This window comes from Streptomyces sp. NPDC004031 (assembly GCF_053604375.1).
The window spans coordinates 1-57,123 of the sequence record NZ_JBSGHL010000031.1 but is presented as its reverse complement, the minus strand read 5'-3'; the positions used below and the strand labels follow the sequence as shown (position 1 = coordinate 57,123).

Here is a 57,123-nt window from a genome sequence, read left to right as displayed (position 1 = left end):
CTTGCGCATGCCGGGCCGGGCACGACAAGGGGCGCGGGGAACTGCGCGCTCAGCCGTCCACCGCGGGAAGGTCGCAAGCACCACCGCAAGAGGCAGCCCGGGTCGTGGCCTGGGGCAGGGCCTACGTGGGCCAGGGGGCGGCGAAGGCGCGTGCCGGGTTGGTGGAGAGGATCGCCTCCGCCGCGGCGGGGCCGAGGTCGCGGGTGAGGCGGGGGCGCAGGACGCGCAGGAGGTACGGAGCCCCGGGGCCCGCCCCCGGCGAGGTGGTGTCCGCGCCGAGCAGCAGCTGGGAGGTGTGGCCCGCTTCCGCGAGGGCGACGAGGGAGCCGACCAGCCACGGATCGGTCGCGCTGTGCGCCCTGCTCGGCCCGTCGAAGGCCAGATACGCCCCCGCGGCGGCGAGTTCGCGGTGCACCCCGGGATCGGGGAAGCGGTTGAGGTGCCCGAGCAGCAGGCTGCTCGCGGGCACGCCCAGCTCGCCGTGGAGCAGTCCGAGGACGTCCACCGCCGCGGTGCCCATCTCGTGGTGGATGCCGATGGGCGCCCCCGTGGCGTGGTGCGCGTGCGCGGCCGCGGCCATGACCCAGCGGGTGTGGTCGTCGAGGGCGTGGAACATCCCGGCGACCTTGATCATCCCGGCCCGCGGGCCGGTGCGCGCCCCGCCGGGGTCGTCGCCCGTGACGGTGCCCTCGGTGAGTTCGGCGACGAAGAGCTCGGCGAGCGCGTCGCCGCGCCGCAGCCGGCGCAGCAGCTCCGGGTCGTAGTGCACCTCCTGGTGGAGGCCGGTCGCGGCGATCACGTGCACCCCCGTGGCACGTGAGGCCGCGACGAGGCGGTCCGAGCGCCGCCCCATGGCGAAGGGCGTCCACTGGGCGAGCGCCCCGCCGCCGAGGTCGCGGAAGGCCCGCAGTGTGCCGAGCGCGGCGTCCTCGTCGTCGAGGGGGAGGGGCAGCGCGGGGCTGCGCAGGAAGAGGTGGTCGTGCGCGTCGACGACACCGAGCGCGGCGGGCGCGATGTCGCCGAGCACGGTGCGCACGGTGCGCACGGTGCGGGGCCCGGTCACGACGCCTGCGTCCCCTCGTTCTCGCGCAGCACCGCCGAGGCGACGCGCAGGCCCGCGAGGGCCTTGGGCACTCCGACGTAGGGCGCCAGATGCACCATCACCTCGACGATCTCCCGCGGTGCGACGCCGATCCGCAGGCTGTTGCGGACGTGGTCGTCGAGCTGCGGCTCGACCCCGCCGAGCGCGGTGAGCGCGGCGAGTGTGGCGATCTGCCGGTCGCGCAGTTCCAGGCCTTCGCGCTGGTACGTGCCCCCGAAGAGGCTGGTGACGATCCAGTCGGCGAAGCCGGGGGCCAGCGCGTCCAGGCGCGACAGGGTGCCCTCGATCGTCTCGGGCCCGGCGAGTTCGCCGAGCAGCCGGTAGCCGGCCTCGCGGTCGATCACTGCTTCGCGCATCACCACATCCTCCCTTCGGGCAGCTTGTCGAGTTCCGGACGGGACAGGTGCAGCACCTGGTAGCGCTCCTCGTCCGGTGTCGTGGGCGGGCCGGGCACGGTGTCCTCCCAGAGGGTGAAGTGGAGCAGTTCCCAGTGCCGCGGGTCGACGACGACCGCGGTGGAGTGCACGCCGGGCAGGGCCGCGGTGCGCGTCATGTCCTCCAGAGCGTGTCCGACCGCCTCGGCGGGGGCCGTGCCGGGGGAGATCGGGAGGGCGCGGCGGGCGGCGGCGCGCGGCGCGGCGCCGTAGGCGGGGCCGCGGGCGAAACCGGCTCCGGTCCAGTGCTCGACGGTCGGCCGCCCGAAGTCGGCGCACAGGTTCTGGAATCCGGCTCCCCACAGGAAGCTGTTCATGCCCTCGGGGGTGTTCCACAGGTAGAAGGGCGCGTACTGGTTGACGGGCGAGCCGTCGACGCCCCGCTCCCGTATCAGATAGGCCTTCTGGCCGAGGCCGGGGAAGTCGTCGAGCAGGTGGCCCTTGGTGGCCACCCGGTGGCGGATGATCTGCATGTCGTAGTCGGCGGGCAGGGTGATGCGGTAGTTCATCGCGTGCACGGGCGCGTTCTCCTGGGGCTGGGGCTGGGGCTGGGGCTGGGGCTGGGGCTCGGCTGAGGTCGGTCGGGTGTGCGGTCGCGGCTCAGGCGCCGGCGGCGGGTACGGCCTGGGCGGCGAGGAGGGCGACGGCTCCGCGGACGGCGGCGTCGAAGGGCTCCTGCGAGTCGGCGGCACGGGCCAGCACGTAACCGCCCTGGACGACGGCGACGATCGCGGCCGCGGTGTCGTGCGGGTCGAGACCGGGGCGCAGTTCGCCGGCCGCGACGCCCTCGGCGAGGACCCCGGCGAGGTGGCCGGTCAGCCAGGCGAAGGTCTCCTGCACGGGTGCGCGCAGTTCGTCGCTCGCGATCACGTCGGGGTCCATCGCCATCCGTCCGACGCGGCACCCGCGCAGGGCGTCGCGCTCACGGACGAGGTAGGCGGTGGCCCGCTCCAGCGCGGTGCCGCCGCGGGCGATCTGCTCCTCGGCCTGGGCCAGCAGTTGCGCGGCGCTGCGGCGCATCGCGGTGACGGCGAGGTCGGGCTTGCCGCGGAAGTGGTGGTACATGCTGCCCTGTCCGGCGCCCGCCCGGTCCTGGATGGCCTTGGGGCTGGTACCGACGTATCCGCGTTCCCACAGCAGCGCCTGCGCGCTTTCGATCAGTCGTTCCGACGTCTCCATGATCGCAGTGTACATACTAGTAGGTACAGAATGCCAGCCCGACCGTGCCGAAGGCCGGGGCGGCCCCTCCCCCGTACGGGAGCCGTCCCGGCCGTGGTGCCGCGGGTCAGACGTGCAGCCCAGCCGTCCACTGCCCGGCCGCGTCCGCGCCCGGCGCGCCCTGGGTGACGACGCCGCCCTCGCCCGGGTGCACGCTCACGCCGCCCTTGCCGGGCTGCGTGGTGACACCGCCGGGGCCGGGCAGACCCTTCGGCGGCGCCGGGCACTCGGCGCCCGTGCCGACGTGCACCGAACCCGCGGGCGCGGGCTTGCCGTTGACGTAGACCGTGACCTTGCCGTTCACGACCTTCACCACGACCTTGTCCCCGGTGCCCTTACCGGGCTTGCCGGGCTCGCCGGGCTTCCCGGGCAGCGGCGGAAGCGTGACCGGACCGCCCTTGCCCGGCTTGCCGCCGACCTGGACGATGCAGACGACCTGCTTGCCGCCCTCGGCCCCGCCCTTCCCACCGCCCTTGCCTGCGGGCTGCGCGTGGACCGTGTGCGCAGCCGACGGCGTCGTGGCGCCGCTGACCGGCGCCGCCGCGACGCTCGCCAGGCCCAGCCCTGCCACGAGGGCGAAGCCCGCGGCAATCCTCTTGTCGATCATCGTGTGCTGTCTCCCGTTCGAGGACGCCGGACCGGCCGGTCCGGCGATCACCACACTCGCCGGGCGCGGCTGAAGCGGACCTGAAAGCCTGTCGGATGATCTTCATGTTCGCCTTAGGTGGCGGCCCGCACGCTGGGGAGGTGCGCATACTCGTGGTGGAAGACGAACGCAGGCTGGCCGAACTCCTCGGCGACGGGCTGAGCCGCGAGGGCTTCGCCGTCGACCTCGCCCACGACGGGCGCGAGGGGCTCTGGATGGCCACCGAGCACGCCTACGACGCGATCGTGCTCGACGTGATGCTCCCGGAGCTGGACGGCTACGGCGTCTGCCGCGCGCTGCGCGAGGCCGGGGTGTGGACGCCGATCCTCATGCTCACGGCGATGGACGGCGAGTACGACGAGGCCGAGGGCCTGGACACCGGCGCCGACGACTACCTGACCAAGCCCTTCTCCTACGTCGTGCTGCTCGCCCGGCTGCGCGCCCTGGTGCGGCGCGGCCTGCGCGAGCGTCCCGCGGTGCTGGCGGTGGGCGACCTGCGGGTCGACCCGGCGGGGCTGCGCGCGAGCCGCGGCGACGTGCTGATCCCCCTCACGCCCAAGGAGTTCGCGATCCTGCACTGCCTGGCCCGGCGCGCGGGCGAGGTGGTGCCCAAGTCCGAACTGCTCGCGCGGGCCTGGGACTTCGCCTACGACGGCGACTCCAACGTGGTCGAGGTCTACATCAGCGCGCTGCGCCGCAAGATCGACAAGCCCTTCGGCCGCAGCTCGCTGCGCACCGTCCGCGGCGCCGGTTACCGGCTGGAGGCCTGAGATGAGCGTCCGGCTGCGCACCACGCTCGCCGCGACCGCCGTGGTGGCCGCCGCCCTCGGCCTCGCCGCCGCCGCGCTCCTGCTGTCGCTGCACGCGAGTCTGACCCGCTCGGCGCGGGAGCTGGCCGTCCAGGACGCGGGACGCAAGGCCGCCCTCGTCCTGGAGCAGCACGGCGCGCCGGGCGGCACCACCGTCACCGGCGGGGCCCTCGGGCCGGGGCCGGACGCGACCGTTACCGCAGGGGGCGCCGGGCCGGGGCCGGACGCGCTGCCGCCCGGGATGCCGCCGCCCGGGAAGGAGGGCGGCACGGTGGTCGTGTCGATGAACGTGAACACCGGCGCGGGCCCGGTCACCGTCCAGGGCACCGCGTCCCTCGCACCGGTCCGCGCCGCGATGCGCACCCTGCTCCGGGTGCTGGTCCCGGGCATTCCCGCGCTGCTCGCGCTGGTCGCCCTGCTGTGCTGGCACACCACCGGGCGGGCGCTGCGTCCGGTGTCCGCGATCCGCGCGAAGGTCGACAAGATCACCGCGCGGGATCTGCACGAGCGCGTTCCCGAGACGGACGCGCGCGACGAGGTCGCGGCCCTGGCCCGTACCGTCAACGCGACCCTCGACCGGCTGCAGACGGCGGTCGGCGCGCACCGGCAGTTCGTCGCCGACGCGGCACACGAACTGCGCAGCCCGATGGCCGTGCTGCGCACCCGGCTGGAACTGGCCGCCCCGGGCGAGCAGCACCTCGCCCGTGAGGCGCTCGCCGACGTCGAGCGCCTCCAGACGCTCACCGCCGACCTGCTGCTGCTCTCCCGGCTGGACGCCCGCGAGCCGATCCGCACCCGGGAGACGGACCTGGCGCAGATCGTCGCCGAGGAGGCGGCGCGGGCCCGGCCGCGTACCGATGTCGCGGTGCGGATGCGGCTCACCCCCGACGTGCTGATCGACGGCTCGCCGGACCACCTGCGGCGGATGGTCGCCAACCTCGTCGACAACGCGGTGCGGCACGCGTCCGGCGCGGTGACCGTCGAGCTGACCCGGGACGGGGCGCGCGGCCGGGCGCGGCTCGACGTCGCCGACGACGGGCCCGGCATCCCGCCCGAGCACCACGCGACCGTCTTCGACCGTTTCACCCGCCTCGATCACGCGCGCGCCCGTGACACCGGCGGATCGGGGCTCGGCCTGCCCATCGCCCGCGACATCGCGCTGGCCCACCGCGCGTCGCTCCGGGTCGTGCCCGGCGGGGGGCCGGGGGCCACGCTGCGCGCGTCCTTCCCGCTGCGGGCACCGGCCGGGCCGTCCCCCTCCGCTTCGGAGTTCTAGCCCGCGGCGAAGCCGATCTGGGCCGCACTCACCACGGTGCCGAAGCGCGGGAAGTCCAGTGCGACCGCGGCCTCGTGCTCGGCGGCGGTCAGCGCGGCCATCGCGTCCGCCGCGAAGACCAGCCGGTAGTCGAGGTCGGAGGCGGCGCGGGCGGTGGACTCCACGCCCAGGTTGGTGGCGATCCCGGCGAGCACCAGGGTGTTCACGCCGCGCTCGCGCAGCAGTTCGTGCAGGCCGGTGTCCAGGAAGCCGCCGATGGTGCGTTTGACGACGACGAGATCCCCGTCCCGCACCACGCCCGCGGCCAGTTCGCTGCCGGCCGGCTGCTCGGCGACGCCGGGCCGCTGCGTCCGGACGGCCACCACCGTGGCGCCCGCGGCCCGGAAGGCGTCGGCCAGTTCCAGCGCGGCGGCGAGTACCGCGGGGCCGGGCAGCGGGGCGAGGGGTAAGGCGACGATGCGGTCCATGAGATCGATCGTGACCAGCGCGGTGCGCGCCGGGTCGAGGCCGGGGGCGAGCGGGGACTCGCCGCGGCGTCCGTGATCATGTGCGGTCATGTGCGGTCACCCTACCGGCAGCCTCCGTCCGGCCGCCCGGTGTTCACGACGGACCGTTCTCCGGTCGCGAACAGCCCGCGAAGTGCCCTCCGTGCGATCGGAACAGGCCCCGGCGCGGGCGGCTTCGGTCATCTTGTGTCGGCGTACGGCACGGCCGCTACTGTGGTGAACACGCAACGCAGCGGGAGGAGCACGACGTGGCGGAAAGCACCACGGGACAGCCGTTGGCCAACGGGAAGAAGCCGCAGCTCGACCTGACGGACGCCGAGTGGCTGTCCAGCAAGCAGGGGAACGGCGATGTGCAGATCGCCTTCGTCGAGGGCTACATCGCGATGCGCGACGGGCGGCACCCCGACGGCCCGGCGCTGATCTTCACCCCCGCGGAGTGGCGGGCCTTCGTCCTCGGCGCGCGCGACGGCGAGTTCGACCTGACCTGACCGCGGGCGGGACCGGCCGGGGCACGCGCGGACGCGTACCCCGGCCCTTTCGTGCGGGCCTACGGCCCGGCCGTCACGGCCAGGTGCCCAGCTCCGGCAGCGGCCCGCCCGTGAGCGCCTGCTCCGGGCGGCGCCCGGCGAACCACGCCGCCAGGTCCGTGAGCCGCCCCTCGACGGCGACCCGCGCCCCGCGGCCGTACGTCCACACCTCGCCGGTGTCGACGGCGGTCACCATCAGCCCGACCCCGCCCGGCACCCGCACGGACAGGAAGTCGAGCAAGTGGGTACACAGCTGCGGGGACCAGCCGGAGGGGCTTGCGCCGAGCCGCGCGTCCACCGTGTGGATCTCCAGCTCCCGCCACCAGGCCAGCCCCACCGTGCGCAGGGTGCCGTCGCGGTAGGCCACCGGGTGCTCCCAGTCGCCGGGCCCGACCGCGGCCCAGGACGCCTCCGCCTCGTCCAGCGCGTCGGACAGCGCCGCGGTCAACTGCGCCGCGGAACGCCCGTGTCCGGCCTCGATGGCGGCGTCCCGCGCGGGCCTGCCGCCGTCGTAGACCTCGATCGTCCTGCCCCGCAGCGCGTAGCGCGCCTGACGCGCGAGGGCCCGCCCGACACCCTCGACGTGGGTGAGCACATGGCCGCGGGTCCAGCCGGGCAGCGCGCTCGGGGCGCGCAACTCCTCGTCGATGAGCGCCCCGGTGAGCCCGCGCAGCCGCGCCACGCCCGCCGTGAAGGCCGCCCGCAGATCGGGCTGCGGCCGCTCCGCCGCGTCCTCGCCGTCCGTCCCGCCCGCCGTCCGCTCGGTCACGGCCACAGCAGTCCCCTTTCCCATCCCTCGCCGGTGTGCGTGTAGACGACCCTGGTGTGCCGCCGGTCCCGGTCGCCCTGCCAGAACTCGACGCTCTCCGCGTGCAGCGCGTACGCGGTCCAGCCCGGCGCGACCAGCTCGGGCTCCGCCTCGATCCGGGCAGCGGCCTCGCGCACCGCCGCGTCCCGGACCGCCGGGTCGGCCAGCAGTGTGGACTGCCGGCCCAGCAGCGCCTCGGCGCGCGCGCCGGGGGAGCGGGCCAGGAAGTCCGCGGCGCTGTCGGCCGGACCGCCCGGCTCCACCCGGCCGCGGATCCGGACCTGACGGGCGAGCGGCGACCAGTAGAAGGTGAGCGCGGCGGCCGGCCGCGCGGCCAGCTCGCGGCCCTTGCGCCCGCCCGCGTCGGCGGCGAAGTACCAACCGCCGGGGGAGACGTCCTTGAGGATCAGGACGCGGGCGGACGGGGCGCCGTCCTCGCCCGTGGTGGACAGGGTCATCGCGTGCGGCTCGCGGACCCCGGCCCGTACGGCGGCGAGCAGCCACTCGACGAACAGCTCGTGCGGGTCGGACGGCAGCACGCCGGGGTCGAGGTCCGGCAGCTCTCCTGCGAACACGTCCAGTCCGCGCAGCAGTTCACGCAGGTCGGACACAGACACCCCCTCCGTGTTAATGGTTTTTGCTCACGATACCATTAGGTCATGGCAGCTGATCATCTCGCGCTGGACCTCGCCGTCACCATCCGCCACGACGGGCACGGCGGTGTCGCCGACGACCTCGCCGAACCGGCCGGGCTGACGCGCTGGGTCCGCGCGCACGCCGACGCGCTGCGGGCCGACCTCGCCGCGGGCGGCGACGCCACCGCCCCCTTCACCGCCGAGGACTTCACAGCCGACGCCGCCGCGCTCGCCGCCGCCGTCGAGGTGCGCACCGCCACCCGCGCGCTCTTCGCCCGCGCGGTACGGCCCGGCCCGGCCAGCTCCGCCGACGCGGGAAAGCTGCCGTCCGCCGCCCAGGCGCTGGACCGGCTCAACGCGGCCGCCGCGCGCGTCCCGTACGCACCCCGCCTGGACTGGCCCGCCGACCGGCCCGCGACCGCCGCCCGCGCCGCCGCCCGCACCCCGCGGGCCGCCGACCTGGTCGCCGCCGCACTCGCCCGGCACGCCATCGCCTTCCTCGCCGGGCCCGACCGGGAGCGGCTGCGCGCGTGCCCGGCGCCGCGCTGCGTGCGCTACTTCGTCAAGGAGCACACCCGCCAGGAGTGGTGCAAGCCGTCGTGCGGCAACCGCGCCCGCGTCGCCCGCCACGCCGCCCGCCAACGCGCCGCCACCGGCTCCACCGACAACCGTCCGTAGCCGAACCGCCCCGGGGGAGCCGTACGTACCCGGGCACGTCACCCGGCGTCCCGGCCGATGGGCGAGGCGGCGGTGGGGCAGCCCCTCCGCACCCTCGCGGCCGAAGGCGTCCCTGGCCAGGCCGCCCGGCAACGTGCCGTCTTCGGCTCCGCCGAGGACCGGCCGTAGCCGAACCGCCCCGGGGGAGCCGTACGTACCCGGGCACGTCACCTGCTGCTCCGGCCGAAGGCCGTGGCCGGGGCGAGGCGGCGTGCCGGCCCGGCCGGGGATCCCCCCCCCGTGGTGCCTCGGGTGAAGGCATCCCCGGCCACGCCGCGCGGCAACGCGCCCGCCACCGGCCCCGCCGAGGCGGCGTGCCGTCCGGCCGGAGGGTGTCCCGGCCGCCGTCCGGCCCCGGCGGGGCCGTGCGCACCGCCCTGCCCGGCGCCGGGCGCCGCCCGCACCCCCGGCGGGGCCGCCGCGTGGCGCTGACGTGGTGTCACTCGTGCGGGTGGGGCCGCCCCGCAGGGGCTACGGACGGTAACGGGGCGCATCGGGGGCGCACGGAGGAACGGGGCTGGCGCGTGTTCCGCAAGCGGTGGCCCGGCACCGCCGGGCGTGGCAGGCTCCGCGGTGGCCGCCGGGGCGGCCGCGCTCCGCGCACGCCCCCGCCGCCCTCACGCGCCGTGTCCGGTCGTGCCCGCTGCCAGTGGCCGACCGGCACGGCTGTTCCCGCTTACACACCGCATGTGACGGCGTACGCTGTGAGGCCGTACGAGGTCGACAGGCGGAGCGCGAGCGCGGCGGCGCGACCGCCTGAGCCCCACCGGCCGCGAGGGGGTGCCCCATGCCGCAGCGCCACACCCGCCTCCGGCCTGCCCTGCTCGAACGCGACGCCCAACTCCTCGCGGTGGAAGAGGCGCTGGACGAGCTGACCGGACGGCGCGCCGACGGCACCGGCTACGAGGACGCGGCCCGCAGCGGCGGCCTGCTCGCCTTCTCCGGACCCGCGGGTCTGGGCAAGACCGCGCTGCTCGCCGAGGTGCGCCGGCAGGCCACCGCCCGCGGCTGCACCGTACTGTCCGCGCGTGGCGGTGAGCACCAGCAGCACGTCGCCTTCCATGTCGCCCGGCAGTTGCTGCAACCGCAGTTCGCCGCGGCCGGCGAGGCCGAGGCCCGCGCCGCGCTGGGCAGTTGGTACGGCGTCGTCGGCCCCGCGCTCGGCCTGTGCACCGCCGAGGGCGACGCGTCCGACGCGCAGGCGCTGCGCGACGGTCTCGACTGGGTGCTCACCCATCTCGCCGTCCGGCGTGCGCCCGTGGTGCTGGTCCTCGACGACGCCCACTGGGCCGACGCCCCGTCGCTCAACTGGCTGGCCGCGTTCGCCCCGCGCACCGACGACCTGGCCATGCTCGTCGTCATCGGCTACCGGCCGGACGAACTCCCGCCGGACGCCGAGGCGTTCCGCGGTCTGCCCGGCAGATCCGGGCACCGCCCGATCGGGCTGCCGCCGCTCAGCGAGACCGCCGTCGCCCGGATCGTGCGCGACGCCGTGGGCGCCCACGCCGACGACGCCTTCTGCCGCGAGTGCTTCGAGGTCACCTCCGGCAACCCGTTCGAGGCCGTCGAACTCGCCGCCAAGGTCGCCGAACACGGTGTCACCCCGGACGCCACCGCCCTGCACCACCTCAGGGACCTCGCCGCCGCCGTCAAGGGCCCGGGTCTGGCGCGCAGGCTGGACCGGCTCGGCCCGTCCACCGTCCGGCTCGCGTGGGCCGCGGCCGTGCTCGGCACCGCGGGCACGCCCGAACTGGCCGCCGACGTCGCGGGGCTCGGCTACGAGGAAGCCGCCGACTGCGCCGAGCGGCTGCGCGCCGCCCGTATCCTCACCGACGGCGAGACCCTCGACTTTGCCCACCCGCTCATCGCCACCGCCGTCTACCGCGCCATCCCCGACACCGTCCGGATCGGCCTGCACGCCCAGGCCGCGTGGTCCGTCGTGGACGCCGGGCTCGGGCCCAGCGCGGCCGCCCGCCACCTGCTGGAGACCCGGCCCGCAGGTGACCCATGGGTCGTCACCCAGCTGCGGGCCGCCGCCCGCGACACCCTGCGCGCCGGTGCACGCGAGGCCGCCCGCAGCTATCTGCGCCGCGCCCTGCGCGAACCGCCGCAGGACGACGACCGGGCCGCGGTGCTCTACGAACTCGCGGTCGCCTCCCAGCTGCTCGAACCCTCCGTCACCGTCGGCCATCTGAAGGCCGCGCTGGAGGAGCCCACCGGCGACCCGGAACTGCGCGACGGCATCGTCTTCCGGCTGTCGCAGTCGCTCGCGCACAGCGACCAGCTCGGCGAGGCCGCCGAGGTCGTGGCCCGTGCCGCCCGCAGCGCCACCACCGCCCGCGGGCGGCTGCGCATGCAGGCCGAGCAGTTCATGTGGGACGCCTTCCGCGCCGACGAGCCCGACTCGCAGGGCCGCTCCAAGCGGCTGAGGCTGCTCGCCGACCGGCTCACCGGACGGGACGCCACCGAGCGCTACATCATCGGCCTGCGCGCGTGGGACGCGACACTGCGCGGCGAACCGGCCGCCGAGGCCCTGCGGCACACCGAACGCGCCCTGGCCGGCGGCCTGCCCTGGGCCGACGAGACCCGCGGCTTCGAGGTGCCGGTGCTCGTCGCCATGACCTACGCCTACGCCGACCGGCCGGAGCGCACCGAGGAGCTGTTCGCCACCGGTGTCGCCGAGTTCGAGCGGTTCGGCTTCCACGGCGCCCATCTCGCCTTCGGCCAGGTGCTGCTCGGCTACGTCCGCTATCGCCAGGGCCGCCTCCCCGACGCCGAGCGCGCCGCCCGCGACGGCCTCCGCCTCGCCGAACGCGTCGGGCGCGGCACCCCCGTCCACTGGTACGCGGTGGCCGGCCTCGTCACGGTGCTGCTGGCCCGTGGGCAGGTCGAGGCCGCCGTGGAGGTCGCCGGCGACCAGGCCTTCCACGCGCCCTTCCCGGCCGCCGTCACCTTCCCCGACGCCCAGGCGGTGTACGGCGAGCTGCTGCTCGCCCAGGGCCTGCACACCGAGGCCGCGGCGGTCCTCGCCGAGACCGGCGGTCGGCTGGACCGGCGCGGCTGGCGCAACCCCGCGTGGTGTCCCTGGCAGATCCACCTCGCGCTCGCCCAGCAGCACGCGGCGCCGGACAGCGCGCTGACCACCGCGCTGGACGCCGTGAGCCGGGCCCGGCACTACGGCGCGGGCTCCGCGATCGGGCAGGCGCTGCGGGCCGCGGGCCTGGTCTCCACGGGCGCCGAACGGCTGCGGCTGCTGGAGGAGGCCGTCACGCACCTGGACGCCTCGCCCGCGGTGCACGACCTCGCCGCGGCCCTCGTCGACCACGGCAGCGCGCTGCGCGCGGCGGGAAGTGACGAGGAGGCCGCCGACCGGCTGCGCGCGGGTCTGGCCGCCGCGGAGAAGTGCGCCGCGGACGGTACGGCCGAGCGGGCGCGGGCCGAATTGGCGCTGATCACCGCCGCACGGGGCGCTGCGGGCTGACCCCGGCCCAGTACCATGGCGGCATGTCCTTCCTCCGCCGCCGCCCCGCCACGCCCACCGGGCCGGACTTCGACGTTCTCGCGATGGACCCGGGGGACTGGCCCGGCGACCTCGGCGCGGGCCTGCTGCCCGGCCCGGACGGCCGCTGCGAGGGCATCTACCTGCGGTACGACCTCTTCGGGGGGCGCGGCCCGGCGATGCTCATCGGCAACCTCCCGGAGGGCTCGCCCGCGCGCCAGCTGGAGGAGGGGCAGGTGCCGTTCGAGGTGGCGCAGCTGCTGGCGGCGCTCGGCAACGACGAGCCGGCGGTGGTCACCGAGACCGAGGACACCCCGGTCTGGCAGGGGGACGGACTGCTGATCGTCCGCCGGATCAAGATCTCCGAGTCGCGCGTCGCGTGCGCGCAGTTCGACCGCAGCGACGGCGTCCAGGTGACGATCGCCACGTGGGACCGGCCGATCACCGACGACCTCTACCAGCTGCTCAAGCCGCTGCCCGCGGAGATGTTCCAGGCCGGCTGAGCCCCCGCGCTCAGCCCGACCGGTCAGCGGGTGCCGACCGCCGCGCGCACCGCCCTGCGGGCCAGCCCGCAGTCGTCGTGCAGCCGGCGCAGCAGCAGCCGCTGCTCCTCGCCCGTCTCGGCGGCGCCCGGCGCCACCGGGGCCGTGGAGCGCATCGTGCGCTGGACGGCCGTCTCGTAGGTGCGGATCTCCCGCGTCAGCACGAGCATCAGGTTCACCAGGAACGCGTCCCGTGCGGCGGGGCCCTGGCTCTGCGCCTGCTGGCTGATCTGGCGGCGCGCCGCCTCGTCGTCGCCGAGCACCGACCACAGCACCGCCAGGTCGTAGCCGGGCAGGTACCAGCCCGCGTGCTCCCAGTCGACCAGCGACGGGCCGGCGGGCGACAGCAGCACGTTGGACAGCAGGGCGTCGCCGTGGCAGAACTGGCCCTGGGCGTGCGCCAGCCCGTGCAGCAGCTTCTGCAGGTCGCCCATGTCCCGGTCGGTCAGCAGGCCCAGCTCGTGGTAACGGCCCAGCCGCGCCGCGTAGTCGATCGGCGCGTCGAAGGAACCGGCGGGCGGGCGCCACATGTTGATCCGCGCGTACGCCGACAGGGCCGCCCGCACGTCGCCGCGGGCCGGGGCGTGCGAGGGGTGGCGCTGCGGCGAGACCACCCGTCCCGGCATCCGCTCCATCACCAGCACGCAGCTCTCCGGGTCGGCGGCGATCAGCCGCGGCACCCGCACCGGAGGACGGTGCCGGACGAAGGTGCGGTAGGCCGCTATCTCGTGGCGGAAACGATCCGCCCACGCGGGGGAGTGGTCCAGCAGGCACTTCGCGACGGCCGGGGCGCGGCCCGAGGTGCCGACCAGCAGGGCGGTGCGGCCGCCGCGGCGCAGCAGCTGGACGGGGGTGAACTCGGGACAGATCCGCTGCACCGCGGCGACCGCGGTACGCAGCTGGGCTCCCTGCGGGCCGGTCAAGTCGAGTCTCCCGCTCAGCGGATGGGTCCCGCCGAGCGTCGCGCGCCGCAGGCCGGCCGCCGGCCGTGGCCGGAGCGCCGGTTCGGGCACGGAGGGGAAGCCCGCGCGGGCCGCGGCGGGCCGGGCCGGTGCGGGACGGGGCGGGGCGGACACGGAGGACGATGCCGAATACATGGGAGGAAACGATCCCTTCGTGTGCCAGCAGGTGAGGAAACGCCGGGCCCCGGCCCGGCACCGCACCCTGGGGAATGCGGCGCCGGGACGGGGTGGCGCGTTCCTACCTGACACCCCGGGGGCCGTGGCAGACCATCTGGCGGACCCTGGCGAACCCTGGCGAATAGTCACGGGGCCCATGTCGGGGGGATGCCGGGGGGAATAGTGTCAACAGCGCCGAGGAACCTGGGGGCTTGACGTGGGCAATGTGGCCAACACCCGACTCGCGGACCTGTTCGCACTCACCGGCTGGTCCAAGGGCGAGCTCGCACGGCTGGTCAACCGGCAGGCGGCGGCCATGGGCCACCCGCAGCTGGCGACCGACACCTCGCGGGTGCGCCGCTGGATCGACACCGGGGAGTCGCCGCGCGATCCCGTGCCGAAGGTGCTGTCCGTGCTGTTCACCGAGCGTCTCGGCCGTGTCGTGACCATCGAGGATCTCGGGTTCGACCGGCGCCGGCAGACGACCAGGAAGAAGGCCGGTGACGGCCTTCCGTGGGCGCCGGACAGAACGGCCGCGGTCCTCACCGAATTCACGGGAATGGACCTCATGCTCAACCGACGCGGTCTGGTGGGCGCGGGCGCCGCGCTCGCCTCCAGCACCGTCATCAGCAACGCCATGTACGACTGGCTGCACTCCGACCCGGCCCTCGCGGCCGACGCCCCGGTCCTCGACAACCCGCTGCACGCCGACCCCGCCGACTACGACCGCTACGAGGCGGCCCCGGTCGGCTCGCAGGAGGTCGACTCGCTGGAGGCCTCCGTCCAGGTCTTCCGCGCCTGGGACGCCTCGCGCGGCGGCGGGCTCCAGCGCAAGGCCGTCGTCGGCCAGCTCAACGAGGTCGGCGGCATGCTCTCCTACCACCACCCGGCGCACCTCCAGCGCAGGCTGTGGGGCGTGGCCGCCAACCTCGCGGTCCTGGCCGGCTGGATGTCCCACGACATCGGCCTCGAACCCACCGCGCAGAAGTACTTCCTGATCGCCGCGCACGCCGCGCGCGAGGGCGGCGACCGGCCGCGGGCCGGCGAGGCGCTCTCCCGTGCCGCCCGCCAGATGGTGCACCTCGGCAAGCCCGAGCAGGCACTGGACCTGATGAAGCTCGCGCAGTCCGGCGCGGGCGAGCAGTCGCTGCCGCGCACCCGCGCCATGCTGCACACCATCGAGGCCTGGGCGCAGGCGTCGATGGGACGCGGCCAGGCGATGCGCCGCACGCTCGGCGAGGCCGAGGAACTGTTCGTGTCCGACCGCACCGAGGGCCCCGCGCCCGACTGGATGCAGAACTTCGACGAGGCCGACCTGCACGGTATGCAGGCGCTCGCCTACCGCACCCTCGCCGAGCACGACCCCGCCGCCGCCGCCCAGGCGCAGCACCACGCCAAGCAGGCGCTCGCGCTGCGTACCGACGGCCACGAGCGGTCGACGATCTTCGACTACCTGTCGCTCGCCTCGGCCTGCTTCATCGCCGACGACCCCGACCAGGCCGACCGCTACGCCCGGATGGCGCTGCTCACCATCGGCCAGACCTCCTCGCACCGCACCTGGGACCGGCTGCGCGAGATGTACCGCCTCACCGGGCGCTACTCCGACTACAGCCGGGTGCAGGACCTGCGCAAGGAGATCGAGTCGAAGCTGCCGCGGCAGAAGGGGGGAGGCACCGGCGCCGCCCGCTACCGTGAGGTCTGAGCGCCTCGCCGGGCACCGGTACTTCGCACTCCTCACCCCTCAGGCCCAGGACGTCTTTCCGGCTGTCCGCTGCCGCTGACACGGCATCGTACGGCCGTCTTCCGGTGCGCGCCGCGCTGGTGCCGTTCAGCCGATCCTGGCGATCAGCACGCACGCGTCGTCCTCGCGGTCCGGGGTGCCGAACTCCTCCGCCACCAGCCGTACGCAGTCCTGCGCGCTCCTGGCGGCGGTGAGCCGCGGTGCCATGGACAGCAGCCGGTGCCCGCCCCCGTCGGCATCCTGGACGCCCCGGCCGTCGGCCGTGGCGCGCCGCGGAACGAGTCCGTCGGTGTGCAGCACCAGCAGGTCGCCAGGCGCGAGCTGCTCGGTGGCCTGGGCGTACTGCGCGCCCGAGGTGGCGCCGAGCAGCACGCCGTCCGGCGCGTCCAGCAGCCGCCCTGTCCCGTCGCGGAAGAGCAGCGGGGCGGGGTGGCCGGCCTGCGCCCAGTGCAGCACCCGGGTGCCCGGGTCGTAGCGGCAGCACAGCGCGCTGCCCAGCGCGGGCTGCGGGGAGGTGTCGAGCAGTTCGTTGAGCCAGCCCATCAGCGGGCCGGGCTGGAGGCCCGCGACGGCCATGCCGCGCAGCGCGCCGAGCAGCATCGCCATGCCGGACGTGGCGGCGACGCCGTGGCCGGTGAGATCGCCGACGGTCAGTAAGGACGAGCCGTCCGGCAACTGCATCGCGTCGTACCAGTCGCCGCCGATGAGCGCGCTGGTCGCCGACGGCAGGTAGTGCGCCGCCAGATCCATCGTGGTCGGCCCCCCGTCCTGCGGGAAGCGCTGGGCGCCGCGCCACGGGGGCAGCACGGCTTCCTGCAGCTCGACCGCCATCCGCCGCTCGGTCTGTGCGATCTGCCGCTGCCGCTGCAGCGACTCCCTGGTCTCGCGCAGGGTGCGCTGGCTGCGCCGCAGGTCGCTGACGTCCCGCAGCACCGCCCACATCGACTCCGTGCCGCCGTCGGTGCCGAGCACCGGCTCGCCGACCATGTGCACGGTGCGGACCGAGCCGTCGCCGCGCACGATGCGGAACTCCCCGTCGATCGGGCGCCCGTCCACCAGGCAGCCGGTCACCATGCCGGTCAGCAGCGCCTGGTCCTCGGCGAACAGCCACGACGGCAGCTCGTCCAGGGTGAGCGGCCCGTCGTCCGGGGTGCGGCCGAAGATCCGGAAGAGCTCGTCCGACCAGTGCGCGGTGTCGGTGAGCAGATCCCACTGCGCGCTGCCCGCCCGGCCCAGCGCGCCCACGGCGGCCGCGTCGGGCCCGCCGTCGCGCAGCGGCACGTCCAGCAGCGGCGGCCGCCCGTCGGGCGTGGCGGTGTCACCGAGCCCGTCCCGCAGCTGCCCGAGGTGGGTGCCGAGGTCGTCGAGCTGGTGCACCGCGAGGTCGCACAGCGCGCGCCGCCAGCGCAGCTGGGGATCGGTGTGGCCGTCGCCGTCGCGCAGCATCGCGTCGACCCGCGTCCGCAGCTGACGCGCCTCGGTGATGAGCGCGTCCACCGCACCGGGGTCGGGCAACTGCGCGGCGGTGTGATCCGCATGCGTTGGGGACGGCATGACGCACTCCGAACGTGTCTGCTGGCAGGCGCTCTCGGCCGTGGCGGACGGAAGGGGCCGGTAACGACTGTTGCACAGGGAGCGATGGGCCGTAAGGGTTTCCGCGATACCCGATCCGGTGGTGCTTCTGGCATATGCCACGTGCTCAGCGCGTTTTGCGCCACCCGATGGCCGTCCGGCCGCTGTTGCGCGGACACCTGCCCGACCTGCTGGAGCCATCTTGCTCCTGGTCGCGGGGGTACCGGAAGCGACAGCGCGGCCCTGAGTCGGTAGGCTGCGGCCGCCCGTCCCCCTCGTGGTCCGCCCCTGCCGCCAGGCATGAAATGCCCGGTGGCCGGTAAGGATGCCGGGCATCAGCAGCGGAAATCCCGTTGCCATGGAATCCCCCGCACCGGATGCTGACCTCATGTTCGACCCAGACATAGCGCCCAGTGGCACTCTTCTCGGCCTCCTCCAGCGGGGGCGCGGAGACGGGCCCCTGCACGCCCTCGCGGCGCCCCGGGCCGAGGCACTCGCCGCCCTGGAGCACTGCGTGCTGCGCGACCCCCGGCTGGACTGGCGGGTCGAGTCGCGCTCCCTCTACTACGCGCGGCTCTACTCCGACCTGGAGGGCCCGCTCGACGGGATCGAACAGCACCTCTTCCAGCCCGACGACGTGATCGCCCCCGACGAGCACCGCTGCGGCCTGGCCCTGTCCGTCCTCGGCCACCTCGCCGGATACGGCAGGCGGGACGCGCTGCGGCTGCTGCGCCGCTACGCCGCGACCGGCGGCTGCTGGGAATGGGCCCTCGACGAACTCGCCGTCCGCGACGGGGAGGCCGGGCTGCGCGCCCTCGGCCCCGCCGTCGTCGCCCGCTTCCCGCAGACCCCCGAGGGCGAGGCGGACCTCGCCCGCGCCGTCCGCGAGGCCTACGAGCCCCGGCCCTGGCAGCTGTGGGCCGAGGACGCCGTACACCCCGCGACCGCCGAACGCGTCCGGCGGGCCGGCGAACAGGTCAGCTTCGACCGCTGGCAGCGCCAGATGCGCTCGGCCGGCCCCACCCCCGGCTGGGGAGTCGCCGCCGTCCTGGACTGGGCACAGCAGGGCCTGGACGCCCACCCCGCCGTCGAACGGGACCAGCCCGCCGCCCGCTGCCTGGCCGCCGTCGCCGGGCCCGAGGACCGCCCCGCGCTGCTCGCGGCCGCCGAGCACGGCCCCTCCGCCGCCCGCGCCGCCGCCCTCAGGCACCTGTCCGACCGCCGCGACCCGCGCTGCCTCGACCTGATCGGCGCCGCCGCCGAATCCGCCGACGAGCGGGTGGCGCGGGCGGCCGTCGAATCCTTCGAACGCATGCACGACGACGACGCCCTGGAACGCGCCCGCGCCTGGGCCCCCCGCACCGACGCGCTCGGCGCCGCCGCCGCCCGCACCCTCGCCCGGCACGGCGGCCCCGCCGACAGCGAACTGGTCCTCGCCGCGCTGCGCCGCGCCGTCCGGAACGACGGCGCCGACGCCGAGGGCATCGAGCCGCTCGTCGAGGGCGCCGGCCGGCTCGCCGCCTGCCACGCCGCACCCCTGCTGCGCCACCTGTACCGCGAGACGGCCAGCTCGCAGCTGCGCGGCACCGCCGCCCGCGCCCTGGCCGCCGCCGACCCCGGCTTCGCCGCGGGCTTCGCCGTGGAGTGCCTGTGGGACTGCGAGGAGGCCACCCGCGAACTGGCCGCCCACCGCGCCGCCTCCGGCGACGTCCGGGTCCTGACCCAACTGCGCCGCCTCGCCGCCGATCCGGCCGAGGAGGCCGAGGTGCAGACCGCCGTCCGCGGCAGACTCAGCTCCGGCGGCACCGCACGCTGAGCGCACGGGCGTAGGCGCCGTCGTCCCGCGCGGGCGCCACGGTGGGCGACGGTGCCCGCGGGACGCGTCCCGGCGGGAGGGCGCGGCGCGACTGGCCCGGCGACGCGGGGTGTGCCGGGTGGACCGGAAGGTGGCTTGCGCGGCGGATGCCGCGGCCGGTGGGTAGGACGCTGTCCGAGGCTCGACGGGGCCGTCGCCATGGGCCGGGTGCACCGCCCCGGGGGCTTCGGGCGGCCCGCACGGACGCGTGCGCCGTGGCCGTCCTGCCCGGAGGGTCAGGCGCGGGCCAACGCTCACGGGGCGTTCCCCTTCGGGAAAGATCCTCGTGGCCGTGACAACGTCCAGTCCGGCGACAACCTCCGTATGAGAGTCGCCATCGTCACGGAATCCTTCCCGCCCGACGTCAACGGTGTCGCCCACTGCGCCCTGCGCACCGCCGAACACCTCGCCAGGACCGGCCACGACCCGCTGGTCATCGCCCCCGCAGGACCGGGCGACCAGCAGTCCGACGACCCGTGCCCGGTCGTCCGCGTCCCCTCGCTCCCGCTGCCCGGCTATCCCCAGGTCCGCGTCGCGCTGCCCGGCCGCCGCACCGCCGCCGCGATCGCCGCGCACCGCGCCGACATCGTCCACCTGGCCAGCCCCTTCGTCCTGGGCGTCCGCGGCCAGGCCGCCGCGACCCGGCTGCACATCCCCGCCGTCGCCGTCTACCAGACCGACCTCGCCGGATACGCCAGGACGTACCTCAACGCCGGTGAGGCCGCCGCCTGGCGCCGGATCCGCGCCGTCCACTCCGCCGCCGCCCGCACGCTCGCCCCGTCCAGCGCGTCCGTCACCGCGCTCACCGAGCACGGCGTCCCCCGCGTCCACCTGTGGCCGCGCGGCGTCGACGCGGTCCGCTTCCACCCCCGCCGCCGCGACGACGCGCTGCGCCGCGAACTCGCCCCGCGCGGCGAGCTGATCGTCGGCTACGTCGGCCGGCTCGCCGCCGAGAAGCACGTCGAACTCCTCGCCGGGACCTGCGAACTGCCCGGTGTGCGGGTCGTCGTGGTCGGTGACGGCCCCAGCGAGCCCGGCCTGCGCCAGGCGATGCCGAGCGCGGTCTTCCTCGGCCGCAGGACCGGCGACGACCTCGCCCGGATCTTCGCCTCCCTCGACGTCTTCTGCCACACCGGCCCCTTCGAGACGTTCTGCCAGACCGTCCAGGAAGCCATGGCCAGCGGCGTCCCCGTCGTCGCGCCCGCCGCCGGCGGCCCCCTCGACCTCGTCGACCACGGCCGCACCGGCCTGCTCGTGCCGCCCGGCGACGACCTCGCGATCCGCACCGCCGTCCGGCTGCTGCACGCCGACCCGCGGCTGCGCCTGCGCTACGGGGCCGCCGCCCGCGACACCGTCGCCACCCGCAGCTGGGAGGCCGTCGGCGACCTGCTGCTCTCCCACTACGACCAGGTGCTCGGCGAGCGCGCGAAGGTCGCCGCATGAAGACCTCCGGCCTGCGCATCGTCCGCGTCGCGAACTTCGTCACCCCCGTCTCCGGGGGCCTGCGCACCGCGCTGCGCCACCTCGGCGAGGGGTACGCGGCGGCGGGCCACGAACCCGTCCTCGTCATCCCCGGCCCCGAGGCGTCCGACGAGACCACCCCGCAGGGCCGCGTCATCACCCTGCCCGGCCCGGAGATCCCCGGCAGCGGCGGCTACCGGGTCCTCGCCCGCCGCGCGCCCGTCGCCGCCGTCCTCGAATCCCTGGCGCCCGACCGGCTGGAGGTCTCCGACCGCACCACCCTGCGCTGGACCGGCGAATGGGCCCGGCGGCGCAGGGTGCCCGCCGTCATGGTGTCGCACGAGAGCGCCGACGGCGTCCTCGGCACATGGGGCGTCCCGGGCGCCGCCGCCCGCCGCGCCGCCGACGCGCTCAACCGGCGCACCGCGCACTCCTACACGCGCGTCGTGTGCACCACCGCGTGGGCCGAGGCGGAATTCCGCCGGATCGGCGCCCGCAACGTCGTCCGCGCCCCGCTCGGCGTCGACCTCAGCGGCCTGCACCCCGGCCACCACGACCCCGGCCTGCGGGAGCGGTACGCGCACGGCGCCGCCGTCATGCTCGTGCTCTGCTCCCGGCTGAGCCCCGAGAAGCGGCCCGACGACGCGTTGCAGGCCCTCGCGCACCTGCGGCGGGCCGGCGTCGACGCCGCTCTCGTCGTCGCGGGGGAGGGGCCGCTGCGCACCCGCCTCACCACCCACGCCAGGTCGGCACGGCTGCCCGTGACCTTCCTCGGCCACGTCGCCCGCCGCGAGGACCTCGCGGCGATCCTCGCGACCGCCGACGTCGCGCTGGCCCCGGGCCCCGTCGAGACCTTCGGGCTCGCCGCCCTCGAAGCGCTGGCCTGCGGCACGCCCGTGGTGGCCAGCGCCCGATCCGCCCTCCCCGACATCATCGGCCCCGCGGGCGGCTCCGGCACGACCCCCGCGGAACTGGCCGCCGCCGTCCGCACCCTCCTCGCGGTACCCGCGCCCACCCGCCGCACCCGCGCCCGCCACCGCGCCGAGCTCTACACCTGGCCCGCCGCCGTCTCCGCCTTCCTCACCGCCCACACCGCCCTCCCCGCGGACCTCCCCCGATGAGCGCACCCCCTCAACGACGCGAGCAACCGCGCACCCTGCCCCGTCCCGGCGGAGGTTCGCGAACAAACGGGCCCCGGCAGCCCGTGCCGAGGGGCGCGCAAGCCACCCGGCGGCGCCAGGCGGCACCCGCTCAGGGGCGCGAGGAACTGCGCGCCCAGCCCCGTCCCGGCGGAGGTTCGCGAACAAACGGGTCCCGGCACCCCGTGCCGAGGGGCGCGGGGAACTGCGCGCCCGGCCCCGAGGGTGGGGAAGGCACCGGGCGGCGCCAGGTGGCAGCCCCTTCAGGGGCGCGGGGAACTGCGCGCCCGGCCCCGAGGGTGGGGAAGGCACCGGGCGACGCCAAGTGCCAGCCCCCTCAGGGGCGCGGGGAACTGCGCGCCCAGCCCCCACGGCGCGCAAAGCACCCGGCGGGACCAAGTGGCAGGCCCGCGGTGAAAGGCCACGCCCATGAGTGAGCTGAGATTCGCCGCCCTCGGCGACTCCGTCAGTGAGGGCCTCGGCGACCCCGCGCCGGCCGGCGGCTGGCGCGGCTGGGCCGGCATCCTCGCCACGAGCCTCGACGCCGACTTCCTCAACCTCGCCCGCAGCGGCGCCCGCAGCGGTGACGTGGCCGGCCCGCAGTTGAGCGCGGCGCTCGACTACCGCCCGCACCTCGCCTCCGTCCTGGTCGGCGGCAACGACACCCTGCGCGGCGGTTTCGCGATCGACCGCACCGCGGCCGAACTCCACACCGTGCTGGGCGCGCTGCGCGCCCGCGGCACGGTCGTGCTCACCGCCTGCCTCCCGGACCCCGGCTCCGTGCTGCGCTTGCCGTGGCCGCTGGCGCGCCCGCTGGGCCGCCGGATGAGCGCGCTCAACGACACCGTGCACGCCCTGTCCGCGCATCATGGGGCCCTGCATCTGCACGCCGCCCGGCGGCCCTGGGCGACGAGCCCCGGCGCGCTGAGCGCCGACCGGCTGCACCCGAGCGAGACCGGGCACCGGATGCTGGCCGCCGATTTCCACGGGCTGCTCGTGGGGGCGGGCCTGGCCGTGGGGCCCGCGCCGCGGCTCGCGCCGGACGGTCCGCCGCCGGGCCGCACCGCCTCGGTGTGGTGGATGGCGACGCGCGGGACGAAGTGGGTCGCGGACCGCTGCACGGACCTGCTGCCCGACCTGCTGCGGCTGGCGGCGGAGGAGTACCGGCACACCGCCCGCGGCACGGCGCCGCTCCTCGACCACGCCGCCCGGGAGGAGACCGCGCGGGCCCTGGACGCGCTGGGCGTCGAGGCGGCGCCGCCGGTTCACACCGCGGGCCGGGCCGAACGCAGTACGACGAAGCGGATCCTGCTGCCCGGCACGGACTGGGCCGCGGCGGGCAGCGACTCCTCGGGCACGACGCCGATCACCGGGTAGCCGCCGGTCGTCGGGTGGTCGGCGAGGAAGACGACGGGGCGCCCGTCCGGCGGCACCTGGACGGCGCCGGGCACCATGGGTTCGCTCGGCAGTTCCCCGTCGCGCCCGTCCGCCCGCCGCAGTGCGGGACCGGCGGTGCGCAGGCCGATCCGGTTGGAGGCGGGGGAGACGACGTAGGCGCCGGTGACCAGTTCGGTGAGCGCGCCGGGCGCGAACCAGTCGTCGCGCGGCCCCGGCACCAGCGGCAGGACCAGCTCACCGCCCGCGGGCCCGTACGGCAGGACGTCGGCGGCGGCGCAGCCGGCACCGCGCTCGGAGCCGACGGGCAGTTCGGCGCCGTCGGTGAGCGGTGCGGGTCCGAGCCCGGAGAGCAGGTCGGCGGAGCGGCTGCCCAGCACCGGTTCGACGGCGAGTCCTCCCGCGACGGCGACGTACGAGCGCAGGCCGGCCGTCGCGGCACCGACCTCCAGGACCGCGCCGTCCGGCACCCGCACGGGCGCGCCCCACGCCGCGGGCCGCCCGCCGACCCGTACCGGGCAGGGCGCCCCGGTCACGGCGACGAGCAGCGGGCGTACGGCCCGCACCGCGCAGCCGTTGACCGTCGTCTCCAGCGCGGCGGCCCCCTCGGTGTTGCCGACCAGCCGGTTCGCGAGCCGGTACGCCGGTACGTCCAGCGCCCCCGAACGCGGCACCCCCAGATGCGCGTACCCGGCGCGCCCCAGGTCCTGGACGGTCGTCAGCGCCCCCGCCCGCACCACGACGAACCCCGTGCCGCTCACCGCCCACCCCCGTCCGCCGCAAGGCCCCGATCGCCGCCGGACCGCCGCCGCCCACGAGCGGATACGGCACCGGCCGCCGTGACGGCCCCGCCCGCGGCCGGCCCCCGCCGGGCACCGGCCGACCGCACGCACTCCCGCCCGGGGGCGCGGTGCCCGCCGCCCCACCGCCACGGGGAGCGCGCCCGCGCGGGAGTTCGACTCCGGCTCCCGCCGCCCGCGAACCGGCACAGAAGCGTGGTGGGTGGGCTCGGCTCCGGCTCCCACGGCCACCGGAGCGGCCGGGAGGCGTGGCGCGCCCGCCCGGTCCGGCCGCCGTCCGTCCGGCGGGTCATGACGTCACCTCCACGAAGCGGACCTCCGTGCCCGGCGACAGCAGGGCGGCCGGGGTGCGGGACGGCTCCCACAGGGCGGCGTCCGTCGTGCCGATGAGCTGCCAGCCGCCGGGGGAGGAGCGGGGGTAGGCGCCCGCGTAGGGGCCTGCCAGGGCGACCGAGCCCGCGGGGACGGCGGTGCGCGGGGTCGGGCGGCGCGGGACGTGCAGCTCGGGCGGGAGGCCGGTCAGGTAGGCGAAGCCGGGTGCGAAGCCGCAGAAGGCGACTCGGAAGGGTGTCGCCGTGACGATGCCGGGCAGCTCCTCCGGGCGGACCGTCCACAGCGCGGCCACCTCCGCCACGTCGGGCCCGTCGAAACGCACCGGCAGCTCCCGCGGCTCGCCGTCGCCCGGTACGACGGGCGGCACCTCCCAGCCGGTCACGGCGGCGGCGAAGCCGCGCGGATCGGCGAGGCCCGCGACCAGTACCGTGCGCGCGGCGGGCACGATCTCCCGCACCTCCGCGAACTCCCCGGCGGTGCGCCGCCGCAGCAGTTCGGCGTGCAGCGCCTGCGCCCGCTCGCCGTCCTCGGTCTCGACCAGCACCGCGTCGCGCCCCATCGGCAGCACCCGGCATCTCACGCCGACCTCACCTCCCGGGAGCGGCCCGCCGCCCGCCGCCGCGCCACGCGTCCTGAACCGGCCGCCCCGTACGTCATACGAACGCCGCCACCCGCAGCCCGGCGCCCTCCAGCGCCTCCCGGACCCGGGCGGCGAGCCGGGCGGCGCCCGGCGTGTCGCCGTGGACGCACAGCGAGCGCGCCGCGACCGCCACCGGCTGCCCGTCCACGGCCACCACTCCCGCGCCGGAGGCGATCCGCACCGCCCGCTCCACCACCGCGTCCGGCTCGCCGACCACCGCACCGGGCTCGCGGCGCGGCACCAGCGTGCCCCGCGGGGTGTACGCGCGGTCCGCGAACGCCTCGGCCACCGCGGGCAGTCCGGCGGCGGACGCGGCCGCGAGCAGTTCCGAGCCGGGCAGCCCCAGCACGGGCAGCCGCCCGGCGAGCAGCACGCCCTCGACGATCGCGGCGGCCTGCTCGGCGTCGTGCACCGCCCGGTTGTAGAGCGCCCCGTGCGGTTTGACGTACGCCACCTCCGCGCCCGCGGCCCGTGCGAAGACCTCCAGCGCCCCGATCTGGTACGCCACTTCCGCCGCCAGCTCGCCCGGCGGCACGTCCATCGCCCGCCGCCCGAAGCCCGCGAGGTCGCGGTAGGACACCTGCGCCCCGATCCGCACCCCGCTCGCCGCGGCCCGCTCGCACACCCGCCGCATCGTCGCCGGATCGCCCGCGTGGAAGCCGCACGCGACATTGGCGCTCGTGACGACCTCCAGCAGCGCGTCGTCGTCGGTGAGATGCCAGCGGCCGAAGCCCTCGCCGAGATCGGCGTTGAGATCGACGACCGCCCCGGCCGTACCGCCGCCGGAGTCCGCGGCCGCCTCGCCGCCCGCGCCGCCGTCCGCCATGCCGCTCGCCGTCCTCTCCCTGCCTGCGCCCGGTCGGCCGGCCCCCGCGCCTGCCGATACGATGCCGGTGGACCGATCATGGCATCCCGCACCGACAACGGGCGTCCGCCCCGTGCCGATCCGTGCCGTTTCGTGCGATGTCGGTGGCACCGCCTAGGGTGTGGGGCGTGACCACGACCGTCCCGTATCCGCTGCCGGGTGCCCCCCGGCCGGCTCCGGGCCCCGCCGCAGACGAGGGCCTGGCCCGCCGTCTCAAGGCGCTCGCCTGCACCGCCCCGCTGCACGACCTGGACACCCGCAAGGCGAATCTCGCGGGTGAGTATTCGGTGTACGCGATGGCGGAGGTCGCGCTCGCCGCGATCGACCTGGTCACCCTCCACATGGACTTCGACACCGGCGCCGACCACGACCAGATAGTGGCCAGGCTGATGCCCCGGGTCGCCGCCCAGACGCCGTCGCGCTCGCACGCCGAGCACGAGCGGGTCGCCCGCTGGGTGCTGGAGAACCTGATCAACGTCGGCAGTGCCGACCGCGGATTCCGCGCCGTCTACGGCACGTTCGGCCCCGACGGGGAGTACGTCCGCAGGGACTACGACTTCAAGCTCGTCGAGGAGGTGCCCGGCCCCGGCGGCAGCGTCTACCTGCGCGCCACCGACGAGGCCGTCAACGTCCTGGTCGGCGCCCTGGACACCGACGTCACCAGCGCCCAGATCGCCGCCGAGGTCAAGCTGGAGGTGCTGATCAGCCGGGGCAGGCTGGCCGACGCCCAGCTCGCCGCCGAGCAGGCCCGCTACCGCACGGTGCAGTACGCCGAGACGCTGCGCCGCACCCTGGAGGCGACGCGGCGCAACGTCCGGGCGGTCGACTGGCTGCGGCAGGTCCCCGACCTGATCAGCGAGGCCCTCGACCATGTCGCCGACCGCTACCGGCACGAGAACGCGATCCTGACCAACATCCGCAAGGCGCGCGACGAGGCCGAGGATCCCGAGCACAAGCGGCGCGCCGCCGAACTTGTCGACATCGTCAAGGACTGCATCCGGCGGCACACCCAGCTCCAGTCCCGGCTGCTGGAGGCCGGCCCGCTCTTCCGCGCCGAGCAGGACCGGCAGGCCTTCGCCACGCCCCCCGCCCGCGCCGGGCTCGACCTGTACGGGCAGCTCGTCGCACCGCTGCTGCCGCTGCCGGTCGAGCAGGCCTCCCGGGTCACCGACGCCTTCTTCGCGCGCGGCACGGGCCTGCGCACCCCGTCCGCCGTCCGCGTCACCGACCTGGTCGAGCTGCTGCTCACCCCGCCGCTGGAACGCGACCACCTCGGCGCCGAGATGCCCGAACCCGATCTCGTCGCCACCCCGGACGACAGCCGCTTCTCCGACGAGCAGCTCGAAGCCGCCCTCGACCTGCTGGACCTGCCGCACGACGCGCCGCGCCGGCTGTCCGGGCTGCTCGCCCGCGCCCGCGAGATCGACCCCGAACTGCCCTACCTGGTCGCGCTGCTGGCCCTGCACGCCGCGTCGCCGCCGGTGGGCACCGCCGTACGGCAGGGCGAACCGCAGCTGCTCTTCGCCGTCGACGACGGCACCGAACTGGACGACCCGGAGTTCGGCGGCGCCGACCTCGTCCTCGGCACCGCCCGCCTGGAGAGCCGCCCCGCGGAGCCCAAGGAGCACAAGGAGAGGACGCCGTGACCGACGACCGCGAGGAGCGCACCGACCGCCGGGGTGCGGCGGCCCCCGCCCCCGGCACGGGAACGGGCCGCGACACCGCGTACGAGGCCCCCGACGCCCCCGACACGTACGACCAGCCCCGCGAGGCCCCGCGCGAACGGGACGGGCTGCGCGACCGGGAGGGCGCCGCGCTGACCGCCGGGGACGTCGCCGACGCCGCCCGGCTGGTCGGCTTCGGCCTCCAGCCCAAGCTGCTGCCCGCCCGTGACGCCGAGTACGCCGAGCTGATCCGCCGCCACCGCGAGGACCCGGGCTTCGCCCGCACCGCCGACGCGGTCGCCGCCGGGCTCGGCCTGATCGTCCTGGAGGTCTCGCCGCGCGCCGGAATGGCCGTGGCCGCCGCCGAGGACTCCGTCTTCGCCGTCCGCATGGGCGACTACGCCCGGCGCGCCGCCTCCGACGCCGGTGACCGCTTCCTGCACGGCCTCGCCCACCTGGCCGCCGCCGCGCTCGCCTTCCCCCGCCCCGAGGACCTCGCGGACGACGGCTACATCGGCCGTATCACCGTCAACGGGGTGGACGCCTTTGTCCGCCAGGCCTGCCGTCGGCTGGAGGAGCGGGCCGACGAGAGCGGCGAGATCACCGACCCGGCGAGCGACGCTCCGGGCCTCGAAGCCGCCTGGCGGGTCTACAGCAGGCGCAGCGCGACCGGCGCGACCAAGGACGCCCGGCGGCTGGCCGGTTCCACCACCGGCATCATCGCCAAGGCCGTCGCCTTCCTGGTCGACTCCGGCTTCCTCCAGCGCACCGGCGACGAGGCGGGCGGCACGTTCCGCACCACCGCCCGCTACCAGCTCCAGGTCCGCGACATGGCGGGCAGCGCCGCCATGGCCGAACTGCTGGAACTGGGCGTCGTCCCCGTCACCGACGGCACCGCGAGCCTGCTGCCCGCCGCCTCCGACGACGGCACGGACCTGGTCGCCGACGCGGGACTGCCCTTCCACACCCCCGCCTGACCGCCCGCCCGGCCCCAGAGCCCCGACCCCGACCACCCGCCACCGACCCACCCAGCCACGAGAGTCCGCCGCATGTACGAGCTTTCCCGACTCCGCCTCTACTCCATCGGGCCCGCCGGCGCGCGCTACGCCGACACCGTGCTCGATCTGCGGGGCGTCGGCGAACCCGTGCCGCAGCCCGCCCCGGCCCAGGGCGACTTCTTCGCGGACGAGCCGGCCGGCCCGCCGCGCCGCCCTGCCCCCGCGGGCGTGCTCTTCCTGGAGAACGGCGGCGGCAAGTCCGTCCTGCTCAAGCTGATCTTCTCGGTCATGCTGCCCGGCCACCGCAACACCCTGGGCGGCGCCAGCTCCGGCGTGCTGCGCAAGTTCCTGCTCGCCGACGACTGCGGGCACGTCGCCCTGGAGTGGCAGCACACGCTGACCGGCGAACTGGTCGTCGTCGGCAAGGTCAGCGAGTGGCGCGGCCGCCAGGTCTCCACCGACCCGCGCAAGTTCGCCGAGGCCTGGTACTCCTTCCGCCCCGGGCCCGGCATGAGCCTGGACTCGCTGCCGGTCGCCGAGTCCACCGCGGTGCGACCGCCCGTCGAGGGCGCCTCCGGGGCACGCGGCCGGCGCCGCACCATGAAGGGCTTCCGGGACGCCCTCACCGAGGCCGGCAAGGCCTACCCGCACCTCGACGTGGTGTGGGAGGAGATCCACGACCGCTGGAACGAACACCTCGGCGACCTCGGCCTGGACCCCGAACTCTTCCGCTACCAGCGCGAGATGAACGCCGACGAGGGCGAGGCCGCGGGCCTCTTCGCGGTCAAGAAGGACTCCGACTTCACCGACCTGCTGCTGCGCGCCGTCACCGACACCCGCGACACCGACGGCCTCGCCGACCTCGTCCACGGCTTCGCCGGAAAACTCGGCCGCCGCGCCGAACTCACCGCAGAACGCGACTTCACCGCCGGCTCCCTCGACCTCCTCCAGCGCATCGCCGACAGCGCCGAGGCCCGTGACCAGGCCCGCGCCGTCCACGCCCAGTCCGAGCGCCGCACCCGGCTGCTGGCCCGCCGCCTCACCGCCCGCGCCCGCCAGGAACGCGACCGCACCGCCGACATCGCCCAGGACATGGCGCAGGCCGCGCACGCCGTCACCGACGCCGGGCAGGCCCGCGCGGGCAGCGCGCTCACCGCCGCGGAGATCGCCTACCGGCACGCCTCGCTCGCGCTCGCCGCCGCGGACAAGGGCGCCACCGCGCTGCGCCGCGAACTGGCCGACGCGCGCACCCTGCACTCCGCCTGGCAGGCCGCCGAGACCGTGCTGCGGCAGCGCGCCGCCGAGGACCGGCTGCACCGCGTCAGCGTGGCGATCCGCGAGGCCGAACGGGACGCCGCCCCCGCGCTCGCCGCCCGTACCACCGCCGCCGCCGACCTCGTCCGCGCCCTGCACGGGGCCGCCGCCCGCGCCGAGGCCCAGGCCGACACCGAGGAGGAGCGCTCGGCGCAGCTCCAGGCGCAGTCCGAGGCCGCGCACCGCGACGCCACCGCCGCCGCCACCGAGGCGCAGCGCGCCCGCAGCGAGGCCGGGCACCTCGCGCAGCGCCTCGCCGAGGTCGAACAGGAGACCGCACAGGCCGTACGGTCCGGCTGGCTCGACGACTCCGCGCCGGACGCCGACCCGGCCCACGCCGCCCTCGCCGCGGCCGACGCCGAGGAGACCGCCGCCGACCTGGCCCGCGCCGCCGCCGAGTCCGCGCGTGCCGCCGCCACCCGGGCGCGGGAGGCCGCCGGGACCGAATCCCGCGCCGAACTGGCCGCGGCCCGCGCCGCCGACGCGCTGTCCACCGCCGAATCCGCCCTCACTGCGGCCACCGTCGCCGCCACCGCCCTGACCGCCGAGCCCCGCATGACCGCGCTGCTCAGCCTCCCCGCCCCGCGCGCGGCCGAGACGGACACCCCGCCCCCGTCCGTGACGGTGCCGGGCGCCCGCACGGGCGGCGGCCCCCCGGCAGCCGAGCCGAACGCGGGCGGCCGAGCCGCGAACAGCCCGGGAACCCCGGGCGCCGCCCCGGCAAGCGCGGACAACGGCCCGGCCGGGTCCGGCGTCCCGCACGCGACGGGCGACGCATCCGCCGACTCCGGCGAGGCGGGTCCGGACGGTTCGGGCGACGCACCCGGCGGATCAGCGACGGGCAGCGCCGGTGGCGCTTCCGGGGACGCGGGTACGGCCGCCGGCCCCGGTGGTCCGGGCAACGGCCCGGCCGGGTCCGGTGCCCCGCACGCGGCGGGTGACGTACCCGGCGGCTCCGGCGTACCGGGCGTGACGGGCGGCGGGTCCGCCGTCCCGGGCCAAGGGGGCTCGGGCGGCGCACCCGCCGGCCCCGGCGCTCCGGGCACGGCGGACGGCGTCTCCGGTGAGGCGGGTCCCGGCGGCCCGCGCGGTGCGTCCCCGGACGGGGGTACCGCCGCCGGGTCCGGGGCCGCGGCCTCGGACGGGCGGTCCGGCGACCCGGGCGGCGCCGCGCGCGGGCGCTCCGCCGCGGCTGCCGAAGTCCGGTCCGGGGGCGTGCGTGCCTGCGTCGTGCCGGTGGAGTTCGCCGACGGCGACGACCTCACCCCCGCCGTGCTCGACGACTTCGCCGAGCCGCTCCGCGAACTGCTCGACGGCGCCGTCGCCTCCGCCGAGCGCCAGTTGTTCGACCTGCGCACCGCCGCGGCCGACGACGCCCGGATCCTCGCCGCGCTCGGCGACGGCGGGCTGCTGCCGCCCGGTCCCGACGTGCTGGCCACCGTCGAGTTCCTCGGGGAACACGGCATCCCGGCGCTGCCGGGCTGGCGCTACCTCGCCCAGGCCGTCGACCCGGCCGACCACGCCCTGGTGCTGGCGTCCCGCCCCGAGCTGGTCGACGGCGTCGTGGTCACCGACGCGGGCTCCTACCAGCGGGCCCGCGAGGTGCTGGAGCAGGCCGCGCTGCTGCCGCGGTCCGCGGTCGCGGTCGGCACCGCTGCCGCGCTGCTGGCCCCGCCGCCCGCGACCGGTTCCGGCAGCCCTGACCTCTTCCTCGTCCCGCCGAACCCGGCGATGCACGACGAGTTCGCGGCGGATGGTGAGCGGCAGGCGCTGCGCGCCCGCGCCACCGCGCGCGAGGAGGACATCCGGACGCTGGCCGCCCGGCTGGCCTTCGACCGTACGCTCGCCGCCCGGCTCGCCTCGTGGCGCGCGGCCTGCCCGCAGGGGCGGCTCGCCGAGCTGGCCGACGAGGTCGCCGCGGCGCGCGAGACCGTCCGCCGTACCCGTGCCGAGCTGGGCGACGCCCGTACCGACCGTGCCGAGGCCGAGGCGGCCGCCGCCGAGGCCGCGCAGGACAGCGACGTCCGCCGGGCCGCGGCCGAGCAGGCCCGGCGTGCGGCCGACGCGCTGTCCGGGCTCGCCCACCGGCTGCGCGAGCGCACCACCTGGCAGCGCCGGGCGCGCGAACTGGCCGCGGACGCCGCCGAGGCGGAGGCCCGTGCGGAGGCCTGCCTCGCTCGGGCCCGCGCCGCGGACGAGGACCGCCGGGCCGCTCAGCGCGCGTCCGACGACGCCCGCCGTACCGCCCGTGTGCTGCGCGCCGAGCGCGCCGAGATCGCGGGCGCGCCCGACGAGGGCGGCCCGGAACCGGACGCGACCGCCCCGGCCGTGTCGCTCCCCGCGCTGCGGGAGGCCTACCGCGCGGCCTCCGAGGTCTACGAGAAGGTGGGCGTCGGCGCCGATCTGCGGGCCGAGCAGGCCCGCGCGGAGAGCACCGAGAACGCCGCGCTCGTCGAGCTCGACCGGCTGACCAACAAGGTGCGCAGCCGCGCCGCCCAGCTGCTGGAGGGCCCCGACGGCGCGGACGGCCCGTCCCGGCAGGCAGCCGCGGCCCGCGCGGAGGAGCTGGTGCAGACGCTGGAGTCGCGTGCGTCCGCCGCCAGCGAGCAGCTCGGCCGGCTGCGCGGCGAGGCCGAGCGACTGGCGCCCGCCGACGGCGAGCCGCACCACACCGAACTGCCCGAGGCCCTGGTGCCGCGCGACGCCGAGCACGCCCAGGAGCTGCTGCGCGCGGCCACCGCCGAGGTCGCCGCCCGGACCGACGCGCTGGAGCAGGCGACGGCCGCGCACGCGGGCCTGGTCGCCGCGCACCGCGCGGCCGAGGACGCCGCGGGCGGCTTCGACGAGACGGCCGCGCTGCTGCGCGACCTGCTGCGGGACGGGCCCGGCCCGCAGCAGCCGGAGGAGGACGAGCCCGAGCCGTACCCGGGCAGCCAGGAGGCCGCCCGGCAGGCGGCGGCCGAGGCCCGGCGCAGTCTGCGCGGTTGCGCGGCCGACCTGTCCGCCGCCGAGACGCGGCTGCGGGAGGCCGCGGACGTCCTCGTCCGGCACGCCAACGCCGTCCGCTTCGAGCAGGTCAGGACGCCGGCCCGGCAGCAGATCCGGGAGCTGCCCGCGTCGGCGCTGCCCGAGCACGCGGCGGCGTGGGCGGCGGCCTTCGCGCCCCGGCTGCGGGTGCTCACCGATGAGCTGGCGCAGTTGGAGCGCAACCGGGAGATCATCGTCGACCGGCTGCGCGGCCTGGTCGAGTCGGCGCTGGCGACGCTGCGTTCGGCGCAGCGGCTCTCCCGGCTGCCGGAGGGGCTGGGGGAGTGGTCGGGGCAGGAGTTCCTGCGGATCCGGTTCGACGATCCCGACCAGTCGGTGCTGACCGAGCGGCTCGGCGAGGTCATCGACGAGGCGACCAGGTCGGCGCTGCGCAAGAACGCCGATCTGCGGCGCGACGGCATGTCGCTGCTGCTGCGGTCGGTCGCCGCCGCGCTCCAGCCGCGCGGTGTCGCGGTCGAGATCCTCAAGCCGGACGCGGTGCTGCGCGCCGAGCGCGTCCCGGTCGGGCAGATGGGCGACGTCTTCTCCGGCGGCCAGCTGCTCACCGCCGCGATCGCGCTCTACTGCACAATGGCCGCGCTGCGCAGCAACGACCGTGGCCGGGACCGGCAGCGGCACGCCGGCACGCTCTTCCTCGACAACCCGATCGGCCGCGCCAACGCCACTTACCTGCTGGAGCTCCAGCGGGCCGTGGCCGACGCGCTGGGCGTGCAGCTCCTGTACACGACGGGGCTGTTCGACACCACCGCGCTCGCCGAATTCCCGCTCGTGGTGCGGCTGCGCAACGACGCGGATCTGCGCGCGGGCCTGAAGTACATCAGCGTCGAGGAGCATCTGCGGCCCGGCCTGCCGGTGCAGGACGCGCAGGGCGAGCAGATCCACGGCGAGATCACCGCCACCCGTATGTTCCGCCGCCCTCCGGAGGCCCCGCAGCCCGCCGCCGGGCCGTCCCCGGCGGAGCCGTCCGCCGGGGACCCGCAGTCCGCGCCGGAGGCGCCCGGCGGCTCCTGACCCGCCGCCGCGTCATACGCCGAGGTGCCGGGGTATGTGCGGGCGCCGCCGTCCTCCCGCGCCGGTGGACTGCGGCGACGCGGCCGCACGCCCCTCCCTGCGGGCTCTGCGCCGCTCGGCCCGCCGGGTCCGGGCGGCGCTGCTGGGGCTGGACAGCACCCCGTTGCGCTGGTTCCACACCTGCCGGGTCACCCACACGTCCAGCACCGCCCATGTCGCGACCACCGACGTCAGCACCGTGGTGAGCAGTACCGGCGCGGACAGCCACGAGCGTCCGAGGGCGAGCAGTACGTCGATCATGCCCTGCACCAGGGCGACCGCGCTGAGCAGCACCGCCCGTACCGCCGCGGCCCGTACCGGGTCCGCCATCCGTGGCCGCCGGGCGGGTTCCTCGACCCAGACGTTCCGCCGTTGCACGTCCATGAGAATTGGCTGCCCCGAAACCTCCCGGTGCATTCCGGGGAACGTTTCGCCGCAGATCTGCCCAACTCACATACATACTTTCGAGTTACCTCTGGGGCGGTAGTAGGCTCACGCCGTTTGGACGCGCGAGACGCGTGAACCGCCCCCACACGGGGGAGACCGTTGGGGAGGCCATGAGCTTTCGCGGTACGACGATCCGGCGGAAGATCGTGGCGCTGCTGCTGATCCCGCTGGCGTCGCTGACCGTCATCTGGGCGTTCGCCGCCGTGGTGACGGGCAGGGAGCTGCTCGACCGGCCCGACGTCAAGCGTGTCGCCGACGACATCGGGTATCCCGGTATCGCCGCCACCCAGAGCCTCCAGCAGGAGCGCCGGGCGGCGATGATCTACGCGGCCAACCCGCGGGATTCGCAGGCCAGGATCGGCTACACCAAGCAGCAGCAGATCACCGACAGCTCGATCGCGAAGATGCGCACGCGCATCAGCACCACCGGGGTGCGCGGCGACCTGACGGCGGAGTCCCGGCACCGGCTGGACGCCTTTCTCGGCAACGCCGAGGGCCTCACCTCGCTGCGGCAGCGCGCGGACGACGGCAAGATCAGCCGCAACGACGTCTACACGGCGTACAACGACATGATCACCCCGGCCTTCCAGCTCTTCCAGTCGCTCAACCCGTACAACGACTTCCGGCGCGACGAGCAGCACCACGCGGCCATCCAGCTGAGCATGGCCCGCGACCAGATCAGCCGGGAGGACGCGCTGATGGCCGCGGCGATCAGCGCCGGGCACATGAGCGCCGCCGAGCTGAAGTCCTTCACCTTCGCGGTGGCCGGCCAGCGTGACGACTACGAGTCGAGCCTGTGGCTGCTGGGCGACGACCAGCGCGCCGGCTACGACGCCTACTGGCGCGACGGCAACGGCAAGACGCTGCGCGCCGCCGAGGACGCGGTCATCGCCGCGGGCGTGGCCAACGCCCCGATCGTCGCGGCCCACGAGTCCTGGCCGTCGGTCGCCGCGACCACGATGGACGACCTGAACCGGCTGGACGACGCCGTGCAGAGCCGGTTCGGCGACACCGACCCGCCGGTCGCGACGACCACGATCGTCGAGGCGGTCTTTGTCGGCGGTATCGGCCTGGTCGCCGTGATCGCCACGCTGTTCGTGTCGGTGCGCATCGGGCGCGGCCTCATCCGCGACCTCACCGGGCTGCGCCGCGACGCGCAGGAGGTGTCCGGCACCCGGCTGCCGCAGGTCATGCGGCGGCTGGCGGCCGGCGAGCAGATCGACGTCGAGACCGAGGTCCCGCGGCTGGAGTACCCGGACGACGAGGTCGGGCAGGTCGGCAAGGCGCTCAACACCCTCCAGCGGGCCGTCGTCGAGGCCACCGTGCGGCAGAACAACCTGCGCAACGGCGTCTCCGAGGTCTTCGTCAACCTCGCCCGCCGCAGCCAGGTCCTGCTGCACCGCCAGCTCACGCTGCTGGACGCGATGGAGCGCCGCACCGACGACAGCGAGGAACTCGCCGACCTCTTCCGCCTCGACCACATGACCACCCGCATGCGCCGGCACGCCGAGGGCCTGGTCATCCTGTCCGGCGCCGCGCCCTCCCGGCAGTGGCGCAAGCCGGTGCAGCTCATGGACGTGGTGCGCGCCGCGATCGCCGAGGTCGAGGACTACGAGCGGATCGAGATGCGCCGGCTGCCGCGGCTGGCCGTCGCGGGCGCCGCCGTCGCCGACCTCACCCACCTGCTGGCCGAACTCATCGAGAACGCCGCCGTCTTCTCGCCGCCCAACACCACCGTCAAGCTGCACGGCGAGCCCGCCGCCAACGGCTTCGTGCTGGAGATCGACGACCGCGGTCTCGGCCTGACGCCCGACGCGCTGCTGGAAGCGAACCTGCGGCTCGCCGAGACACCCGAGTTCGAGCTGTCCGACACCGACCGGCTCGGCCTGTTCGTGGTCAGCCGGCTCGCCCAGCGGCACGGCGTGCGCGTCTCGCTGCGGCAGTCCCCGTACGGCGGCACCACCGCCGTGGTGATGATCCCCGACACGCTGCTCAGCGACACCGCCGAGGACACCGGTTCGACCCCCGTACCCGGTACGCCCCGGCTCGCCGGGCTGGACGCGGCCGGGGACACCGAGCACACCTTCCGCCAGTGGGGCCTGGAGGGCGTCGACGACATCGGCGGCGAGCACCGCAAGGAGCACGTGGCCCACCCGGACGAGCCGCTCTCCGCGGCCTTCGGCCGGGGCCTGGACGCCCTCGACGACCCGGCCGAACTCCCGCCGGGCAGCGCCGACCGGGCCCCGGACCCGCTGCCGCTGCCGCGGCGCCGCCCGCGCGGCACCGGCACCCCGGTGCTGATCTCCGACCGCGCCCGCCGCCCGCTCGGGAAGTCCCCCGACGACCCCTCCGATGACACCGCGGCGGACCAGGGCGCGGCGGACGACGCCGCCGAGTCCGCCGCCGCAGGGCACCCGGAGGAGGCCGCCGACGGCGCCGCGCAGCCGCGCCCCGTCGCGGCCGTGCCCCCGCCGTCCGCCGCCGAGCCCCCGCAGGAGCCGGGAGAGCCGGAGGCGGCCGCGGACGGCCCCGGCGGCGCCCTGCCCCGCAGGGTCCGGCAGGCCAGCCTCGCCCCGCAGTTGCGCGGCGGCGCCCCGCGCCCCGACGCCGGCACCGGCGACGCCGGGCGGGACGGCCCCCCCGAGCGCTCCGCCGACGAGGTCCGCGCCCGGATGGCGTCGATCCAGCGCGGCTGGCAGCGCGGCCGCCGGGCCGCCGAGGCCGCCCCGGCCGACGGACCGGCGCCCGACCCCGGGTCGGACCCGGACACCGCTCCCGACGAGCCCGCCGCGGGCGACCCGGCCGCACCTGCTTCTGCGACGAGAACGACCAGAACGACACCTGAGGGGAACGGTCGATGACCGCACCATCGAGCCCGACACGTGAGCTGAGCTGGCTGCTGGACGACCTGGTGACACGGGTCTCCAGCGTCCGCAAGGCGCTGGTGCTCTCCGGCGACGGCCTGGCCACCGGCGCCTCCGACGGGCTGTCCCGGGAGGACTCGGAGCACCTCGCGGCCGTCGCCTCCGGCTTCCACAGCCTCGCCAAGGGCGTCGGACGCCACTTCGCCGCCGGGCAGGTCCGGCAGACCATCGTCGAGCTCGACGAGGCCTTCCTGTTCGTCACCGCCGCGGGCGACGGCAGCTGCCTGGCCGTGCTCGCCGACGCCGACTCCGACGTCGGCCAGGTGGCGTACGAGATGGCGCTGCTGGTCAAGCGGGTCGGTGTGCACCTGGGCACCGCTCCGCGGCAGCAGGGCGGCGCGGTCGGCTGAACGGCCGGGCCGCACGAGGCGGGGAACGGCGGGCAGACGGAGGGACGTGGGAGAGGCGACCGGCGGGAGCGGGGTGACACGGTGACATGACGGCTGAATCGGACCGCTGGTACGACGACGCGGCAGGGCCGGTGGTACGGCCCTACGCGATGACCCGCGGGCGCACCAGCCACGCGGCCGAGGCGAAGCTGGACCTGATCGCCCTGGTCGTCGCGGCGTCCGGCGGGGCGTCCGGCGGCACGGACGACGACGGCCCCGGCCCCGCCGACCCGGAGGACGACGGCTCGCTGTCGCCCGAGCAGGTGGAGATCGTCCGGCTCTGCCACAGCCAGCCCGCCTCGATCGCGGAGCTGGCCGCCGAGGTCGACCTGCCGGTCGGCGTCGTCCGCGTGCTCGTCGGCGACCTGATGGACGCGGGCCACGTGACGGTGCGTCCGCCGGTGCCGCCCGCCGAACTGCCCGACGAGAGCATCCTGCGCGACGTCATCAACGGCCTGCGGGCACTCTGACCCCACCGCTCACAGACCGCTCCGACCCGTCCCGCGCCGGGCGGGTTTCCGCTACCGTTTCCGTCCCCGGTTCCCGCCGGCGGCACCACCGGCGCCCCACCGCCGTATCCCCCCGCTGCCCACCGCATCCCCCCGCAGGAAGAAGCAGACGAGATCCATGGCCATCGTCCACGCCGAGCGCCGACCGTCCGCCCCGGACCCGGTCGTCCTCAAACTGCTCGTCGCCGGCGGCTTCGGCGCCGGGAAGACCACGCTGGTCGGCGCGGTCAGCGAGATCAGGCCGCTGCGGACGGAGGAGCTGCTGACCGAGGCGGGCCGCCCGGTCGACGACCTCACCGGCGTGGAGGCCAAGCGCACCACCACCGTCGCGATGGACTTCGGCCGCATCACGCTGCGCGACGACCTGGTGCTCTACCTCTTCGGCACGCCCGGCCAGGACCGTTTCTGGTTCCTGTGGGACGAACTGGCGCAGGGCGCGCTGGGCGCGGTCGTGCTCGCCGACACCCGCCGGCTGCCGGACTGCTTCGCCGCCGTCGACTACTTCGAGACCCGCGACATCCCGTTCACGGTGGCCGTCAACTGCTTCGACGGGGTCCGGCTGCACAGCCCGGAGGCCGTCGTCGACGCGCTGGACCTCGGGCCGGGGGTGCCGGTGGTGCTGTGCGACGCGCGCGAGCGCGAGTCGGTCAAGCGGGTGCTGGTCAGCGTCGTGGAGCGCGCCGCGGCCCACGCCTCCGCCCGCCGGGCGCCCGCCGCCACCTGATGCCTCCGCCACCTGACCCCGCCGTTCCCTGACGCCGCCGGGCCCGCCCCGAGCGCTCAGCCGACCCGCGGGCGGCGCGGCCGCACCTCGGGTTCGTCGCCGTCCAGCCAGTCCAGGCTGCGCCGGACGGCCTTCTTCCAGCGCGCGTACTCCCGGGTCCGCTCCGGCCCGCCCATCGCGGGCTCCCACCGGGCGTCCTCCCGCCAGTGCGCCCGCAGTTCGTCCGGGCCGTCCCACACGCCCGTCGCCAGGCCTGCGGCGTAGGCGGCGCCCAGGCCGGTGGTCTCGCGGACCACGGGGCGGATGACCGGCACGCCCAGCACGTCGGCCTGGTGCTGCATCAGCAGCCCGTTGCCGGTCATCCCGCCGTCGGCGCGCAGCGCCGCGATCCGCACCCCGCTGTCGTGCTGCATCGCGTCGACCACCTCGCGGGTCTGCCAGCTGGTGGCCTCCAGCACGGCCCGCGCCAGGTGCGCGCGCGTCACGTACGCGGTCAGACCGGTGATCACCCCGCGTGCGTCGGAGCGCCAGTAGGGCGCGAAGAGGCCGGAGAAGGCGGGGACGACGTAGGCGCCGCCGTTGTCCGGGACGCTCGCGGCGAGCGGCTCGATCTCGTCGACGGAGCGGATCAGCCCGAGCCGGTCGCGCAGCCACTCCACGAGGGCGCCGGTGACCGCGATGGAGCCCTCCAGGCAGTACACCGGGCGCTCCCCGCCGAGCTGGTGGGCGACCGTGGTGAGCAGCCCGCTCGCCGACGGCACGGGCCGGTCGCCGGTGTTGAGCAGCAGGAAGCTGCCGGGGCCGTAGGTGTTCTTGGCCTCGCCGAGGTCGAAGCAGGTCTGCCCGAAGAGCGCGGCCTGCTGGTCGCCGAGCGCGGCGGCCACCGGGACCCCGGCGAGCCGCCCGGTGGCGGTGCCGTAGACCTCGGCGGAGGGGCGGATCCGCGGCAGGACGGCCTCGGGGATGTCCATCGCGGCCAGGATCGCCGGGTCCCAGTCCAGGGTGTTGAGGTCCATCAGGAGCGTGCGGGCGGCGTTGGTGACGTCGGTGACGTGGACCCCGCCGCGGGGGCCGCCGGTGAGGTTCCAGACGAGCCAGGAGTCGATGGTGCCGAAGGCGATCTCGCCGTGTTCCGCGCGGCGCCGCAGGCCCGGTACGCGCTCCAGCAGCCAGGCGATCTTGGGCCCGGAGAAGTAGGGGGCGAGCGGCAGTCCGGTGGTCTCGCGGAAGCGGTCCTGCCCGTAGGTGCCGCCGAGTTCGGCGCACAGTGCGGCGGTGCGGGTGTCCGTCCAGACCACCGCGTTGTGCACGGGGCGGCCGGTCGCGCGGTCCCACAGCACGACCGTCTCGCGCTGGTTGGCGATGCCGAGCGCGGTGAGCTGGTCGGGCCGCAGCCCCGCCCTGGCGAGCGCCCCCGCGGCGACGGCCTGCACCTTCGCCCAGATCTCGGTGGCGTCGTGCTCGACCCAGCCGGGCCGGGGCAGGATCTGCCGGTGTTCGCGCCGGTCGGCGGCGACCACCTGGCCGGCGGCGTCGAAGATCAGGCAGCGGGTGGAGGTGGTGCCCTGGTCGACCGCGGCCACGTAGGCCTCGGGCCGGGCCGCCCGGACGCGCCGACCGGCGGCGGGGCGCGGCGCCTGGCGCGGTGCCGGCGGGGTGGCTGCCTGGGTGGGGACGGTGCCGCTCATGTCGCGCTCCCTTGCCCGGTGGATGCCGGCCCGGCCGGCGGAGGGCGCGCGGATCCGCGGCGTGCGCGAACCCCCCCACGCCGTCCCGCGTCGCGCTGCCGGAAGTGTTGCCCGGCGGTGACGGAGCGTCAAGCGGTCGTACGGCGCGGAAATTCGGTACGGGAGTGCGGCCCGGCGGTCGGGGCGGAAACCGCGTGGACGGTGACGGCGCCGGGTGGTACGTTCTTCTCGGAGCGAGAAAGACTCACTCTGAGAACAACGCCGGACGGCGGCGGAAGGGGGCGGTGGCCATGGCGGAGACGGACGGCACGCAGTCCGAGCACGGCTTCCTCGCCGCGTACGACCCGCGCGCCTTCGACCCCATCGCGGTCACCGTGGACGTGGTGGCCCTGACCCTGCGCGCGGGCCGCCTGGAGGTGCTCGCCGTGCAGCGCGGCGAACCGCCCTTCGCGGGCCGCTGGGCGCTGCCCGGCGGTTTCGTCCGGGCCGGCCGCGAGTCGCTGGACGAGGCGGCGGCGCGCGAACTGGCCGAGGAGACCGGCCTGGACGCCTCGGCGCTCGGCCGCGTCCACCTCGAACAGCTCGGGTCGTACGGCAGCCCGTCGCGGGATCCGCGGATGCACGTCGTCTCGGTCGCCTACCTCGCCTTCGCCCCGGGCCTGCCGGACGCACGGCCCGGCGGCGACGCCGCGGGCGCGGGCTGGCTGCCGGTCGAGGCGATCGCGCAGGCAATCGCGGCCGCGGAGCAACCGGACACGGTGCGTGCGCGTCCCTTCGAGCAGGGTCGGCGGTCCGGAACCTACGGGGGTGGTACCGGCCGCCGACCCGTCCCGTCCGAGGAGGCCCCCCCGCCCGGCGCCGGGCTCGCCTTCGACCACGCGACGATCCTCGCCGACGGCCTGGAACGCGCCCGCGCCAAGATCGAGTACACCCCGCTGGCCACCGCGTTCCTCGGCGAGACGTTCACCGTCTCCGAGCTGCGCGCCGTCTACGAGACGGTGTGGGGCGCCCCGCTGCACGCCGGCAACTTCCACCGCAAGGTCCTGTCCGTCCCCGGCTTCGTCGAGCCCACCGGCGAGACCGCCGCCCGGCCCGGCAGCCGCGGCGGCCCCCGGGCCCGGCTCTACCGCGCCGGGGACGCCCGGCTGCTGCACCCGGCGCTGCTGCGCCCCGGCCCCGACACCGGGGGCACCCCGTGATGGGCCCGGACGCCGCCTCCGGCGCCGACTTCGACCTCGCCCCCGGCGCACCCGACGCCCTCGACCTCCTGCCCTCTGCCACCGGCCGCGCCCCGCGGCACACCTACACCCCCGGGCCGCTGCTGGCCGAGGGCGACCTCGCCACCCTGCGCACGGCCCGCTACGAGGACGGCGGCGAGCACCGCACCGCCGTCCTGAAGACCGCCCGGCACCCCCGTGACAACGACCTGCTGGCGCATGAGGCCGACGTACTGGCCCGGTTGCACCGGGTCGGCGAGGAACGCCACCGGGCCTACGCCCCCGCCCTGATCGAGAGCTTCGAGCAGCCCGGCGAGGACGCCGCCCCGCGCCGGGTCAACGCCCTCGCCCCGCTCGACGGCTTCCACACCCTCGCCGAGGTCGCCGCTGCGCACCCCGGCGGGCTCGACCCGCGGGACGCCGCCTGGATGTGGCGGCGGCTGCTGGCCGGACTCGGCTGGGCACACCGCGCCGGGCTGGTGCACGGCGCGGTCTTCCCCGAACACGTCCTGATCCACCCGGCCCGGCACGGCGTCGTGCTCGTCGACTGGTGCTACGCCACCGCGGCCGGCACCGACCTGCCCGTCCTGATCTTCCGGCACGCCGCCGGCTACCCGCCGGAGGCGTCCGCCCACCGGCCCGCGACCGCGGCCACCGACCTGCACCTCGCATCCGCCTGCGTCGCCGGCCTCATGGGCGACCGGGCCCCCGCACCGCTGCGCGCCTTCCTGCGCGGCTGCACCCTGCCCGAGCAGCACCGCCGCCCGCAGGACGCCTGGGCGCTGCTCGCCGAACTCGACGACCTGCTGGAACGCCTCTACGGCCCGCGCGCCTTCCGGCCGTTCACGATGCCGCCCGCACCGGCGGCCTGACCGTACGCCACGCACCGCGCGGGCACCACGCCCCTCCCGGCCACCGGGAGCGGGCCCCGTCACCGCACACCACACCACAGCACACCCAGGGGGAAAACCATGGGCAGCGGACGCTGGTCCACCGATGTCTACGACGCCGCCGAGCGCTACCGTGCCGCCTCCGGCACCGGCGCCTTCGCCTACAGCGACTCCGTGCGGCGCCGCTCGCCGCGCGACACCTGGCGCGCCCACCAGTCGCTCGACCCGCACGGCCTGACCGTGCGCGAGAGCCGCGACTCCGACGAGCACCCCACCTCGCTCGCCATCGCCGTCCTCTTCGACGTCACCGGCTCCATGGGCGGGGTGCCGCGCACCCTGCAGACCAAGCTCCCCGACCTCTTCGGGCTGCTGCTGCGCAAGGGCTACACCCCCGACCCGCAGATCCTCTTCGGCGCGGTCGGCGACGCCACCTGCGACCGGGTGCCGCTGCAGATCGGCCAGTTCGAGTCCGACAACCGGATGGACGACGACCTCGGCAACATCCTGCTGGAGGGCGGGGGCGGCGGCCAGATGACCGAGTCCTACGAGCTGGCCCTGTACGCCATGGCCCGGCACACCGCCCTGGACTGCCACGAGAAGCGCGGCCGCCGCGGCTACCTCTTCCTCATCGGCGACGAGATGCCCTACGGCAAGGTCAAGGCCCGTGAGGTCAAGGCGGTGCTCGGCGAGACGATCCCGCAGGACATCCCGGTCCAGGACGTGCTGGCCGAGCTGAAGCGGAAGTTCCACGTCTTCTACATTCTCCCCGCGGGCGCCTCGCACGCCGGCGACGCCGACGTACTGACCCTGTGGCGCCGCCTGCTCGGCCAGAACGTCATCGAGCTGGACGACCTGGACGCGGTGTGCGAGACCATCGCGCTGACCGTGGGACTCGGCGAGGAGGCCATCGACCTGGCCACCGGCCTCGCCGATCTCACCGAGCTGGGCTCGGACGCCGTCGACTCGGTCGCCCGCGCCCTGTCGGACCGGCGATGACCACCGCCCGCGTCCCCGGCGGACGCCCCCACACCCTCGTGGTGGACCTCGGCTTCGGGGACGCGGGCAAGGGCGCCACCGTCGACCGGCTCTGCCGCGGCGGCGGTGTCGCCGCCGTCGTCCGCTTCAACGGCGGCGCGCAGGCCGCCCACAACGTCGTCACCCCCGACGGCCGCCACCACACCTTCGCCCAGTTCGGCTCGGGCGCCCTGCACGGGGTGCCCACCCACCTGTCCCGCTTCACCGCCGTCGACCCGCTCGCGCTCGCCGCCGAGGCCGACCACCTGCGCGCACTCGGCCTGCCCGACCCGTACACGCTGCTGTCCGTCGACCGCGCCGCGCCCCTGGCCACGCCCTACCACGCCGCCGCGAACCGGCTGCGCGAGCAGGCCCGCGGCGCGGACCGGCACGGCTCGTGCGGCATGGGCGTGGGGGAGACCGCCCGTTACGCCCTCGCCCACCCCGGCGACGCGCCGACCGCGGGCGACTGCGCCTCCCGCCCCCGGCTGCTGCGCCGGCTGCGGCTGCTGCGCGACCGGCTCGCCGACGAGCTCGGCCCGCTGCCCGCACCACCCGTCGAGGCGTGCGCCGAGGCCTACGCGGCCTTCGCGCGCGCCGTCACCCTCACCGACAGCGGCGCGCTGGCCGGCCTGGCGCGGCGCGGGCCGCTGGTCTTCGAGGGCGCCCAGGGCGTCCTGCTCGACGAGTGGCACGGCTTCCACCCGTACACCACCTGGTCGACGACGACCTTCGGCAACGCCGAGACGCTGCTGGCCGAGGCCGGGGCGGCGGGGGAGGGGCTGCGGCTCGGCGTGGTGCGCACCTACACCACCCGGCACGGCCCCGGCCCGCTGGTCACCGAGGACCCCGAGCTGACGGGGCTGCTGCCCGAGCCGCACAACGGCGACGGCCGCTGGCAGGGCCCCTTCCGCAGCGGGCACTTCGACGCGGTCGCGCTGCGCTACGCCGTCGAGGTCTGCGGGGGCGTGGACGCGCTCGCCGTGACCCACCTGGACGCCCCCGCCCGCTTCCCGTCCCTGCGGATCTGCCGCGCCTACGGCATCGACGGCGAGCTGGTCGAGCGCCTGCCCGCCGGTCCCCCCGGCGACCTGGAGCGGCAGGCGGCGCTGACGGCGCGGCTGCTGCGCGCCGCGCCCGCGCTGTGGGACACCCCGGGCGGCGAACCGGCCCGCTGGAGCGCGGCGATCGGATCGCTGCTCGGGGCGCCCGTGGTGCTGGAGTCCTTCGGACCGAACCGTCAGGACGTCAGGGACCTGCGGTCGACGGGGAAGTCGAAGTACGTGTCGGGGAAGGGCTCGGAATTGAGCGTGTAGTGCCACCACTCCTCGGGCAGGTTGGTGAAGCCCTGCGCCTGCATCGCGTCCATCAGCAGCATCCGGTTGGCGTGCTGCACCCCGGTCACCCGCGGGTCGAGGGTGTGCGCGAGGGTGTCGAAGCAGTCGAAGCCGGTGCCCATGTCCAGCGAGTTGTCGGGGAAGCGCTCCGCCTTCGGCCCGTAGCAGGGCGTCAGCGGCTCACCGGGCCGGTAGGGGCGGGTCGGCAGCGCGGGCAGCGGCACCACCGTCAGGTCCATGGTGCTGCCGCGGCTGTGCCCGGATTTCGCGGCGATGTAACCGTCCGCGAACAGCCGGGTCTTGTCGACCTGCGGGTAGAACTCCGCCTTCATCTGCGTGGCGTCCAGGTCCGCCGCCCACGCCACGAAGTCGTCCACGGCCCGCTGCGGGCGGTAGCAGTCGTAGACCTTGAGCGAGTAGCCGCGCCGCAGCAGCCCCTGCTGCACCCGGTGCAGGCCCTCGGCGGCGGGCCGGGTGAGGATGCACATCGGCTTGCGGTAGCCGTCGACGGGGGCGCCGGTGAAGTTGTGCGGGGTGATGTACCGCATCTCCTGGATGATCGTCGGATCCACGTCCCGCAGCGCGACGAACTGCGCGGGCGCCTTGGGCTCCGGACGCGCCTGCACCGGGGCCGCGGAGGTGACGGTGACCGCGGCCAGTGTGGCGAGAGGCAGGACGAGTGCCCGCAGTAAAGTCGTGAGTTTCGGCATCCCCCTGGGATACCAGGGATGGCACCCGCCGCGACAGACGATCGGATACAGTCCCGGCGTGTCCGCGACCCCTGCCGCGCCTGCGGTGCGCAACTCCCACTGCTCCGCGTGCGGGGCGCCCTACCCCGCCGGGGCGGCCTGGCCGCGGCGCTGCCCGGTGTGCGGCACCGTCGCCTACCGCAACCCGCTGCCGGTCGCCGTCGCCCTGCTGCCCGTCCGCGACAGCGCCGGCACCGCCCTCGTCGTCATCCGCCGCACCATCGAGCCCCGGCGCGGCGAACTCGCCCTGCCTGGCGGCTTCATCGATCACGGCGAGAGCTGGCAGCACGCCGTCACCCGGGAACTGGCCGAGGAGACCGGCATCGCCGCCGACCCCGCCGACGTCCGGCTCGCCGACGCCCTCACCGACGCGCCCGGCGGCTACCTGCTGCTCTTCGGGCTGCTGCCGGAACGCCCCGCCGCCGACCTGCCGCCGTCCGCGCCCACCGACGAGACCGACGGCCACCAACTGCTGCGCGCTCCGCGGGAACTGGGCTTCCCGCTGCACACCCTGGCCGCCCGCCGCTGGTTCGACGGCGGCTACGACCCCGCGCCGCGCACCCGTACGGCGTAGCCGGGCTCCTCGCCGCCGTCCCGCTCCACCACCACGGCGCCGTCCGCCCACCGCGACACGAAGCGCTCCATGCGCGGCCGCCGCCAGCCGTCCGGGTCACCGGTGAAGAGCACCCCGCCGCCGGTGCGGTCCCGCCGCGGCGCCCACGCCTCCAGCTCCACGGCCCCGCCCTCGCCCGCGACCGGCAGCACCGCCCCGGCCCTGGCCAGCACCGGGATCCGGCCGGGCGGTGCCGCGAGCCGCACCCGGGTCCGCCCGCGGTGCGCCTCGCCGGTCGCGGTGTCGTACCACAGCCCGCGCGGCAGCCGTACCGAACGCATCGTCACCCCCGGCTCCAGCACCGGCGCCACCAGCAGCGAGTCGCCCAGCAGGAAGGCGTCACCGCAGTCCCGCAGCGCCCGGTCGCCCGGGGAGTTCCACCACAGCGGGCGCACGTACGGGGCACCCGTGCGGTGCGCGACGTGCGCGAGGGTGTCCAGGTACGGCAGCAGCCTGGTCCGCTCCGCCAGCGCGGCCCTGGCGTGCTCCAGCACCTCGGGCCCGAACTCCCACGGCTCGCGGCGCCCCGCGTCGATCGCCGAGTGGGTGCGGAAGAACGGCAGGTAGGCGCCCAGCTGGAACCACCGCAGGTACAGCTCGGGCGACGGGAAACCGGTGAAGCCCCCCACGTCGGGACCCGAGTACGGCACCCCGCACAGGCCCAGCCCCAGCACCAGCGCGAGCGAGGCGCGCAGCCCCTCCCAGCCCGTCGCCACGTCCCCCGACCAGGTGCCGCCGTAGCGCTGCATGCCCGCCCAGCCGGACCGCGAGAAGAGGAAGGGCCGCTGCTCCGGGCGCAGGTCGCGCAGGCCCTGGTAGCCCGCCGCGGCCATCGCCAGGCCGTACACGTTGTGCGCCTCGCGGTGGTCGCCGCCCGCGCCCTCCAGCGCGTGCCGGGCCGAGCGCGGCAGCGTCGGCTCGCCGAAGGCGGCGAAGGACACCGGTTCGTTCATGTCGTGCCAGACCCCGGCGAAGCCCTGCCCGAGCCGCTCGGCGTACAGCCCGCCCCACCACGCGCGCACCGCCAGGTCGGTGAAGTCGGGGAAGACCGCCTCGCCCGGCCACACCACGCCCCGCACCTCGCGCCCGCGCGCGTCGCGCACGAACGCGTCCACCGCGCGCCCGCCGTCGTACGCCTCCAGGCCGGGCTCGCGCTTGACCGCCGGGTCGACGATCGACACCAGCCGCACCCCCTGGCCGTCCAGGTCGCGGGCGAGGCCCGGCAGGTCGGGGAAGTTCGCGCGGTCCACGGTGAAGACCCGGTGGCCGTCGAGGTGGTCGATGTCCAGGTGCAGCGCCGACAGCGGCAGCCCGTGCTCGCGGTAGCCCGCCGCGACCCGGCGCACCTCCTGCTCGCTGCCGAAGCCCCAGCGGGCGTGCTGGTGTCCCAGCGCCCAGCGCGGCGGCAGCGCCGGCCGCCCGGTCAGCGCGGTCCATCCGGCCAGTACCCGGGTCGGCGTACCGGCGACGACCCAGTAGCGCAGCGGGCCGCCGTCCATCCGCAGCTCGCAGCCGCCGTGCCGGTCGTGCCCGGAGCCCGCGCCCTCCTCGCCGTCGCGCAGCGTGACCCGGCCGTCCCATGTGTTGTCGTGGAAGACCAGGTGGCAGCCCGCGTCGGAGACCAGCAGCTGCACGGGCATGGTGATGTACAGCGGGTCGTCGCCCGGCTCGAACGAGCCGCCCGGGTCGGTGTTCCACAGCCGGTAGGTGCCCGCCGGCAGCCGCGGCCCCGCGGCCCGGCCGCCCAGCCCGTACACCCGCGCGTCGGCCGGGGTCTCCGAGCGCTGCACCCAGCGCCCCCCGCTGGTGCCCTCCGCCGCGCCCGCCGGATCCCACCAGCGCGGCGGCAGTTCCCGCCGCAGCAGCCGTCCGCCGGGGGTGCGGAACTCCACCGCGCCGTGCGCGGACACCCGTACCGTCATCCGCTCCGACACCACCCGCCAGCCGTCCTGGTCGGGTTCCAGCAGCGCCCGCGGATCGGCCTCGGGGCAGCCGCCGTCCGTGAGGCCGGGCGCCGGGCCCCACTTGGTCGCGCCCGCGAGTGCGTACGACGGCTGGGGCGCCGCGCCGTCCCAGCCGCAGAAGACCGCGCCGCCCGCCGCGACACGCACCCGCAGCACGGACCGGGCGAAGTGCACGGTGCCGCCGCCCGGCATCGGCTCGGCCCGCACCACGGCCCCGGGCACCCGCGCCCGCTCGGCGCCGTACCGCGGCAGGTCCCTGGCGTCGGCGCGGTCCCGCCGCCACGCCGCGGCCACCGTGCGCCGTCCCTGGGCGGAACCCGCCATCCGTACCGACCGCAGCAGGTCCCGTGCATCCATGGCCCCAGCTTTTCACTGCCTTCGCACGACACGCCGCCCGTTCAGCCGGTGTTCACCTTCGGGTGCGGTGGCGGACGCCACACCGGGGGCCCGCACCCTGTGGGTGGCCGCCCTGGCGATCCGGCCGCCGGCATGGCATCGTCCTGACCAGCCGTGCTGTGCACCGTCCTGGAGCCGCCCATGACCAGCCCCGCCGAAGCCGACCGCGCCCCCGAGGCCCTCTGGACCCCGGGTCCCGAGCGCGTCGTCCGCGCGCAGGTGACCCGTTTCCAGAACTGGGCCCACGAGCGGCACGGCGCCCCCGCCGTACGCCCCGACGACCCGCAGGGCAGCTACGCCGCCCTGCACGCCTGGTCGGTGCGCGAGAGCCGGACCTTCTGGCAGGCCCTCACGGAGTGGTACGACGTGCGCTTCGGCTCCCCCTACGAGCAGGTGCTCGCCGACGACGCGATGCCCGGGGCCCGCTGGTTCCCCGGCGCGACCGTCAACTACGCCGAGCACGCGCTGCGTCCCGCCCTCGACGCCGCGCGCCGCGACCTGCCCGCCGTCGTGCACGTCGACGAGCGCATGGAGACCGGCATCCTCAGCTGGGCCGAGCTGTCCCAGCAGGTCGCCTCGCTCGCCGCGGCGCTGCGCCGGCTCGGCGTCCGCCCCGGCGACCGGGTCAGCGGCTACCTGCCCAACATCCCGCAGGCGGCCGTCGCGCTGCTGGCCACCGCCGCGGTCGGCGGCGTGTGGACCTCGTGCGCGCCGGACTTCGGCTCCCGCAGCGTCCTGGACCGCTTCCAGCAGGTCGAGCCGGTCGTGCTGTTCGCCGTCGACGGCTACCGCTACGGCGGCAAGGAGCACGACCGCACCGCCGTCGTCGCCGAGACCCGGCAGGGCCTGCCCACGCTGCGCGCGACCGTGCACATCCCGCTGCTGGGCACCCCGGCGCCCGAAGGCGCCCTGGAATGGCGCGACCTGGTCGCCGACGACCCCGCACCGGTCTACGAGCCGGTGCCGTTCGAGCACCCGCTGTGGGTGCTGTACAGCTCGGGCACCACGGGCCTGCCCAAGGCGATCGTCCAGTCCCAGGGCGGCATCCTGCTCGAACACCTCAAGCAGACCGGGCTGCACCTCGACCTCGGACCCGACGACCGCTTCTTCTGGTACACCTCCACCGGCTGGATGATGTGGAACTTCCTGGTGTCGGGCCTGCTGGCCGGAGCCACGGTCGTCCTCTACGACGGCAGCCCCGGGTATCCCTCGGTCGAGGCGCAGTGGCGCATCGCGGAGCAGACCGGGACCACCGTCTTCGGCACCTCCGCCGCCTACGTCGTCGCCTGCCGCAAGGCCGGTGTGCACCCCGGGCGCGACTTCGACCTGTCACGGGTGAGCTGCGTGGCCACCACCGGCTCGCCGCTGCCCCCCGACGGCTTCCGCTGGCTGCACGACGAGGTCGCCGAGGACCTGTGGATCGCCTCCGTCAGCGGCGGCACGGACGTGTGCAGCTGCTTCGCGGGCGGTGTGCCGACGCTGCCCGTCCACGTCGGCGAACTCCAGGCGCCGTGCCTGGCCACCGGCCTGGAGGCGTGGAACGCCGACGGCGAGCCGGTCGTCGACGAGGTCGGCGAACTGGTCGTCACCAACCCCCTGCCGTCCATGCCGGTCCGCTTCTGGAACGACCCCGACGGCAGCCGCTACCACGACAGCTACTTCGCGATGTACCCCGGCGTGTGGCGGCACGGCGACTGGATCACCCGCACCTCGCGTGGCACGGTCATCATCCACGGCCGCTCCGACTCCACACTCAACCGGCAGGGCGTACGGATGGGGTCGGCCGACATCTACGAGGTCGTCGAGCGGCTCCCGGAGATCGCCGAATCCCTGGTCATCGGCATCGAGGAACCGGACGGCGGCTACTGGATGCCGCTGTTCGTCCGGCTCGCCGACGGGGCGGAACTGGACGACGCGCTGCGCGACCGGATCGCCGGCGCGCTGCGCTCCCAGCTCTCCCCGCGCCATGTGCCGGACGAGGTCATCGAGGTGCCCGGCGTGCCGCACACCCTCACCGGCAAGCGCATCGAGGTGCCGGTCAAACGGCTGCTCCAGGGCACCCCGCTGGACCGCGCCGTCAACCCGGGCTCCGTCGACGACCTGTCGGTGCTGCGCTTCTTCGAGCGGCTCGGCGCCGAACGCGCCGCCGGACGGGGGGAGTAGGGCCCTTCGCCCCGTCCGGACATCAGTCCCCGTACGGGCCCGGCGTGTCCGTGAGCGCCGCCGCGAAGTCGGCGGCCAGCCGCAGCGCCTCGGCCGGTGCCAGCTCCGCGGTGGTGATCCGCACGCCGGGTGCCGCCGCGATCCGGAAGCGGGCACCGGCCGCCACCCACCAGCCGCGCGACCGCAGCCCGTTGACCACCGCCGACTCGTCGCGTACCGGCACCCAGACGTTCAGCCCGCTGCGCCCGTGCGCCTCGACGCCGTACGCGGCCAGCGCGCCGATCAGCGCCTCGCGCCGCTCGTCGTACGCCGCCGTCGCCGCGGCCATCAGCGCGTCCGTGGCCGGATCCGCCAGGAGCCGCAGCGCCGTCTCCTGGAGGACGTGGCTGATCCAGCCCGACGTCACCAGCAGCCGCGCGTCGTGCCGGGCGAGGGTGGTGGCGTCGCAGGCCATCGGCGTCCACCGCAGGTCCGGGCCCAGCGACTTGGAGACGGTCCGCACCTGCGCCCAGCGGGCCGGTCCCCGCTCGCCCGCCGTCGTCAGCGACCACAGCGGGCCGCCGGCCACCCGCGCCGTCCCGTCGTCCTCGACGACCAGCACCTCGGGGGCACCGGCGAGCACCTCCAGCAGCTCCTCGCGGCGCGCCCGCGACACCCGCGAACCGTAAGGGATCTGGGCCCGCGGGAAGGTCACCACGGCCCGCGCCCCGCCCCGCAGCGCGGCCCGCAGCCCCTCCGGCCGCATTCCCTCGTCGTCGACCGGCACCGCGAGGGTCCGCAGCCCCAGTGTCTGGACCAGGTCCAGCAGGTGGTGGAAGCCCGGGTCCTCCACCGCCACCGCGTCGCCCGGCCGCAGCTCCACCGACAGCAGCCGCGCGATGGCGTCGAGCGCGCCGTGCGCGAAGGTCACGTGCTCGTCCGGCACCCCGTCCCGGCGGAACCACGCGCGGGCCAGCTCCTCCAGCTCCGGCAACCGCGGCGAGCGGCGGTGCGACCGGGCGTAGGGCGTGAGCCGGCCCGGCGGCACCAGCTCCGGCAGGAAGGCCGGGTCGGGGTGCCCGCCCGCGAGGTTGCGCAGGCCCTCCGGCACCTGCGGCGGCCGCCGCGAGGGGGCGGCGGCCGCGGGCGCCACCACCGTGCCGCCGCGCCCCCGGGTCACGACGACGCCCCGGCCCCGCAGTTCCCGGTACGCCGTCGCCACCGTGCCGGGGCTCACCCCGAGCGTCGCCGCCAGCGCCCGCACCGGGGGCAGCGTCTCGCCGGGGCGCAACCGGCCCTCGGCGACGGCCCGTTCGGCGGACGCGGAAATCTCCCTGGCCGTACCGCCCTCGATCGCATATTGTGTTGCCACAAGCTGAAGTATGTACCAATACAAAAGAGTTGGCAAGGGCCGGGAACCGGTCCGCGCCACCGGGCGAAGGACGTGACGCCGTGCAGGGGGCACCGATCGTGCAGCGGGCAGCGAAGGCACTGAAGTTCCCGCAGATACCCGGCGGCCCCGACGGCCGCCGGATGCTGTGGATCAACCTCGTCGACAAGACCGGCTCCGGCCTCTGGTACTCCGTCACCGCGCTGTACTTCGTCGTCGTCGCGGGCCTCGACACCCGCAGCACCGGCCTGCTCCTCGGCCTCGGCGGCGTCGCGGGCATCGCCGGCGCCCCGCTCGCCGGACGCCTCGCCGACCGGCTCCCGCTCACCCGCGTCCTGCTCGCCGTCCAACTGCTGCGCGCCGCCTCCGGCCTGGCCATGCTGGTCGCCCACGGCTTCTGGCAGCTGCTGCCGCTCGTCGCGCTCGGCAGCTTCGGCGAACGCTCCGCCTCCGTCCTCACCAAGCTCTTCGCCGCCCGCGTCGCAGGCCAGGACCGCGCCCGCTACCAGGCCGTCCAGCGCACCGTCGTCAACGTCGGCTACACTGTCGGCGGCCTGGCCGCCTCCGCCGCCCTGGCCGTCGGCACCACCTTCGTCTACCGCCTGCTGCTCCTCGGCGACGCCCTCTCCTTCGTCGTCGTCGCCCTGCTCGTCGCCCGCTGCGCCGAACCGCCCTCCGCCACCAGGACCGTCACCTCCTCCGCGTCGGCGGGCCCCGCGGCCCCCACCGCCCCGCCCGCCGCCGCGAGCCCCTGGCGGGACGCGGGCTACCTCGGCTACGCCGTCCTGGACGCCGCGATGTTCCTGCACGGCGTGGCCCTCACCGTCGGCCTGCCGCTGTGGATCCTCACCCGCACCGACGCCCCGCACGGCCTGGCCGCCAGCGTCTTCGTCATCAACACCGTCATCGTCGTCCTCCTCCAGGTCCGGATGTCCCGCTTCGCGACCACCGCCCGCGTCGCCGCGGACTCACTGCGCCCGGTGGCCGCCTGGCTGCTGCTGTCCGGCCTGGTCACCGCCGCCGCCGTGGTGCACGACCGGTGGGCCGCGACCGCCGCCGTGCTGGCCTCCGCCGTCGCCTTCACCGTTGTGGAGATGGTCCAGTCCGCGGTCGGCTGGGAGCTGTCCGTCTGCCTCGCACCGGACGAGGCCCAGGGCGCCTACGTCGGCGTGTACGGCCTCGCGCAGTCCGCCGCCCGCTGCGTCGGGCCGCTGCTCGTCACCTCCGTGGTCATCGCGGGCGGACCCCTGGGCTGGATCGGCTTCGGCGCGGTCCTCGCGGCCGCCGCGCTCCTCCAGCGCCGCATCGTCCTGCGCCGCCTCGCCCGCGCCCCGCGGACACCGGAGACGGTCACGTTGTCAGTGGCCCCCGTTACAGTCGGTGAGCAGTAGAGATCACACCGATCCGCGCACAGGGGGAGCCGTGCAGAACACCGGCCACACGCAGGCCAGCACCCGGACCACCACCGCCGAAGCCGGCACGCGCCGCACCAGGGGCGGCGCCGACCACCGCCCACGCACCCGTAAAACGGTACGGAGCAGGGCACGGCGCCGCCCACCCGGCCGCACCGACCACCGCCGGGCCCTGCGCCGCGAAGCCCCCACCGTGGTCGGACTGCTCCTCGACGAGCACGACTTCACCACCATGACCGGCTACCGCACCTTCCCCTTCACCGACTACGGAACGTACCTGCGACAGGTCGACGCCCTGCTCCGCTCCCTGCACGCCCAGGGCACCAGCGTCACCGTCACGCTCTTCGACCCCGAGCGGTTCGCCGACCACTGCGCCGACACCCGCCGGCCACCGGACACCCCCGAAGCCCGCGTCCGCTACACCGCGGAGGTCGGCACCACCGGCCCCGCCGTCCCCTACACCCGCCAGCCACTGCGCCGGCTGCGCGCCCGCCTCGCCCGCACGGCAGACCTGCGCGCCACCCGCGACAGCGCCGCCGACCTGCTCGCCGCCGCCGGCCAGTGCCCCGACTGCGGCGAACTCTTCGCCCACTGCGCCTTCGACCTCGCCGCCCACACCGTGCTGCGCCTGCTCGCCGCCGCGGGCCCCGGCCAGCACCACCTCGTGGCCAGCCTGCCCCCCGACGCCGGACCGCCCCTGGTCGCCGCCGCCCAGGTCAGCACCGCGCCGGACGGCGCCATCGAACTGGACGACACCGAGACCACCACCCTGTGCACCGTCATGGCCGCCGCCCGCCGCACCACCCGCCCCGGCGGCCTCGTCCTGCGCACCACCGACAGCCGCGGCACCGACACCGTGCGCGGCTGGTCCCTGCACCGCGACGGACCCCACCCGCTCACCGAGGCCGAGGTCTTCGACGCCTACTGCACCGACCCCGAGACCGGCGACCTCCTCCCGCCCGAACCCGGAGTCCGCTACCGCGCGGGCCTCGACCTCCCACCCCCGCCGCCCGGCACCGCACCCCACCACGGCTGACCCCGCCCGCACACCCGCCGCACAGCAGGAAGGGCGCCCCACCCGAAGGTGAAGCGCCCTTCCACGGCCACCCCGCACGCCACCGCGCGGGGAGACCCCGGCTACTCGCCGGACAGCACCGCCTGTACGGCCCGGCGCGCCTCGTCGGCACTGTCGGTCGCCCGTGCCGCCGCTGCCGCACGCTCGCACTGCGCCAGCGTGTACTTCGCCAGCGTCGCCCGCACGTACGGAATCGACGCCGCACCCATCGAGAGGCTGGTGACACCCAGACCCGTCAGCACGCACGCCAGCAGCGGATCGGCCGCGGCCTCACCGCACACACCGCAGCTCTTCCCCTCGGCCTTGGCCGCCTCCGCGGCCAGCGCCACCAGGTCCAGCAGCGCCGGCTGCCACGGGTCCTGCAACCGCGCCACCGCGCCGACCTGCCGGTCCGCGGCGAAGGTGTACTGCGCCAGGTCGTTCGTCCCCAGCGACAGGAACTCCACCTCCTGCAGCACCGACCTGGCCCGCAGCGCGGCCGACGGGATCTCCACCATCGCACCGAACTTCGCCGCCAGCCCCGCCTCCCGGCACGCGTCCGCGAACGCCCTGGCGTCCTGGCGGTCAGCCACCATCGGCGCCATGACCTCCAGATACACCGGAAGCCCGGCCGCGGCCGTCGCCAGCGCCCGCAACTGCCCGCGCAGCACCTCCGGGTGGTCCAGCAGCGACCGCAGACCGCGCACGCCCAGCGCCGGGTTCGGCTCGTCCGCCGGCGTCAGGAAGTCCAGCGGCTTGTCGGCGCCCGCGTCCAGCACCCGCACCACGACCCGGCCGCCCGGGAACGCCTCCAGCACCTGCCGGTAGGCCTCGACCTGCTTCTCCTCCGACGGCGCCTGCGCCGAGTCGTCGAGGAAGAGGAACTCGGTACGGAAGAGCCCCACGCCCTCCGCACCCGCCGCCAGCGCCGCCGGCACATCGGCGGGCCCGCCCACGTTCGCCAGCAGCGGCACCTTGTGCCCGTCCGACGTGGCACCCGGACCGGACGCCGCCGCGAGCGCGGCCTTGCGCTCCTCCGCCGCGGCGGTCAGCGCGGCCACCTTCTCCGTGCTCGGCTCGACGAACACCTCACCGGTGCTGCCGTCCACCGCAATGACCGTTCCCTCGGCGAGCTCGCCCGCACCCGGCAGCGCCACGACCGCCGGCACACCCAGCGCCCGCGCCAGAATGGCACTGTGGCTGGTCGGCCCGCCCTCCTCGGTCACGAAACCCAGCACCAGCGCCGGGTCCAGCAGCGCGGTGTCCGCCGGTGCCAGGTCCCGCGCGATGAGCACGTACGGCTCGTCGCTGTCCGGCACACCCGGCATCGGCACACCCAGCAGCCGGGCCACGATCCGGTTGCGCACGTCGTCCAGGTCGGCGACCCGGCCCGCGAGGTACTCCCCGGCGTTCGCCAGCAGCGCCCGGTAGGAAGCAAAGGCGTCGTAGACGGCACGCTCGGCCGTACTGCCCACCGCGACCCGGCGCTCCACGTCCGCCAGCAGCTCGGGGTCGAGCGCCATCAGCGCCTGCGCCTCCAGCACCGCCTGCGCCTCACCGCCGGCCAGATTGCCGCGGGCCTTCAGATCCGCGGCGACCGCCTCGACGGCCTGCCGCGCCCGTCCCTGCTCACGCGCCGTTTCCCCGGACGCGATCTGCTTGGCCGGCGGCTCCAGCACCGCGGTGCCCATGTGCCGCACCTCGCCGATCGCCACACCGTGGCTGACGCCGACACCCTGAAGAGTCGTCTCCATCGGTCGTGTCCCCTACTTCCAGCTGAAAAGGGTGTCGCCCGCGGCCACGTCCGCGGCCTCGACCAGCCCGGCCAGCGCGTCCGCGGTGGCCTCCAGCGCGACCACCGGGCAGATCGGCGACTTGCCCGCCGCCTCCACACCCGCCGGGTCCCAGCGCACCACCGCGTCACCGCGGGCGACGGTGTCACCCTTGGCCACGAGCAGTTCAAAACCCTCACCGTTGAGCTGGACGGTGTCGATGCCAAGATGGGTCAGCACCCCGTGCCCCTCGTCGTCCACCACGACAAAGGCGTGCGGGTGCAGGGAGACGATCACGCCGTCCACCGGAGCCACCGCCTCACCGGGCTCGCGCACCGGGTCGATCGCCGTGCCCGGACCCACCATCGCTCCGGAGAACACGGGGTCCGGCACAGCCGCGAGCCCGATGGCCCGGCCGGCGAGGGGAGACGAAACGGTCGTCATGAGGAAGCCTCCTAGACGCGGAGTATCAAGAGCCGTCACTGCCTGTCACCGGACGGCCAGCCGCCACAGCAGCCTAAGTCATGCCAAGTGGTGATTCCGCCTGAGGCGTACCGTCCGCACGCCCGTCCGGATCCCTACCCCCGATTTGCTCCGTGCAGAGCCGTCCAGTAGGTTGGCACGACCGCTTCAACGAGAACCCACGGAAACGTGTGTGCTCGGAAAACGGGTGGTAATTCCGACGGAAAATCTTCTGATAGAGTCGGAACACAACGAAGGGAAAGCCCGGAGGGGCCGGTGAAACGGTCTCGAAGGAAGCTTCCGTTCCTTGAGAACTCA

At 75.9% G+C, this 57,123-nt stretch carries 46 protein-coding genes; 26 read left to right on the top strand and 20 right to left on the bottom strand.

Annotated features, from left to right (window positions below; translation table 11 throughout):
- Nucleotides 1-121 precede the first annotated feature (121 nt).
- From ACWERV_RS20625 to ACWERV_RS20605, 5 genes are all read right to left on the bottom strand, one after another.
- Complete coding sequence (locus ACWERV_RS20625; protein ID WP_452934978.1) at nt 122-1,063, bottom strand: phosphotriesterase family protein; 942 nt, start codon at nt 1,061-1,063, stop codon at nt 122-124.
- Nucleotides 1,060-1,458 carry a carboxymuconolactone decarboxylase family protein gene (locus ACWERV_RS20620; RefSeq protein WP_452934975.1) on the bottom strand — a complete coding sequence of 133 codons (399 nt, stop codon included), beginning with the start codon at nt 1,456-1,458 and terminating at the stop codon, nt 1,060-1,062. Before ACWERV_RS20620 ends, ACWERV_RS20625 begins: the two co-directional genes overlap by 4 nt.
- Nucleotides 1,458-2,054: a DUF4865 family protein gene (locus ACWERV_RS20615; protein WP_452934973.1), complete on the bottom strand. Its 597-nt coding sequence runs from the start codon at nt 2,052-2,054 to the stop codon at nt 1,458-1,460. The genes ACWERV_RS20620 and ACWERV_RS20615 overlap by 1 nt, the downstream gene beginning before the upstream one ends.
- An 82-nt stretch (nt 2,055-2,136) precedes the next feature.
- Nucleotides 2,137-2,715 (bottom strand): TetR family transcriptional regulator C-terminal domain-containing protein, encoded by a 579-nt coding sequence (locus ACWERV_RS20610; RefSeq protein ID WP_452934971.1) that lies wholly within the window; start codon nt 2,713-2,715, stop codon nt 2,137-2,139.
- 106 nt (nt 2,716-2,821) lie between these two features.
- Nucleotides 2,822-3,361 carry a hypothetical protein gene (locus tag ACWERV_RS20605; protein WP_452934968.1) on the bottom strand — a complete coding sequence of 180 codons (540 nt, stop codon included), beginning with the start codon at nt 3,359-3,361 and terminating at the stop codon, nt 2,822-2,824.
- A 140-nt stretch (nt 3,362-3,501) separates the two neighbouring features.
- Between ACWERV_RS20605 and ACWERV_RS20600 the strand changes: the two genes are divergently transcribed.
- Entirely contained in the window at nt 3,502-4,170 is a 669-nt protein-coding gene (locus ACWERV_RS20600) for a response regulator transcription factor (RefSeq protein WP_398179490.1), read from the top strand.
- Between the two features lies 1 nt (nt 4,171).
- Complete coding sequence (locus tag ACWERV_RS20595; RefSeq protein WP_452934965.1) at nt 4,172-5,485, top strand: sensor histidine kinase; 1,314 nt, start codon at nt 4,172-4,174, stop codon at nt 5,483-5,485.
- Here ACWERV_RS20595 and ACWERV_RS20590 read toward each other — a convergent pair.
- A complete protein-coding gene (locus ACWERV_RS20590) occupies nt 5,482-6,042 on the bottom strand; it encodes an isochorismatase family protein (RefSeq protein ID WP_452934962.1) in 561 nt (186 codons plus the stop codon). The two genes, ACWERV_RS20595 and ACWERV_RS20590, sit on opposite strands and share 4 nt — an antisense overlap.
- Nucleotides 6,043-6,239: 197 nt before the next feature.
- Here ACWERV_RS20590 and ACWERV_RS20585 point away from each other — a divergent pair, with 197 nt between their 5' ends.
- The gene (locus tag ACWERV_RS20585; RefSeq protein ID WP_398179481.1) at nt 6,240-6,479 is read left to right on the top strand and encodes a DUF397 domain-containing protein; all 240 of its coding nucleotides are present in this window, start codon (nt 6,240-6,242) and stop codon (nt 6,477-6,479) included.
- A gap of 73 nt (nt 6,480-6,552) precedes the next feature.
- On the opposite strand, the gene ACWERV_RS20580 is transcribed toward ACWERV_RS20585, so the two are convergent.
- Nucleotides 6,553-7,293 (bottom strand): maleylpyruvate isomerase family mycothiol-dependent enzyme, encoded by a 741-nt coding sequence (locus ACWERV_RS20580; protein ID WP_452934959.1) that lies wholly within the window; start codon nt 7,291-7,293, stop codon nt 6,553-6,555.
- Nucleotides 7,284-7,937 carry a pyridoxine/pyridoxamine 5'-phosphate oxidase gene (locus ACWERV_RS20575; RefSeq protein ID WP_452934956.1) on the bottom strand — a complete coding sequence of 218 codons (654 nt, stop codon included), beginning with the start codon at nt 7,935-7,937 and terminating at the stop codon, nt 7,284-7,286. Before ACWERV_RS20575 ends, ACWERV_RS20580 begins: the two co-directional genes overlap by 10 nt.
- Before the next feature lie 48 nt (nt 7,938-7,985).
- On the opposite strand from ACWERV_RS20575, the gene ACWERV_RS20570 reads away from it, so the two are divergent.
- The 3 genes from ACWERV_RS20570 to ACWERV_RS20560 all read left to right on the top strand — a co-directional run bounded on the left by ACWERV_RS20570 (nt 7,986) and on the right by ACWERV_RS20560 (nt 12,680).
- Nucleotides 7,986-8,639, top strand: coding sequence for an ABATE domain-containing protein (locus ACWERV_RS20570; protein ID WP_452934953.1), 654 nt, complete (start codon nt 7,986-7,988; stop codon nt 8,637-8,639).
- Nucleotides 8,640-9,465: 826 nt separating this feature from the next.
- Nucleotides 9,466-12,159, top strand: a complete 2,694-nt coding sequence (locus ACWERV_RS20565) for an ATP-binding protein (protein ID WP_452934950.1) — start codon at nt 9,466-9,468, stop codon at nt 12,157-12,159.
- A gap of 23 nt (nt 12,160-12,182) precedes the next feature.
- Nucleotides 12,183-12,680 carry a hypothetical protein gene (locus tag ACWERV_RS20560; protein WP_031523462.1) on the top strand — a complete coding sequence of 166 codons (498 nt, stop codon included), beginning with the start codon at nt 12,183-12,185 and terminating at the stop codon, nt 12,678-12,680.
- A 23-nt stretch (nt 12,681-12,703) separates the two neighbouring features.
- Here the strand turns inward: ACWERV_RS20560 and ACWERV_RS20555 are convergent, their stop codons facing one another.
- On the bottom strand, nt 12,704-13,816 hold the full coding sequence (locus ACWERV_RS20555; RefSeq protein ID WP_452934947.1) for an aminoglycoside phosphotransferase family protein: 1,113 nt from the start codon (nt 13,814-13,816) through the stop codon (nt 12,704-12,706).
- A 238-nt stretch (nt 13,817-14,054) separates the two neighbouring features.
- On the opposite strand from ACWERV_RS20555, the gene ACWERV_RS20550 reads away from it, so the two are divergent.
- Nucleotides 14,055-15,539 (top strand): DNA-binding protein NsdB, encoded by a 1,485-nt coding sequence (locus tag ACWERV_RS20550; protein ID WP_398179462.1) that lies wholly within the window; start codon nt 14,055-14,057, stop codon nt 15,537-15,539.
- 126 nt (nt 15,540-15,665) lie between these two features.
- On the opposite strand, the gene ACWERV_RS20545 is transcribed toward ACWERV_RS20550, so the two are convergent.
- Nucleotides 15,666-17,132 carry a PP2C family protein-serine/threonine phosphatase gene (locus ACWERV_RS20545; RefSeq protein WP_452934944.1) on the bottom strand — a complete coding sequence of 489 codons (1,467 nt, stop codon included), beginning with the start codon at nt 17,130-17,132 and terminating at the stop codon, nt 15,666-15,668.
- Nucleotides 17,133-17,538: 406 nt separating this feature from the next.
- Between ACWERV_RS20545 and ACWERV_RS20540 the strand changes: the two genes are divergently transcribed.
- The 4 genes from ACWERV_RS20540 (at nt 17,539) to ACWERV_RS20525 (ending at nt 22,982) form a co-directional block, all read left to right on the top strand.
- Nucleotides 17,539-18,966 (top strand): HEAT repeat domain-containing protein, encoded by a 1,428-nt coding sequence (locus tag ACWERV_RS20540; protein WP_452934941.1) that lies wholly within the window; start codon nt 17,539-17,541, stop codon nt 18,964-18,966.
- A gap of 363 nt (nt 18,967-19,329) precedes the next feature.
- Complete coding sequence (locus ACWERV_RS20535) at nt 19,330-20,448, top strand: glycosyltransferase family 4 protein (protein WP_452934938.1); 1,119 nt, start codon at nt 19,330-19,332, stop codon at nt 20,446-20,448.
- Nucleotides 20,445-21,587, top strand: a complete 1,143-nt coding sequence (locus ACWERV_RS20530; protein WP_452934937.1) for a glycosyltransferase — start codon at nt 20,445-20,447, stop codon at nt 21,585-21,587. Before ACWERV_RS20535 ends, ACWERV_RS20530 begins: the two co-directional genes overlap by 4 nt.
- Before the next feature lie 447 nt (nt 21,588-22,034).
- The gene (locus ACWERV_RS20525; RefSeq protein ID WP_452934935.1) at nt 22,035-22,982 is read left to right on the top strand and encodes an SGNH/GDSL hydrolase family protein; all 948 of its coding nucleotides are present in this window, start codon (nt 22,035-22,037) and stop codon (nt 22,980-22,982) included.
- On the opposite strand, the gene ACWERV_RS20520 is transcribed toward ACWERV_RS20525, so the two are convergent.
- The 3 genes from ACWERV_RS20520 to ACWERV_RS20510 all read right to left on the bottom strand — a co-directional run bounded on the left by ACWERV_RS20520 (nt 22,871) and on the right by ACWERV_RS20510 (nt 25,599).
- Entirely contained in the window at nt 22,871-23,761 is an 891-nt protein-coding gene (locus ACWERV_RS20520; RefSeq protein WP_452934931.1) for a 5-oxoprolinase subunit C family protein, read from the bottom strand. The two genes, ACWERV_RS20525 and ACWERV_RS20520, sit on opposite strands and share 112 nt — an antisense overlap.
- A 328-nt stretch (nt 23,762-24,089) precedes the next feature.
- Complete coding sequence (locus tag ACWERV_RS20515; RefSeq protein WP_452935044.1) at nt 24,090-24,692, bottom strand: 5-oxoprolinase subunit B family protein; 603 nt, start codon at nt 24,690-24,692, stop codon at nt 24,090-24,092.
- 94 nt (nt 24,693-24,786) lie between these two features.
- The gene (locus tag ACWERV_RS20510; protein WP_452934928.1) at nt 24,787-25,599 is read right to left on the bottom strand and encodes a LamB/YcsF family protein; all 813 of its coding nucleotides are present in this window, start codon (nt 25,597-25,599) and stop codon (nt 24,787-24,789) included.
- Between the two features lie 137 nt (nt 25,600-25,736).
- On the opposite strand from ACWERV_RS20510, the gene ACWERV_RS20505 reads away from it, so the two are divergent.
- The 3 genes from ACWERV_RS20505 (at nt 25,737) to ACWERV_RS20495 (ending at nt 33,673) form a co-directional block, all read left to right on the top strand.
- Nucleotides 25,737-27,284, top strand: a complete 1,548-nt coding sequence (locus ACWERV_RS20505; RefSeq protein WP_452934926.1) for a hypothetical protein — start codon at nt 25,737-25,739, stop codon at nt 27,282-27,284.
- A gap of 146 nt (nt 27,285-27,430) precedes the next feature.
- The gene (locus ACWERV_RS20500) at nt 27,431-28,279 is read left to right on the top strand and encodes a hypothetical protein (protein WP_452935041.1); all 849 of its coding nucleotides are present in this window, start codon (nt 27,431-27,433) and stop codon (nt 28,277-28,279) included.
- A gap of 72 nt (nt 28,280-28,351) precedes the next feature.
- Nucleotides 28,352-33,673: a hypothetical protein gene (locus tag ACWERV_RS20495; RefSeq protein ID WP_452934923.1), complete on the top strand. Its 5,322-nt coding sequence runs from the start codon at nt 28,352-28,354 to the stop codon at nt 33,671-33,673.
- Between the two features lie 12 nt (nt 33,674-33,685).
- Here the strand turns inward: ACWERV_RS20495 and ACWERV_RS20490 are convergent, their stop codons facing one another.
- Nucleotides 33,686-34,096 carry a hypothetical protein gene (locus ACWERV_RS20490; protein WP_452934922.1) on the bottom strand — a complete coding sequence of 137 codons (411 nt, stop codon included), beginning with the start codon at nt 34,094-34,096 and terminating at the stop codon, nt 33,686-33,688.
- Between the two features lie 173 nt (nt 34,097-34,269).
- Here ACWERV_RS20490 and ACWERV_RS20485 point away from each other — a divergent pair, with 173 nt between their 5' ends.
- The 4 genes from ACWERV_RS20485 (at nt 34,270) to ACWERV_RS20470 (ending at nt 38,705) form a co-directional block, all read left to right on the top strand.
- A complete protein-coding gene (locus tag ACWERV_RS20485; RefSeq protein WP_452934919.1) occupies nt 34,270-37,020 on the top strand; it encodes a sensor histidine kinase in 2,751 nt (916 codons plus the stop codon).
- Entirely contained in the window at nt 37,017-37,433 is a 417-nt protein-coding gene (locus ACWERV_RS20480; protein ID WP_398179426.1) for a roadblock/LC7 domain-containing protein, read from the top strand. Before ACWERV_RS20485 ends, ACWERV_RS20480 begins: the two co-directional genes overlap by 4 nt.
- An 86-nt stretch (nt 37,434-37,519) precedes the next feature.
- Nucleotides 37,520-37,942, top strand: coding sequence for a DUF742 domain-containing protein (locus ACWERV_RS20475; RefSeq protein ID WP_452934916.1), 423 nt, complete (start codon nt 37,520-37,522; stop codon nt 37,940-37,942).
- A 157-nt stretch (nt 37,943-38,099) separates the two neighbouring features.
- Nucleotides 38,100-38,705, top strand: a complete 606-nt coding sequence (locus tag ACWERV_RS20470) for a GTP-binding protein (protein ID WP_452934913.1) — start codon at nt 38,100-38,102, stop codon at nt 38,703-38,705.
- A gap of 56 nt (nt 38,706-38,761) precedes the next feature.
- Here the strand turns inward: ACWERV_RS20470 and glpK are convergent, their stop codons facing one another.
- Nucleotides 38,762-40,393, bottom strand: a complete 1,632-nt coding sequence (gene glpK, locus ACWERV_RS20465) for a glycerol kinase GlpK (protein ID WP_452934910.1) — start codon at nt 40,391-40,393, stop codon at nt 38,762-38,764.
- 290 nt (nt 40,394-40,683) lie between these two features.
- Here glpK and ACWERV_RS20460 point away from each other — a divergent pair, with 290 nt between their 5' ends.
- The 4 genes from ACWERV_RS20460 to ACWERV_RS20445 all read left to right on the top strand — a co-directional run bounded on the left by ACWERV_RS20460 (nt 40,684) and on the right by ACWERV_RS20445 (nt 44,830).
- Nucleotides 40,684-41,592: an NUDIX hydrolase gene (locus ACWERV_RS20460; RefSeq protein ID WP_452934907.1), complete on the top strand. Its 909-nt coding sequence runs from the start codon at nt 40,684-40,686 to the stop codon at nt 41,590-41,592.
- A complete protein-coding gene (locus ACWERV_RS20455) occupies nt 41,592-42,482 on the top strand; it encodes a molecular chaperone DnaJ (protein ID WP_452935039.1) in 891 nt (296 codons plus the stop codon). The genes ACWERV_RS20460 and ACWERV_RS20455 overlap by 1 nt, the downstream gene beginning before the upstream one ends.
- Before the next feature lie 99 nt (nt 42,483-42,581).
- The gene (locus ACWERV_RS20450; RefSeq protein ID WP_452934904.1) at nt 42,582-43,496 is read left to right on the top strand and encodes a hypothetical protein; all 915 of its coding nucleotides are present in this window, start codon (nt 42,582-42,584) and stop codon (nt 43,494-43,496) included.
- The gene (locus ACWERV_RS20445; RefSeq protein WP_452934901.1) at nt 43,493-44,830 is read left to right on the top strand and encodes an adenylosuccinate synthetase; all 1,338 of its coding nucleotides are present in this window, start codon (nt 43,493-43,495) and stop codon (nt 44,828-44,830) included. Before ACWERV_RS20450 ends, ACWERV_RS20445 begins: the two co-directional genes overlap by 4 nt.
- Here ACWERV_RS20445 and ACWERV_RS20440 read toward each other — a convergent pair.
- Nucleotides 44,755-45,561, bottom strand: coding sequence for a M15 family metallopeptidase (locus ACWERV_RS20440; RefSeq protein WP_452934898.1), 807 nt, complete (start codon nt 45,559-45,561; stop codon nt 44,755-44,757). The two genes, ACWERV_RS20445 and ACWERV_RS20440, sit on opposite strands and share 76 nt — an antisense overlap.
- A 58-nt stretch (nt 45,562-45,619) precedes the next feature.
- On the opposite strand from ACWERV_RS20440, the gene ACWERV_RS20435 reads away from it, so the two are divergent.
- Nucleotides 45,620-46,174 (top strand): NUDIX domain-containing protein, encoded by a 555-nt coding sequence (locus ACWERV_RS20435; protein WP_452934895.1) that lies wholly within the window; start codon nt 45,620-45,622, stop codon nt 46,172-46,174.
- Here the strand turns inward: ACWERV_RS20435 and ACWERV_RS20430 are convergent.
- Nucleotides 46,141-48,534 carry a glycoside hydrolase family 31 protein gene (locus ACWERV_RS20430; protein ID WP_452934892.1) on the bottom strand — a complete coding sequence of 798 codons (2,394 nt, stop codon included), beginning with the start codon at nt 48,532-48,534 and terminating at the stop codon, nt 46,141-46,143. The two genes, ACWERV_RS20435 and ACWERV_RS20430, sit on opposite strands and share 34 nt — an antisense overlap.
- 180 nt (nt 48,535-48,714) lie before the next feature.
- Between ACWERV_RS20430 and ACWERV_RS20425 the strand changes: the two genes are divergently transcribed.
- Nucleotides 48,715-50,736, top strand: a complete 2,022-nt coding sequence (locus tag ACWERV_RS20425) for an acetoacetate--CoA ligase (protein ID WP_452934889.1) — start codon at nt 48,715-48,717, stop codon at nt 50,734-50,736.
- 22 nt (nt 50,737-50,758) lie between these two features.
- Here the strand turns inward: ACWERV_RS20425 and ACWERV_RS20420 are convergent, their stop codons facing one another.
- Nucleotides 50,759-52,087, bottom strand: coding sequence for an aminotransferase class I/II-fold pyridoxal phosphate-dependent enzyme (locus tag ACWERV_RS20420; protein ID WP_452934886.1), 1,329 nt, complete (start codon nt 52,085-52,087; stop codon nt 50,759-50,761).
- Between the two features lie 80 nt (nt 52,088-52,167).
- On the opposite strand from ACWERV_RS20420, the gene ACWERV_RS20415 reads away from it, so the two are divergent.
- Nucleotides 52,168-53,496 (top strand): MFS transporter, encoded by a 1,329-nt coding sequence (locus ACWERV_RS20415; protein WP_452934883.1) that lies wholly within the window; start codon nt 52,168-52,170, stop codon nt 53,494-53,496.
- Between the two features lie 31 nt (nt 53,497-53,527).
- Nucleotides 53,528-54,553 (top strand): hypothetical protein, encoded by a 1,026-nt coding sequence (locus ACWERV_RS20410; RefSeq protein ID WP_452934880.1) that lies wholly within the window; start codon nt 53,528-53,530, stop codon nt 54,551-54,553.
- Nucleotides 54,554-54,654: 101 nt separating this feature from the next.
- On the opposite strand, the gene ptsP is transcribed toward ACWERV_RS20410, so the two are convergent.
- Complete coding sequence (gene ptsP, locus ACWERV_RS20405; RefSeq protein WP_452934877.1) at nt 54,655-56,325, bottom strand: phosphoenolpyruvate--protein phosphotransferase; 1,671 nt, start codon at nt 56,323-56,325, stop codon at nt 54,655-54,657.
- Nucleotides 56,326-56,337: 12 nt separating this feature from the next.
- Nucleotides 56,338-56,787, bottom strand: a complete 450-nt coding sequence (locus ACWERV_RS20400; protein ID WP_398179383.1) for a PTS sugar transporter subunit IIA — start codon at nt 56,785-56,787, stop codon at nt 56,338-56,340.
- Nucleotides 56,788-57,123: the final 336 nt, after the last annotated feature.

Excerpts from the sequence above, each read along its gene's own strand:
- ACWERV_RS20400 (WP_398179383.1), bottom strand. The coding sequence starts at position 56,787 with ATGACGACCGTTTCGTCTCCCCTCGCCGGCCGGGCCATCGGGCTCGCG.
- ACWERV_RS20620 (WP_452934975.1), bottom strand. The coding sequence starts at position 1,458 with ATGCGCGAAGCAGTGATCGACCGCGAGGCCGGCTACCGGCTGCTCGGC.
- ACWERV_RS20560 (WP_031523462.1), top strand. The coding sequence starts at position 12,183 with ATGTCCTTCCTCCGCCGCCGCCCCGCCACGCCCACCGGGCCGGACTTC.
- ACWERV_RS20455 (WP_452935039.1), top strand. The coding sequence starts at position 41,592 with ATGGGCCCGGACGCCGCCTCCGGCGCCGACTTCGACCTCGCCCCCGGC.
- ACWERV_RS20510 (WP_452934928.1), bottom strand. The coding sequence starts at position 25,599 with ATGGCGGACGGCGGCGCGGGCGGCGAGGCGGCCGCGGACTCCGGCGGC.
- ACWERV_RS20610 (WP_452934971.1), bottom strand. The coding sequence starts at position 2,715 with ATGGAGACGTCGGAACGACTGATCGAAAGCGCGCAGGCGCTGCTGTGG.
- ACWERV_RS20555 (WP_452934947.1), bottom strand. The coding sequence starts at position 13,816 with ATGTATTCGGCATCGTCCTCCGTGTCCGCCCCGCCCCGTCCCGCACCG.
- ACWERV_RS20450 (WP_452934904.1), top strand. The coding sequence starts at position 42,582 with ATGGGCAGCGGACGCTGGTCCACCGATGTCTACGACGCCGCCGAGCGC.
- ACWERV_RS20440 (WP_452934898.1), bottom strand. The coding sequence starts at position 45,561 with ATGCCGAAACTCACGACTTTACTGCGGGCACTCGTCCTGCCTCTCGCC.
- ACWERV_RS20505 (WP_452934926.1), top strand. The coding sequence starts at position 25,737 with ATGTCGGTGGCACCGCCTAGGGTGTGGGGCGTGACCACGACCGTCCCG.
- ACWERV_RS20470 (WP_452934913.1), top strand. The coding sequence starts at position 38,100 with ATGGCCATCGTCCACGCCGAGCGCCGACCGTCCGCCCCGGACCCGGTC.
- ACWERV_RS20445 (WP_452934901.1), top strand. The coding sequence starts at position 43,493 with ATGACCACCGCCCGCGTCCCCGGCGGACGCCCCCACACCCTCGTGGTG.
- ACWERV_RS20530 (WP_452934937.1), top strand. The coding sequence starts at position 20,445 with ATGAAGACCTCCGGCCTGCGCATCGTCCGCGTCGCGAACTTCGTCACC.
- ACWERV_RS20595 (WP_452934965.1), top strand. The coding sequence starts at position 4,172 with ATGAGCGTCCGGCTGCGCACCACGCTCGCCGCGACCGCCGTGGTGGCC.
- ACWERV_RS20430 (WP_452934892.1), bottom strand. The coding sequence starts at position 48,534 with ATGGATGCACGGGACCTGCTGCGGTCGGTACGGATGGCGGGTTCCGCC.
- ACWERV_RS20525 (WP_452934935.1), top strand. The coding sequence starts at position 22,035 with ATGAGTGAGCTGAGATTCGCCGCCCTCGGCGACTCCGTCAGTGAGGGC.
- ACWERV_RS20565 (WP_452934950.1), top strand. The coding sequence starts at position 9,466 with ATGCCGCAGCGCCACACCCGCCTCCGGCCTGCCCTGCTCGAACGCGAC.
- ACWERV_RS20495 (WP_452934923.1), top strand. The coding sequence starts at position 28,352 with ATGTACGAGCTTTCCCGACTCCGCCTCTACTCCATCGGGCCCGCCGGC.
- ACWERV_RS20425 (WP_452934889.1), top strand. The coding sequence starts at position 48,715 with ATGACCAGCCCCGCCGAAGCCGACCGCGCCCCCGAGGCCCTCTGGACC.
- ACWERV_RS20545 (WP_452934944.1), bottom strand. The coding sequence starts at position 17,132 with ATGCCGTCCCCAACGCATGCGGATCACACCGCCGCGCAGTTGCCCGAC.
- ptsP (WP_452934877.1), bottom strand. The coding sequence starts at position 56,325 with ATGGAGACGACTCTTCAGGGTGTCGGCGTCAGCCACGGTGTGGCGATC.
- ACWERV_RS20480 (WP_398179426.1), top strand. The coding sequence starts at position 37,017 with ATGACCGCACCATCGAGCCCGACACGTGAGCTGAGCTGGCTGCTGGAC.
- ACWERV_RS20590 (WP_452934962.1), bottom strand. The coding sequence starts at position 6,042 with ATGACCGCACATGATCACGGACGCCGCGGCGAGTCCCCGCTCGCCCCC.
- ACWERV_RS20485 (WP_452934919.1), top strand. The coding sequence starts at position 34,270 with ATGAGCTTTCGCGGTACGACGATCCGGCGGAAGATCGTGGCGCTGCTG.
- ACWERV_RS20605 (WP_452934968.1), bottom strand. The coding sequence starts at position 3,361 with ATGATCGACAAGAGGATTGCCGCGGGCTTCGCCCTCGTGGCAGGGCTG.
- ACWERV_RS20540 (WP_452934941.1), top strand. The coding sequence starts at position 17,539 with ATGTTCGACCCAGACATAGCGCCCAGTGGCACTCTTCTCGGCCTCCTC.
- ACWERV_RS20515 (WP_452935044.1), bottom strand. The coding sequence starts at position 24,692 with ATGGGGCGCGACGCGGTGCTGGTCGAGACCGAGGACGGCGAGCGGGCG.
- ACWERV_RS20475 (WP_452934916.1), top strand. The coding sequence starts at position 37,520 with ATGACGGCTGAATCGGACCGCTGGTACGACGACGCGGCAGGGCCGGTG.
- ACWERV_RS20570 (WP_452934953.1), top strand. The coding sequence starts at position 7,986 with ATGGCAGCTGATCATCTCGCGCTGGACCTCGCCGTCACCATCCGCCAC.
- ACWERV_RS20460 (WP_452934907.1), top strand. The coding sequence starts at position 40,684 with ATGGCGGAGACGGACGGCACGCAGTCCGAGCACGGCTTCCTCGCCGCG.
- ACWERV_RS20535 (WP_452934938.1), top strand. The coding sequence starts at position 19,330 with ATGAGAGTCGCCATCGTCACGGAATCCTTCCCGCCCGACGTCAACGGT.
- ACWERV_RS20490 (WP_452934922.1), bottom strand. The coding sequence starts at position 34,096 with ATGGACGTGCAACGGCGGAACGTCTGGGTCGAGGAACCCGCCCGGCGG.
- glpK (WP_452934910.1), bottom strand. The coding sequence starts at position 40,393 with ATGAGCGGCACCGTCCCCACCCAGGCAGCCACCCCGCCGGCACCGCGC.